Origin of the sequence: Mycoplasmopsis pullorum (assembly GCF_001900245.1) — a bacterium.
GTDB lineage: Bacteria > Bacillota_I > Bacilli_A > Mycoplasmatales > Metamycoplasmataceae > Mycoplasmopsis > Mycoplasmopsis pullorum.
The window spans coordinates 346,029-403,699 of record NZ_CP017813.1 but is presented as its reverse complement, the minus strand read 5'-3'; the positions used below and the strand labels follow the sequence as shown (position 1 = coordinate 403,699).

The following is a 57,671-nucleotide window of genomic DNA, read 5'->3' as shown; positions in this document are numbered from 1 at the left end:
AACAACAAAAATTACTTGAATTTGTTGCTAAATTAGAGGATGATGACGATATTCAAGAAGTGTACCACAACATGGAATTAGAATAAAATGTCACTTCAAACTTGATTTCAAGATTTATCAATTATGACTTCAGCAACTGTAGCTAATTTAGTTGCAGTTGTTTTCTTTCTATTAATTTTAATTTTAATCCCTGCACTTATCGGATTAATCCTACCACTATTTAAAAACAAACTCAATAATAAAACTAAAGTGTACATGTATTCGTTTGTAACCGGATTTTTCTTGGTTATGTCACTATTTGGTTTTTTACGTGAAGCACTAGAACAAACAAGTACTAGTGGAGCACTTTGGTTATCTAGTAAATTTCCAAACTCAAGCAGTAATTGAATTTACTTAGTTAATATTGCTATTATTTTAGGTGGTTTTGTTGTTGGAGTACTATTTGCATTTGTTGTTAAATTCGTTATTTCTTACCGACTAAACAAAAAAATCTTAAGTTCTAAATCTAAAATTGCTGCTTTTGTGCACGTACATGAACATGGTGATGATAAACATGAGCACGTACATCCAGATTTTATTTTCAATCGTGAAGATACTATTTCTGCTTCAGAAAAGGTAATTGTTGAAAAATCAGAATCAAAACTTAAGATTATAGCGTTAATTTTATTATTGACACACCGGATTCCTGAAGGATTTATTTTAGGTTACAGCATTAATAACTTAATTGCTGGTCAAGGAAATAGTGATATTTCTTTAGCTTTTATTATTTCACTCATTCTACATTTAATTCCTGAAGAAATTGTGTTTTATTACCGTCTACGTGAAGCTGGTTTTTCAAGCTGAAAAGCATTTTTTGTTTCGCTAATTGCTCTATTGCTCTTTTTACCATTCATGCTCGCAGGTTCTTTACTTGCACCATATATTGCAAGTAGCTACCTTTGATGAGCAAAAGCACTCATGTTTGCATTTATTTCGGCAATTTTCTTATTTACTTCACTAGTTGAATTTTTTCCAGAATTTTATCACTCAAATTTCGACAAAAAAAGTTGAATCAAAGTTATTTGTTCATTGTTTGTTGGAATTATGTTCTGTGTTTTCATTTTATTATTCCACAAACACGGTAGTTAAAGAAACGATCAAAAAGCGAATTTAGTTTTAAAAACTAGGTCGCTTTTTTATTTTTTGCCTAACTGGGACAGTTATAACTTGTGTAAGTGTCCCAGTTAGCGAAAATTGAATTATCGTTTTTTGGTCCGCTGGGGACACTCAAAAATTATTAAAGTGTACCACCAAAATGAGTAGGATTTTTCGCACGTAGTTTGAGCAATTAGTGCGTTTTTGTGCAATATTTTATTACTTTTTTTCAAAAAGCAAAATAAAACCACGCTTTTTTTATTAAAGATATATAATTTAATCATTATGAATAAGACTTATAATCACAAAGAGGTTGAATTAAATACTGACCGCAAATGACAAGATAAAAAGTATTTTATGACACATGATTTGAGAAAAAAACCTTTCTCAATTTTATTACCACCTCCTAACGTTACTGGAAAACTCCATTTAGGACACTCATTAGATAGTTATATTCCAGATACAGTTATTAGATATAAGAAGTTAAATAATTATGATGTTTTTTGAATTGCAGGAATGGATCATGCTGGGATTGCAACACAAGCAAAAGTTGAACAAGTCTTATACGAAGAAACAGGTTTAACTCGTCATGATTTAGGAAGAGAAAAATTCCTTGCTAAGGTTTGAGAGTGAAAAGAGACTTATGCTCAAATGTTTCGTAAACAATGATCTGCTCTAGGTTTAGCGCTTGATTATGAAAATGAGAGATTTACCTTAGATGATGATGCTAATGAAGCAGTTTTAAAGGTTTTTGTTGATTTATATAATAAAGGTTTAATTTATCGTGACACCAAAGCAATTTCGTGAGACACTAAATTGAACACCGCACTTTCAAATATCGAAGTATATAGTGAAGATACAAAACAAAATATGTATCACATTAAATACTTTATTGAAAATTCAGATCAATTTATTACTGTTGCGACTGTTAGAACTGAGACTTTATTAAGTGACGTGGCTGTGGTTGTTAATCCAAATGATGAGCGATACAAACACCTTTGAAATAAAAATGTCATACATCCAATTACTAAAGAGTTATTACCAATTATTACTGACGAATACGTTGGAATTGATTTTGGTTCTGGTGCAATGAAACTTTCGGCACATGCTGAAGTTGATATTAATATCATTAAAAAACACAATCTTGAGATTCGTGAAACAATTAACAAAAGTGGTTTTATTGATAGTCCACAAACTAAATACCACGGTTTAGACCGTTTTGCAGCACGTGAAGCAATTGCTAATGATTTAAAAGCTAATGATTTATTAGTAAAGGTCGAAGAAACAACTTCACCAGTTGGATTTAGTGAAAGAAGTAAAACACCAATTGAAATTTTAGTTACACCACAATGATTTGTTAAGATGGACAAGTTAGCTCAAGGAATTTTAAATCATTTAGATACAGACCAAAAAGTTAAATTCTATCCAGAACGTTTTGAAGCTACAATGCGTCAATGAATGGAAAATGTGCACGATTGGACCATTTCAAGACAACTTTGATGAGGACACAGAATTCCAGCTTGATACAAGGACGATCAAATTAAAGTCCAAATCGATTCCCCGGGGGAAGGTTGAGTACAAGATGAGGATGTTTTAGATACTTGATTCTCAAGTGGTATTAGTCCATTTGTTTTCTTAGGATGACCTCAAAGCGACGAAAAACTCAAGAGATATTATCCAAGTGACGTATTAATTACTGGATATGATTTAGTCTTTTTCTGAGTTGCACGTATGTACTTCTTTGGTCTTGAGTTCATGAATGAAAAACCATTTAAGGATGTACTATTCCATGGTCTAATTCGTGATGAGCAAAACCGTAAAATGTCTAAATCACTTAATAACGGAATTGATCCGATGGAAGTTATTGACCAATATGGTTCTGATGCATTACGTTGATTCTTAATCACTAATACTTCGCCTGGTATCGATATTCGTTATTCGACTGAAAAAATTAAGTCAGCTTGAGGTGTATGTAACAAACTTTGAAATATTTCACGTTACATTCATGAAATGAATGATGGTGTACAAACCAGTCAATTAAGTGATATTGACAAGTGAATCAATAATAAATTATTTGAACTTAAAAATAATATTGATCGTTGAATGTCAACTTACGAATTTACCTTAATTGGTAGTGAAATTTATAAATTTATTTTTAATGATTTTAGTAGTTGATATATTGAATTACTTAAAACTGCTCCATCAAAACAAAATGCTTTAGCAGTTTTAAGAAATGCATTAATTATTATTCATCCGCTCTTACCTTTTACCACTGATAAGATTTTTAGCGAAATTTTCAATAACGAATTGCTTGAACAAACTTATCCTGAACTAGAGTACTATGACAATGTTGAATATGTCGATACTCTAATTGAGATTGTAACAATCATTCGTAAGTATCGTGATGAAAATAATATTTCAAAAAAAGAAATAATTAATTATCATTTTGAATCAGCAAATGAAGTTGATTCAAACATGTTTAAAGGAATTGATAAATTAGCTTATGCACAACAAAAGCTAAATCAAGACTTATTATTTACAACCAAACTTGGAAACTTATACATTGAAGTTTCACAAGAATTAAAAGAACAAAATAAACAACGTTTATTAGACAAGATCGCTCAAATTAAATTTGAAATTGATCGTGCTCAAAAAATGTTGTCAAATGAAAGTTTTATAAGCAAAGCTCCAGAAGCTAAAATTGCTATTGAGCGTGAGAAGTTAGCAAAATACACTAACGAATTAAGCCAATATGAGGAGGAATTACAATGCAAATATTGTGAGGAAAAGAATTAGCTGCTGCTGAATTAGAAAAATTAAAAAAGGAAATTGAAGACTTAAAATTACCAAGGTCAATTCGTTTGGCCATTGTACAAGTTGGAGATAATCCTGCGTCAAACAAATATATTGCACAAAAAATCAAAAAAGCCGAATATTTAGGTGTTGAGGTTAAACTTTATAAATATAAAGAATCAATTACACAAGATCAATTATTGAAAAAAATGGATAACATTAATGATTATTCTGATGGTGTAATTGTCCAATTACCTTTACCAAAACATATTCCAAGTCAAGTAATTATGGACGCAATTCCATATGAAAAAGATATTGACGGTTTAAGTAACCGTAACGAATTTACCTTATACAACAGTTCAAAAACAGACGATAAATTCTTCGTACCTGCTACCGCTCGAGCTGTTTTAGAGTTGATGGACCACTATAAAATAGATGTAAAAGATAAACGTGTCGCAGTTATTGGACGAAGTTATTTAGTTGGTAAACCGGTTACACATATTATTAAACGTAAAGGTGCAAACGTTGCTACTTATGACGAAAACACTGGAATTAAAGGTGTTGAAAATGCTGACATTTTAATTGTTGCTGCTGGTGAAGCCAAATTAGTTCGTAGCAAAAACGTTAAAGAAGGTGCGATTGTAATTGACGTAGGTACTAATTTAGATGAAAACTTACCTGATGTAATTTCTGGTGATGTTGATTTTGAAGATGTTAAAGATAAAGTTGCAGCTATTACACCAGTACCTGGTGGTGTTGGACCAATGACAGTTGCGTGTCTACTTAAAAATTTAGTAGACGCAATTAAATAAACAAATAAAAAACGACGATTAAAACACTAAATGCACTCAAATACAGCATCTGGTGTTTTTTTCTTTATTTTGCGACGAGTCTTCAAGGTCAAAATTTTGACAAAGTAAGCACAAAAACTCAAAATGTGATTAATTAGAGTTTTTGTTTATTTTTAAAGTTAATTTTATTAAAATTTTTATTGTATGTATAACTTGGCAAATGAATTAAGACCGCAAAAATTAGATGATATCGTTGGACAAAAACATGTTATTAATTTACTCAAAAAAATAGTACAAAATAAGATGGCCACAAGCTTTATTTTCTTTGGTGAAAGTGGTACTGGTAAATCTTCAACTGCAATTGCACTAGCAAATGAGATGCAATTACCGTATGGATATTTTAACTCCACAACCGATTCTAAAGCTGATTTGTTGGATAAAATTAAAAACAATAAGATTTTAATTATTGATGAAATCCATCGTTTAAATAAGGATAAGCAAGATATTTTATTGTCATATTTAGAGTTTGACAAAATTATCGTTTACGCAACAACGACTGAAAATCCCTATTTTAGAGTCAATCCAGCTTTACGTAGTCGAATGCAAATTTTGCAATTTAATAAATTAGACGAACAAGAAATTGCTGATGCATTGGAAAATATTATTAAAACTCATTTTAGTGATTTAAAAATTAGTCAGGATTTAATTTTAGATTTAGCCCGTTATAGCTCTGGTGATTATCGTTCATCAATTAATAATTTACAAATTTTAGCTCTAGTTCATAATCGTAATCAAAATGTTACACGTGAAGATTTAAAAAAAATCATTCCAAATATTAATTTTTACAGTGACATGAATTCAAGTGCACACTACAATAATTTATCGGCATTTCACAAATCATTACGTGGTAGTGATGTTAATGCGGCATTGTATTATGGAGCATTAATTTTAAAAAGTGGTGATTATCAAGGACTTTTTCGTCGCATCAATGCAGTCGCTTATGAAGATATTGGTTTAGCCAATCCAAATATTATTTTACGTGTTGAAGCGGCATTTAATAGCGTTGAACGACTTGGTTTTCCTGAGGCAAATCTACCAATAGCTTTTATTATTACCGATTTAGCACTTAGTCCAAAAAGCAATTCGACTTATTTAGCTTTTTCTCGTGCGAATCAATTGATAGATAATGGTAAAATTTATGATATTCCAAAACATTTGCGTGATGCGCATTATCAATCAGCAAAAAAATTAGGTGATGGAATTGGTTATTTGTATCCACACGATTATCAATTTAACTGAGTACATCAGACTTATTTACCAAAACAATTAGAAAATGAAGTGTTTTATGTTGCTGGTAAAAATGAGAATGAACAAAAATACAAAAAATATTGAGAACAAATTAAAAATTTTGGAAAGTAGGAACAATGTTAAAACTAGATGATATTAAAACATTTGAAGATTTAAAACTTGCTCGTAGCAAGGTTTATTCAAAAGATGGCGAAATTTTTCAATTACAAAATCAAATTAAAAGTGCTGATGTAGAAACTAAAAAATTACTTGGTCAAAAAATTACCGAACTAAAAAGACATTACGAAGAATTTTTTGCACAAGCGGAAGCAAAATTAGAACAAGAAAAAATCAATCAAAAGATTAATTCTGAGTTTGTTGATGTGACAGTTCCTGTTTATGTTAATGGTTCGCTTCATCCAATTACCTTAGTTGAAAATCGTTTAAAAGACTGATTTATTCAACATGGTTATTTCCAAACTGAAGATGGTGAAATTGTTGATGATTTATACAACTTTGAGCGTCTTAATATTCCATCAAACCATCCAGCACGTGCTATGCATGATTCGCTATATTTTAGTGCAACACGTCTTTTACGTACACATAATACCGGAATTACTGCATTAGAATTAGAAAAAAATGCCAATAAAAGTTTTTCAACCTTTGCAATCGGAAAAGTTTATCGTAATGATGAAGATGATGCGACTCACTCACACCAATTTACTCAAGTGGACTTTGTTAGTGTTGGAAAAGTATCATTCCCTAATTTAATTTGAACACTAAAATCACTTTTAAGTTATGTTTTTGAAAAAGATTTAGAAATTCGTTTAAGACCAAGTTACTTTCCTTTTACTGAGCCAAGTGTTGAAGTAGATATTTTCTACAATAACCGTTGAATCGAAGTACTTGGAGCTGGTATGTTACATCCAAATGTGCTACATTTAGCTGGTTATACTGATGAAAATTTAAACGGATTTGCAGCTGGAATTGGAATTGAAAGAATCGCAATGATTAAATATGGAATTAAAGATATTCGTGACTTTTACCGTAATGATTTAAGATTTTTGGAGCAATTTAAAAATGAAAAATAGTTGATTAGGAATTTTAGAAGCCGAAGGTAAAAAACCTTATTTTCAAGACATAATTAAAGGTTTAGAACAAGCTGGAGCAAAATATAATATTTTGCCACATCAAACTGAAATTTTTCGTGCTTTTGAATATTTTCAAATTAATGAAACTAAGGTTGTAATTCTCGCACAAGATCCTTATCCTAATGCTGCAGACGCAGATGGTTTAGCTTTTAGTTCTAAAGCTAATAAAACCCCTAAATCATTAGCAAATATTTTCAAGGAAATTAAAAAAGATTATCCTGATGCAAATTTAAGTAGCAATTCACTTGAAAATTGAGCTAAGCAAGGGGTTTTATTGTTAAACACAATTTTGACTGTTAATGAGCACATGCCACTTTCACATGAAAAATTTGGTTGACAACAATTTACTAATGAAGTAATTTTAGCTGTTACTAAAGAAAGTAAAAATGTTCTTTTTTGTTTATTTGGTAATAAAGCTCATGAAACTGTCCAAAAATTGCATTTAGATTTAAAACCTGAACAGGTGATGTTTTTTTCTCATCCAAGTCCATTTTCATATAAATTAAATTTTGAAAATCAACATATTTTTAAACGAATTAATGATTATTTAATTGCACACAAAGAAACACCAATTGATTGATCAACAAATAAGGAGGATTAATGATTTTATCTTTAAATTATTTAAATAAATTTTTCGCAAACCGAAATTTAGAAGTTGAGGAAACTGTCAAAGCTTTAAATAAATTAGGTTTTGAAGTTGAAGAATACAAAAAATTCGCAAATATTTCAGGATTGAAATTTGGTTATATTAAAAGTATTGAAGCTAATCCAAATTCTGATCGTTTAACTGTTGCACAAGTTGAACATGCTGATGGAATCGCTACTGTTCAAACAACTGACACAGTTTTAAAAATTGGTGACTTTGTAGTTTTTTTTGCTGTTGGAGCTACTAAAGACGGATTTACCTTTGAGTCAAAAAAACTTAAAGGAATTGAATCACAAGGGATGTTTGCTGCATGAAATGAAATTGGATACGACCATTCATTAATCGATAATAATGGTGACCATATTTTAAGATTACCACATGATTTTGCAAACTTATCAGATGATCCAGTTCAAAAATTAGGTTTAGACGATTACTTAATTGAAATTAGTTTAACCGCAAACCGTAATGACGCAAACTCTTACTATTTTGTTGCACGTGAACTAGCCGCTTATTTTGATTTAGAATTTGTTTATCCTTTTTCTGCTGAACAATTACGTAATGATTTTGTCTCAGATATTCAAGCAAGCAACGGAATTGCTGAGTCACTAACATTCTTTGAAGCAAAGAATTTAGAAAATGTTAATATTTCTTGAGAAGATAAATTGCTTTTAGCAAGACATGGGATTAATTCAAATTTTGCTTATCCAATTAATTTAACCAACCTTTGTTTATTAATTACTGGTGCACCTGCTCACGTTTACTCAAAAAATAAAATCACAAATCAAATTACGACACAATTATATAGTGGTAGCGTTGAAATTTTAGGTAATAAAGAAGTTCAAGTTGACCAAGTTTTAGCAATTATAGATTCAAATGGACCTATTTCAATCGCCTCAGTTATGGGATTAGAAAAATCAAAAGCATCTGAAGGGGACCAAGATGTGGTTTTTGAAATTGGTATTTTTGATTCGCAACTAGTGCGTCACGGTGCTAAAGAAATTAAGATTCATTCTAACTCTGCAAATCAAGCTTCACGTAAAATTACTCAAGAAGTTGCAAATTTAGGTTTACATTTCTTAAAGAGTTTAATTCAAAATCACTCACAAGTATCACAATTTATTAATTATCAAGCAACACCTGCTAAACGCGAAATTGCTCAAAACGACTATAAAATTGGTTTATACTCAGGTTTAAATAATTTAGAAGTTTTTGATGGAGCAATCGCACAATTAAGTAAACTTGGTTTTGAATTTGACAAACAAAGAATTTTAGTACCAAATTACCGTTATGATGTAGTACTTTTTGAGGATATTATTGAAGAAATTTTTAGATTTTACTCATATGATAATTTCCAACCAACTCAACCAGATATTAAACCTTTAAAAACAGTTAAAAGAAATATTGATAAAGATTTATTAATGTCAGCTGGTTACAATGAAATTCGCACTTTCTCATTAGTTTCAAAAGACAAGAACACATTTAATCCATTTAATTTTGCAAATTCAGTTGAGTTATTAACTTTCGTTTCAAAAGAGAGAGAAGTTGTACGTAATTCACTTGCAATTAGCATGCAAGAAGTGATTGAATACAATCAAAAACGTAAAATTACTAATTTAAACTTATTTGAATTTGGAATGATTAATGACGGTTTAAAAGCTGTGATTTTAGCTTCGACAACCAATGATTTTGTTCAAATTCAACAAGACTTGGTTAACTTTTTAAAAGTTAATAATTTAAAATTTGTACCTTTAAAAGATAATGCATTAATTCATCCAAACGTTTCAGCTCTAATTTATCAAGATGAGCAATTAATTGGTTGAATTGGTAAAATTCATCCTCAGTTGGACACTACTAATGCATTTTATGCTGAAGTTATTTTAGACAGAGTAAATTCAGTTACTACAATTGAACACAAAGAACAAGAGTATCAACCTTTAAAATCAATCGATTTAACATTTACGCTTGCAAAACGCGATTATATTGAAAAATATATCAGTGTAATTGAACAAGTATGTGGTGTGTATTCAATTAAGTTAGTGGACACTTACTATAAAGATGAAAATAAAAATGTTACTCTGAGAATTTTAGGGGATGATCAAGCAATTGCACAATTAAATGAACAATTCAATAAGTAATAAATAAAGGAGTTAGCGATGTATCAAAAAGTTAAATTAAACGATAAAGTAATCGAATCAGCTATTAATAATGAATTGCAAAGACAAAAAGATCACATCGAATTAATTGCATCTGAAAACTACACAAGTGAAGATGTTTTAATTGCACAAGGTTCAGTTTTGACCAACAAATATGGTGAGGGATATCCAGGTAAAAGATACTATGGCTCTTGTGAGTATGTGGATGTTGTGGAAAATGCGGCAATTGAGCGACTAAAGGAATTGTTTGGTGTGAAATATGCAAACGTGCAACCTTACTCGGGGAGTGTTGCAAATGCTGCTGCGATTGCTTCAGTTGTCCCAAGTGGTGGCAAAATAATGGGACTCTCACTTAATTGCGGTGGACACTTAACACACGGATACAAAATCAGCTTTAGCGGAATTTTCTATAACAGTGTTTCATACGAATTAAACCAAGAGGGACATCTAGATTATGAAGCAATTGAAGAATTAGCACTTAAAGAGAAACCTGACTTAATTATTTGTGGCTACTCTGCCTACTCACGTTTTATTGATTTTGCTCGTTTTAGAGCTATTGCGGACAAAGTTGGAGCTAAATTATTAGCTGATATTGCACATATTGCTGGTCTAATTGCAGCTGGAGTTCATCCAAGTCCAGTTGGATACGCTGATGTTATTACCACAACAACACATAAGACATTACGTGGTGCACGTGGAGCGGTGATTATGACTAATGATGAAGAAATAGCAAAAAAAGTAAATCGTTGAGTTTTCCCCGGTTACCAAGGTGGACCATTATTCCACGCAATTGCTGGTAAAGCAATCGCTTTTTATGAAGCTCTCACACCAATGTTTAAACAATATGGTGCTAGCGTAGTAGCAAATGCTCACACATTCTGCGAGCGTTTTAAAGAGCTTGGTGCAACAATTGTCTCAGGTGGAACTGATAACCATTTATTTTTAATTGATGTGTGAAAAACTTATGGTATTAATGGTAAACAGGCTGAAGTTATTTTAGAAGAATTAAATATTACAACTAATAAAAATACAATACCTTTTGATACGTTATCACCTACTTTAGGAAGTGGATTAAGACTTGGAAGTGCAGCGATGACATCACGTGATTTTAATAAGTGAGTGGAATTAGCAGATTTTATTCACTACGTACTTAAAAACTATGATTTTTTAAGTTCTGATGATGAAAACGCACAAGCAAAGAAAAAAGAATTGCGTGCTCAAGTTCTTGACTGAACTCGTGAATTTCCAATTAAAAAAAGCTATTTATAGCATTTATTTAGGTGTAAAAAATTCAAAATACGATAAAATTTATTATAAATATAACAAATGAAAAGGAGTATTATGTTAAAAGCGTTAAAAGATGATAAATTACAACAAATTAAAGTTGCTGTAAATGTATCTAAGGAAGAATGAGCAAAAGCACAAGAAGATGCTAAAAAAGCTCTTTTAAAACAAGTTAAAGTTAAAGGATTTAGAAAAGGTAAAGTACCTAGTCATATTGCAGAAAAAAACATTTCTCCAATCCAAGTTTTAGATCGTGCTTTAAATTCAATTAGTTCGAAATACATCGCTGAAGCAACAAATGTAGCATTAGAAACTAAAGAAAGAATTTTTGATCGTCCTGATTTAGTACCTACAAAAATTAGCGAAGAAGAATTAAGTTTTGAATTTGTTTATCCATTAATGGTTAATTTATCTCAAATTAAACTTGATAATTTAAAAACAAAATACAAAGTTGAAAAATTCAAAGAATCTATGGTTGATGATATGGTTAAAGAAACCTTATCAAAACAATCAGTTATGTTACCTAAAGAAGGTGAAGCAGCTTTAGGTGATGTTGTATTAATTGACTTTAAAGGATTTATCAATGATGAAGCTTTCGAAGGTGGAGAAGCTGAAAAATTCGAATTAACCCTTGGTTCAGGTCAATTTATTCCAGGTTTTGAAGACCAATTAGTTGGTAAAGCAGCTGGATGAGAAGGTGATGTAGTTGTAACATTCCCTGCTGAATACTACGTAAAAGATTTTAGAAACAAAGAAGCAGTATTCCAAGTAAAAATTCACTCAATTAGTAAACTTGATATTCCTGAATTAACAGAAGAAAATGTATTCTTATTCGGAATTCCAAATGTTAAAACAGTTGAAGAATTAAGAAATGCATTAGCTGATATTGTAAAACAAAGATTAAGCGAACAAGCTAAAAGCAAATTCTTAAGTGAATTAATTGATGAAATTATTGCTAAAAATCCATTTAATATTAACGATAGAATCGTTGAATCAAAAGTTACTGAATTAAACAACAACTTCAACCAAACATTAAAACAACAAGGTATTAAAAGACATGAATATTTAGCTGTAACAAAATCAAGTGAAGAAGATATTCATGAAGAAATGAAAAAAGCAGCAATTGCTGAATTATCAAAAGCATTTGTTTACAATGAATTAAAAAACAGATTCAAACCTGAACCTGTTGCTGCTAAAGCAATTGAAGCTGAATACGAAAGAATTGCAAAACTTTACAACATGGATGTTAACATGATTAAAGGATTTATTCAAGAAAACGCAATCGTTTCACGTTTAAGCGAAGATACTTTTGTTGATAAATTAATTCAAGAATTAGGAACTAAAAAATAGATAAAATAGAGTCTCACACACGTGAGACTTTTATTTTGCACTTTTGCGGTAATTAAGAGCTTTAGGAGCAAAATGACACGAAAAAAGACGCTTTTGTAAGCGCCTTTTTTGGAGTTCGGATTGCGTTATGATACTACAAGTACTCACATAAAAGACCGTATCACTTAGGTATGCGTATGGAACTCGGCCGCACCAGTGTGAGATTTTAAATCTAATAAAATTAGACTGTAATCCCTGCTGCTAGTATATAAGTTATCTAGAGAAATGACTAGATAGGTAAAAATTATAGACAAAATTAATAGTTTTAATTAAAAAAGTACCAAGTTTTCTACGTATTAAATATTAAACAAAATGTCACAGCCTTAGACTTTAATTTATAAACCAACTTAGGTTAGATAAAATTTTAAATAAAAGGAGTGGCGTGAGCAGTTTAAAATTAACAACTTTTAACCCTGAGTTTCCAAGTTACTCAAGTATAAAAAACAAATACGTCTACTATATAGGCGTATTTGTTTTTTCGTAATTAAAATTACACACATAGAATTACGTCATGCATGCAATAAAGTCTTTGTAAATTTTTATGTTTTCTTTATGATTTTCATCTAAATCATTTATTATTTCCTGAACAACTTTACCATCAATTTCTTTTCTTGTAATTGTCATCATCCTTAAAGAATCAATAAATAGATCTAAAGTCACTCTTTGTATTTCTCCGTTGCTTTTATAATAATTTTTTAATTTGTAAAGAGAATATTTTAAAACAACGAGAGCAATAAAACACAATAAAAGATGTGCTAGTATGTGTTTTTCGCTGTGTACAAATACAGGTCTAACTTGTAAAGAAGATTTCAGTGTTCTAAAGTTTTCTTCTACTTTTCATTGTCTTTTATAAATTTCATTAGCTCTTGATGGTGTTAAGTTAAGAATATTGGTTTCAATAATATAAAAACCATCCTCTGATTCCTTTTTCTTTATTTTTCTCAGTTAATTTCGTCGACCGTTTTACCATTTATATCCATATATTTCTTTTTGTATTCAGGAACTAATGAACTAAGATGTAGTTCTCCGTTAATAGCTTTTTGATTTAGTTTATCGATGAAATTGTTTCTTTTTAACTTGTCTAGTGTTCTTTTACCAGGACTAAAAAACACACATCATTTTCGGTATTGGCCATTAAATCTCTTTTTGTTTCATATAGATTCCACCATTTGTTCTTTTCAGAAAAAATCATCTCTGAAAGTATAGTTTTCGTCTTGTAAAATAAATTTTTTCATCTCGTTGCTTAAAGTATCTAATCTTTTTTGGAATATGTATTTAATACCTTTTTGTTCTAGAAAACGCAAATTCGCATTATTATTAATTCCACGATCAGCGACTATTGTAATGTCGTTTATTTTATAAAGAAATTGCAGTTCTAAAACAAACGATAACATTGTTTTACCATCCGCAGTATTCCCTGGAAAAACTTTATAGTGTAATGGTATTCCGTTTCAATCTACAGCCATAGCAATCACCACCTGATCTTCATTATGTTTTCCATCTTTTGAAAATCCGTTTTTTCTGATACCTTTTCGTGTGAAGCTTTCAAAATAAACAGTTGTATTATCAAAATGAATAATTTCATTATTACGGTTAGTTAATTCATTTATTTTGTTAAAAAGGTTTACTAAAACTGAATCTTTGTTTTCTAAAATAACATCAAGGTAGTTGTAAATTGATGTTTTTTTAACATTAATATCGTTTATGAAGTCATTCTTATTTTTGTATTGCGACATATAGCTTCTTGGCAAAATAATTCTTGTGGCTATAAAAAATTCTAAAACCTCTTCTAAAGATTTATGTTTGCTTTTTGGTAACGCTGAAAACAAATCTAGTTCTTTAATGATTTTGTAAATTAAATCGATACCAATATTTTGAATGCTCGTTTTTACTGAATTAGGTTTTAGTAATTTGAAAAACTCTTCTTTTGCACTTTGCTTATCCAAATTAACATCAATTTTACTTCACTTGCGATTTCTTTGAATATCCTCAATAGAGGATAATGAATATTTTTCTTTTATATCTTCTCAATAGCCTAAACCGATTTGACTACCGTAACCTTTTTTAAAACCTTTTGAAATAGCTAAAACTAAATAATATTTTCCATTTTGCTTTTTCTTGCATAGATTGTAGTTCATACACTTATTATATCATTTTATGTGTGTAATGTAAGTAAAAAAATGAATTTTTTTATTTATTCATATATCTATGATATATGTGTAAAAAAAATGAGCCAATTATATGGCTCAACTTGGAAACTCAGGGTGAGAAATGCAGGAAAAGTGTCAAACTTAGGTGCGCAAAAAAAGCTGAATATTGCTATTCAACTTTTTGTTTTGTAAATTAGTTTTTATTCTTCGTCTTTTTTCGACTTTTTAGCAAGAAAGTAAATGCTAGGACCAATTCCTGCGGTAAATAATCCAAGTAAAATTCATCAGAAAATACTTAAATTATCTGCTTTTGATTCTGTTTTTAATGCTTCTTGTAGTGCACTGTAGATTACTTCGGAAGCATCTTTTTGTTCAATGCTATTAATTAAATTAATATCATTTTCACTAATTTGCGAAGCAGGTTTATTGGTAATTTGAAAGTAGTTTTTATCCTTTAATTCTTTGTTAAATTCACTATATTTATCTGAAATAATTTTATTAATTGAATTTAACGCTTCATCAAACTTACTTTGATCTTTATTAATTAATGAATCAACTAAATTCATTTCACCGTTAGCAACTTCATTCAATTGTTCTTTTTGAGAAACTAATTGATCTTTTAATTTGCTTAATTCTTCGTGTGTAACTGCAAAATCGACTGTGTCGTTAATTGCAGCAACTAAAGCATCTTTTAGATCTTGGTAATTTTCATCAAGAACATGTGAATTACGGTAGTTAGTTAATGCATTTGTTAAGTCATTGTATTTTTTCAATCCATCGACAATCTTGTCATAATCTGGATTTGTTACACCAGCATCGGCAAGATCTTTGATTAATTGGTCTAACTGCTCATTATTTAAAGTATGGTTACTAATTTTATCAACTGATTTCTTAATTAAGTCATTAGCTTTATTAATGTTATCTTTAAGTTTGTCATATCAATTTTCTTGACTTGAGTCAGCATTTACAACTTTATCTCTTAATTGTTCTTTATCTGCATCAGATAAATTAGGTTGTTCATTAATTAAATTAATTAATTCTTGTTTTTGATCGCTGATTTTTTGAGCTTCACGTAGAATTTCATCACGTTTAACTGGATCTTCTTCATTTTGAATTAGATCTTTAAAATGTTCTTTTTCTTGCTCAGAAAGATTTGGTAATTGATCAACAATGTTTTTCAAGTCATCTTTATTGTCATAAATTTGCTTGATTGCATCTTTGATTTTATCAATTGCTTCTTGAATTTCTTCAACTGTTGCATTTTCAAGGTTTTCAAGAACTTTTTTACCATCTTCAATTGCAACATTATAAGTATTTTGTTTTTCTGGATTCGAAGTAGTGTAAGGAGCTTTTTGCATAAACTCACTTGCTTCATTGACTAATTTTTCTAATTCCGCTGCATTTAAGCGTTTGTTTTGTTCACCATTAAGTGCTTCGAAATCTTTTTTAAGTTTCAAGTACACATCATTAGTTTCATCAAAATTAAGATTTGCACCTAATTCTTTATCAACTAATGTTGTTGCATTTACATATGAAGCATCAAAATTATCTTTTAATTCTTGATCTGCATTAATATAGTTAACACTTGTGCGAGGATCAGCATTATTTGCTGATTCAACCACATTTTCAATGTAATCATTTAATTTTGACATTAAATCATTCAATGTATTTGCAATTTCTTTAATGCTTTCGATTGAATCTGAAGCATCTGTGATTAAGTTAGCAGTATTAATTTGATCTTTAAAATTATCTAATTGAGCATTATTTAAGCTGCTTAAATCATCTAAGTATGTTAAAGCTGATTCTTTAGCTTGATCTAAATTATCTTGAGCTTCTTGAGTTAAGTTAGTCATATCTGTTTTGGTTTTAGCGATTAATTGATCGATTTGATCGTTAATTGTAGCTCAATCAATTGGTTCACTTAAATCAGAATTTAAGAATTCATCATTTTTAACAATATATTGATCTAAAGGTTGGCGAGTTTGGACACTTGCATTTGCATATTTGTCACTATTTTGTAACTCTTTTGCTTGTTTTTGTACATTCCGTAACTCTTCCATTTTCGACTTAATAGTATCAAATAATTCTTTTGCTTTTTCAAGCTCGTCACTGTTACTTGCTTGATTTACAACTTCAACTAACTTATCTTTTTGACTTGGAGTCAAGTCAGGATTTTGAGTGATTTCATTAATTAAATCATTCTTATCTTTGGCGAGTTTTGCATCACCATTTAATGCATTTTTAGCATCAATTAAGCTATTTTTGATTGTTTCAACTGCATTTTGATCTTTATTTTCTCCACTTGGATCAACTAAATCTTTAGCAATTTTAGCAATTTGATCGTATGCATCTTTTAATTCTTGATCGGCATTGTCGTATTTAACTGGATTTGCTTGCAATTCTTTTTCAACAGTCACAATTGCATCTTTTAAATCTTTCATTGCATCATCAAGTTTTTGAGCTTTATCTTTAATTGCTTCAGTTTGAGCAATTGAATCTTTCTCTTTTGCTTGTTTGATTAATTCTGCTTTTTGTGCATCATTAAGGTGTTTTAAGTTGTTAATAAATTCTTCAGCGTTATTGTGAGCTTCGTTTAGTTTTTCATCACCATTTAATGCAGTTTTGGTATTTTCTAGGTTTGTTGCTAATTCTTTAACAGCCTTAATATCAACTAATGCAGTTTTCTTATTGGTTTGGTTTTCATCAACTTTTGAAACTTTTGCAGCTTCAAGCAATGCATCATCATAATTTTTTTGCAAGTTTTCATCTGCATTGATATAACGAATCGATTCTTTAGTTTTGTCAACCAACTCGACTTCATACACGTCATTTAATTTTTCCATTGCCGCATCAAGTTCACGCGCTTTTGCAGTTTCTTGTGCAACCGCTTCAGGAGTTGTTTGTTTTGAAATAGTTTGTTTTAAACTATCTTTTTGAGCTTGGTTTAATTCTTCTAATGAATCAATTACATTGTTTGCATCATTGCGAACTTTTTGCATATTTTGTTCACCATTTAGAGCATCCAATGCACTTTGAACTCCATCATTTATATCTTGAATTGCTTGAGTATTAAGTAATTCATCGGCTACTGTATTTGATTCTTGTAATTTTGCTTGCAATTCTTTAGCAGCTGCAATAGCATCATCATATGCTTGACGTTTTGCTTCTTCTGAACCAGTATATTTAATATCTGCTTTGGTTGCAGCTTCTTCAGAAATATGTTTGTTTAACAATTCGGTTGCTGAATTAAGAGCTGAATGATTAACATCTTTAGCTTCAACATCTGCAATTGTATTTTGCTTATCAATTAGATTTTTAGCAGCTACTTTTTGTGTATCGCTTAAGTTATTATATTCATTGTTAACTTTCGCTTTAGCCTTAGCTTTGGCTTCTGCTAAACGTTCTTCACCATCAAGAGCTTCACGAGCTTCGATTAATTTAGCATGTTCAGCTTTAACTGTAACTAAATTAAAATCAGCTCCATTTTGAACGTTAGTATTATTCTTTTGGTTTTCAAGTTGTACGTCAAAAGCCTTTTGATTTTCGCTCGAAGCCTGTGTATAGTCAATTTCGTTTTTGATATCACCAAAGTTTTCATTTTTATAATCTAACATCGCTTTATCTAAATCATCAGCATATTTAGTTAAACCTGTTATTTGCGATACATCTGCAGCTTTAACTTTATTTACTAAAGTAGCTTTTTGATTTTGAGTTATGTTTGCTAAATCATTATTAATATGATTAATTAAAACTTGTTTTGCAGCATTATCTGCTTGTGCTTGTTCTAAGATAGCAATCACATCATGATCAAATTTTAATTTTGTATTATTTTCATCTTGATCTTGAATTACTCAATCTGAATTGGTTGAATTTTGGTATTTTAAGGTTGCATTTTTCAATTTTTGTTTGTAAGCATCTTTTTCAATGTCACTTAAATTACTTAATTCAGCTACTTGTGTTTGTGCATTTGATTTTGAATTTTCTAAATAATTTTCTAAATGACTTAAAACTTGTTCTTTAGTCAAGTTTTTATCAAATGTTTTTACAGCTTCTTTTAATGTTGCTTTTTGTTCAGGAGTTAATAATTCAAATTCATCAATTTTTGCAATTAAATCTTTGTGCACACCATTTAATTGTTCGAACGCATTATTTAATGATTCAGTTTTAGCTTGTGCATCTTTAGCTAAAGTTGTTAAATTAGTTAAATTATTTTGATCAAATTGAGTATTTTGCACGTCACTTAGCAATTGATCTGCTTGAGTAATTGCGTTATTCAATGCATCTTTCTCATTTTGCGATTCTAAAAGATAAATTGGTTGACTTTGAACTTCATTTGCATCAGTTAATTTTGCTTTTAGTTCAGTCAATTTAGTATTTAAGTCAGTCGCGTTTTGATTGATTCTTTGTGCATCTGCTAAAGAATTTTGAGCTTCAACTAGAGTTTTAAGTTGTGTTTGTTGCTCTGTACTTAAATTGTTTAACTTCTCGATAGCTTGAGCAATTTCCGAATTCTTTTCAATTCCATTTAAAGCTTTTTTTGCTTGTTGAGCTTTTTTAACTAATTCTTGCAATGCAGCTAAATCATTTGCGTGACTTTGATCATTAATTTCATTGGCTAAATCAGTCAATTTATCATCATAACTTGTTTTAAATTCATCTTCAGATAAACGATAATCGATTGTATTTTTGTAATTGTCTAATTCAATTTTTAATGCATCCGCTTTTGCTTTTAATTCATCATAAGCACGAGCTTCCTCAAGAATTTCATTAATTTTTGCTTCATCTTGAGCATTATTAATACGAGCTTTATAAGCATCTTTTTGGTTTTGGTTAATCGAATTTAATTGATCAATTAAGTTTTTATAACCTTGTTTTTTAGCATTATCCAAGATTTTGTCTAATTTATCTTGAGCACTTGGATTTTGGTCAGTGTCAGTAAATTCTACTTCTCTAACTTGTTTAACATAATCTTTTAATTGCTCTTTAGTTAAATCAGTTAATTTCTCTAATTCAGCAATTGTATCTGCTTTAGCTTGATTGTATTCGTTAGCTTTATCAACAATTGCATCAATTAATTGAGCTTTGTTCGCATCAGTATTTGAAACATTATTAATTTCATTGCTTAATTTTTGCACTTCAGTAGGGTTTAAATTATCTAATACTTTAACAGCTTTTATCGCTTTATTTTTAAGTCCATCAAGATTTGCAAATGCTTCTTTAAGACTTCCTAAAGTTAAATTATCTGCAATTAGTGTTGTTAAACTAGGATTTGCATTTCCATCATTTTGACTTGAGTTAATTAATTCTTTTGCAGCAGCAAAAACATCATCATAGTATTGTTTTGCAGGATCAGAAGCAAATTTATAATCATCTAAATTAGCAACATTTTTATCAGTAAATTCTTTAACAATGTCTTTTAATGACTTCATATTAGTATTAACATTTGCAGCATCATTAAATGCGTTTTGTGCTGTATTTAAGTCATTTGCGTCTTGAATTGCACTAATTAAATCTTGTTTTTGTTTTGGATTTAAGTGTTCATAAGCTGTATTAATTTGATTAATTAAATCTTGTTTTTGAGCTTTAAGTACAATCGCATCTAATGCGTTTGCACTATCTTGAGTAATTGAAACTGGATTTGCATTTGCATTAATTTCAACAACTGTATTTTTAATTTCATTAATTAAAGCTTGTTTTTCTGAAACAGGTTTAGCGTCTGAAGTTTCATTACTTAAATTGGTTAAACCATTAATTTGATTAATACGTTCTTGTTTAGCAGTGTTAATTGCACTTGCTTGATCAATTATTTTAGAAATTTGAGTTGCATAATCACTATCTAATAAATTGATTGCATCTAATTTTTCACTTAATTTTTCAATTTCACTCTCATTTAGATTTTCAAATTGAGTTTTATCGCTAATGTTTTCTTTAGCTACAACAATTTCACCATCTAATTTAGCAAACAAGTTTTCTAAACTATTATCAGTATTAACATCAGCAATAAAAGTTCCTAAAGTATTTTCACCATTGTCTGTGCTTGAAGTTAATAAATCTTTAGCAGATGCTAATTGTGCATCAAAAGCATCTTTAGTTGTCGCAGTTGCTTTTGAGTATTTTTTATTTAGATCTTGTTCAACTTTTGCTTCAATTGCAGGAATTACTTCATCTTTAAGTTTTTTCATTTTTTCATTTAATTCCGAATATGAATTAAATGCTTCTTGAGCTTCTGCAATTGTCGTTTTAGAATCAATTAAGTTTTTTAAATCTTCTTTTTGTTTTGGATTTAAGTAAATGTAAGTTCCATCAATTTGATTTTTTAGTCCTTGTTTTGTTGCATCAAGAACAATATTTTCGAATTTTTGGTCATTATTTGCTTCACTACTATCAAATTTTGTGTCTTTGATTCGATTAATATAATCTTGTTTTTCTTCTTCGCTTAAGCCAGGTGTTTGATTAATTCGATCAATGTATTCTTGTTTTTTATCATTTGCATTTTTAGCTTTTTCTTTGATAGTTTCAGCTTCTTCTGGAGTATTAGCTTGATCAATTTGATTTTTATACTCATTCTTTTCAGTTTTAGAAAGATTGTTTAGATTATCAACAACATTTTTAGCTGCGACTTTCTTAATAACAACTAAAGCTATATCTAAAGCACTAATTAATTGATCAACTTGAGTTGCATCAGCATTTGCTGGAATTGAAACTCCATTATTTGCAGGTTGGTTATTAATAACATTTTTTGCATTTTCTAATGCATTTTTGTATGCTTTTTTAACACTTTCAGAAGAATTTTGGTATGCGTCTAAAGCTTTATTTGTAGACTCTTCAGCAACTTTATCTTTTAACTGCTTCATTTTTTCATCAAGAGTTTTAGCTTTTTCAAGCACACTTTGAGCTTGCGAATGTAATGAACCTTTAACTTCTTGGATTAAAGCATCTTTTTGCGATTGATTTAAGTTGCTTAAGTTTTGAATTTCGGCAATTTTAGCTTGTTTTTCTTGATTTTGTTGAGTCGCTTTAGTTAAAATTGCTTGCACAGCATCATCAAATTTTTGATCAGCTTGAGTTTCGGCACTTTCATTAAGTTGAGCATTTGAAACTTCTTGCTTAAGAGTATCCAAATCAGCACTTGAAAGGTTTGCATAATTATCTTGAATTAATTTAGCTTTTGCTTTAGCAGCGGCTAATTCTAATCCTTTATTTCAAACTCTTCTTTTATCGTCTAATTGAGGATTTTTAGGGAAGTTTTCTTCATCAACCATATTATTTAATGTGGTTAAGTCAGATTCTTCTAATAAGTTTCATTTACCTTTTAATGATTCTTTAAACGCATGACGATATCCGTCTAATTTATCAATTTCAGCTTGTAAATTAGTTACTTTAGTTGCAATTTCAGCTTTTTTAGCAGTAACTATCTCCTCATCTAAATTAGTTACATCAATACCTTGATATGACTTAACATCATCTTGAGCAATTTTGACTGCTTGATCGAAAGTATCTTTTTTCGATTTTTCTTCTAAAGTATAAACTGGTTCTGATTTAGTATTTTCAGCGGTAGAGATTTTATCTTGAAGTGTCTTAATTGCATCATTAAGATTTTGTGCATTTGTGACTAATTTTTTAGCTTTAGTATAATCATCAAAACTCTTAATTTTTTCTTTAAGTGCTTGTCTTTGAGTCTCATCTAAACTTGTAAGTGTATCGATCTTATTATTAAGATTTTCGTGTTTAGTATCACCATTTAAAGCATTATATGCATTTTCTAAGTCGGTTTTAGCATTAGCAATTAATTCGGCGGTTGCATCTATTGATTCAATTAAATCTTTTAGAGCTTTAAGTTTTTCATCAAAAGTATTTTTAAGACCTTGATCTGCTCATTTATAGTTGATATCATTTTTGTTTAATTCTTTAGTTTCAACTAATGTCTTAGTTGAAGGAATTGCATCATTAAGAGCTTTTGCTTTGTCTTCAATTGTTGTTACATCCGCAGCTTGACCGGTTTTAATTTGTCTTTCAAACTCATTTTTTTGCTCATCATTCAAGTTAGGTAATTTCTTGATTCGATCAATTGCATCTTGTTTAGTCTTATCAGCAGCTTTAGCATTAGCAATAATTGTATTTAATTCACTATCAGGACTTTGTGAAGTACCTTTATTTGCAGACTCTAATTGAGTATTAAAACTATTTTTATCTGTCTCACTTAAATTAGTTAAACCATTAACAATTTCTTTTGCTTTATCTTTAGCCGCATCAAAAGCTTCTTTAAGAATTGCATCTGCTTGAGTTTGATCAGGATTTACACGATCTAATTGCTCAATATTGTCTAAATATGGTTGCTTATCAGCGATTAATTCAGAACTATAAGCATTAATTTCATCTCTAAGAGCTTGTTTTTTACCGTCTAATTGATTAATTGCAGTATCTAAAGTATTAATCTGGTTTTCAACTTCACTTGCTTTAGCAGCGATTTGAGTTGCATCTAAAGTACCTAAATCCTCTTTAAGAATATTTTCTAAAGCTATCTCAGCAGCTTTAATTGCTTCATCAAAAGTTGATTTTTTATTTTGAGTGTCTTTAGTATAAATTGGATCGTTTTGTTTATCTTTAGCTTCTTGAATTTTTGCTTTTAAATCACCAATTTTGGTATTTAATTCACGAGCTTTGTCGACAATTTCGCTTGCTTTATCTTGTGTTTCGGCATTAGCAATTGATTCTTTAAGTTTTGTTCTTTGTTCATCACTTAAATTGGTTAATTTGTCAATTTCTTTTTCCAGTTCGCTTAATTTAGTATCACCATTAAGAGCACTAAAGGCTGTATTTAATGCACTTTTAGCAGTTTCAATTTCATCTTTAGTTACATCGACTTTAGAAATTAAAGTTTGAATACTTGCTAATTGTTTGTCATATTCAGTTTTAAGATTTGCATCAGCGAGTTTATATTTATCAGCAATTTTGTCTGCACTAAACATAGAATTAGCATCTAAAGCCGGATTCTTGCTTAATTGTTTAAGTTCGCTTAAAGCTTCGTCTTTTAATGCTTTAATTGCAGTATCTAATGCAGTCGCATCATTCTTGATATTTTGTGCTTGAGCAACAACATCAGCTTTAACTTTTTCTTTTCATTTAGTTTTTTGCTCATTAGTTAAATTATCTAAAGCATCAATTGCGTTCATTGCATTTTGTTTTGCTTGATTTTGTTCTTGAGCTTTATCTAATATCGCTTTTACTGCATCATCAAATTTTTGATTTGTGTCATTTTGAGCATTTGAATTTAAAGTTGCTTGAGTAACTTCAGTTTTTAAAGTTTGTAAATCAGCTGCTGATAAATTGTTGTATGTGGTTGAGTTTAATTTTTCAGTTGCTTTTGTTTTAGCAATTCTTAAACCTTCATTTCAAACTTCTTCTTTATTAACTGTTTCTGGTTTTTTAGGGAAGTTAGGTTTATCCACCATTGCATTTAAAGGTGCTAAATCATCAGTTAATAAATGTCATTTACCTTTTAATGATTCTTTAAATGCGTGACGATATCCGTCTAATTTGTTAATTTCAGTATCTAAATCATTAACTTCTTTTTCAATTTCAGCTTTTTTAGTAGTCGTCGAATCATTATCTAAAGTTGTTAAATCAAGAGTTTTGTATTCTCTTAATTTATCATTTGCATGACTTAAGGCAGTGTCAAATGCAGTCTTTTTAGTTTGTTCATCTAAGGTATAAACTTCATCAGATTTAGTAGTATTTGCATCTGCAATTTTTTCTTCTAATTTCTTAATTGCATCGTTAATTGTTTGAGCATTATTTACTAATTCTTTAGCTTTTTCATAATCATCAAATGTTACAATCTTATCTTTAAGTTGTTTTCTTTGATTTGCGCCTAAATAAGTTAATTGGTCAATTTTTGCGTTTAATTGGTCATGTTTTGTGTCGCCATTAAGAGCATTATATGAATTATTTAAATTACTCTCAGCTTCTTCCAGTTTTTCCTTAGTTGCTCCTGTTGAAGTAATTAAATCATTAAGTGCTTGCAATTTGCCATCAAAATCCTTTTTATTTGTTAAATCGGCTCACTTGTACTTAATTTCGTCTTTTTTAGCTTGTAATTGAGCAAGTTTTTCCTTAGCATCCGGAATTGCGTTGTTTAAGTCAGTCGCAGTAGTTTCAATATTTGAAACTTGACTTGTTTCAGCTTCTTTAATTTGTTTCTCGAACTCATCTTTTTGTTCTTTGGTTAAGTTATCTAAATTTTTGATACGTTCAATTGCTTCTTGTTTAGCATTATTATCATTTTTAGCTTGTTCAAGAATTGTTTTTAGATTACTATCTGGAGCTGTTGGTAAACCTTTAACTGCTACTTCTAAAAGATCTTTATATTTCTTTTTGTCTGCTTCACTTAAATTACCTAAACCACTAACAATTTCTTTTGCTTTATTTTTAGCAGCGGCAAAAGCTTCATCTAAAATCCGTTTTGAATCAGTTGTTTCAGGATTTGTTTGATTTAGTGAATCGATTTGAGTAATATAAGTTTGTTTGTCAGCAGCAGAAATTAATTCACTATCATAAGCGTTAATTTCATCACGAAGTGCTTGTCTTTTTCCATCTAATTGGTTAATTGCAGTATTTAAAGTTGAAGTATCAATATTAACTGCATTCGCTTTTTCAGAAAGTTCAGTTGCATTTAACGCATCTAGACTAGCACTTTCGTAATTACCTAAAGCAGTTTCAGCAGCGGTAATTGCTTGGTCAAAAGTTTGTTTTTTCTCACTTGTATCACTAGTATAAATCTCATCTTGCTTTTTAGCTTTAGCATCTTGAATTTTAGTTTTTAAGTTACCAATTGCTTGATTGAACTCTTTTGCTTTTTCTAAAATTTCACTTGCAGATGCTAATGAGTCGCTATTTGAAATTGACTCTTTAATTTGATTTCTTTGTGTCTCGCTTAGATGTGTTAAATTGTTAACTTCATTTTTTAATGCATTTAATTTTTCATCACCATTTAGTGCGTCATAAGCACTCTTAAAGGCTTCTAATTTTTGCTTGATTTTTTCTGGAGTTGGTAAAGGATTGTCTGATTTGAGATAATTTAATAACTCAGTTAATTTTGAATCATAATCAGCTTGATTGGTTGCGAATTTATATTTTGGTTTGCTTTTTGAATTACTTGGTATTTCTTCAAAAGTTAAACCAGTATTTTGTGTTAATTCTTTTTCTTTTTCTAAAGCTACACCTTTTGCTTCTGCGATTGCTTGATTAAGTTGTTTTGCACTAACAAGAGTTTCCTGAGTTTTAGCAAGCGGTTGAGCTTTGATTGATTTGACAAATTCAGCTCTTTGGTTATCTGTTAAATTAGGATATTCACCTTGTTCAGACTTATCATTTATCTTATTAATTGCTTCTTGTTTTTGATCATTAATTGATTTAGCTTCATTTAAGGTATTAACAACAGATTGATCGTATTTTTCTGCATTAATATTAAAAGGAGTATCAACATCTGAATCAATTTTTGTAGCAATTGCATTTAACTCAGCTTCATTAAGGTTTTCAAATTCGACATTAGGGAAAGGACTCGTTGATAATCTATTTTTTGCTTTAGTTTTAGCAACTGTGAATCCCTCTTTAACGATTTCTTCTTTTTTAGCATCGTTAAATTGGTTTTTATCAATAGTATCAACTTTGTTAATTAACGCATTTTTTTCACTTTCATCTAATAAGGTTCATTTTTGTGCAAGATCTTTTTTGAATTGTTTTCGAATACCGTCTAAATTATCAATTGCATTTTGAAGTGCTGTTTCTTTTCCGTTTAAATCGGTTGCTTTTGATTGTAAATCAACTGCACTAGAACTTTCTAAATTGTCCGATTTAAGAGTTGATAATGTAGATTCGGCACCACTAAGAGCATCATCAAAAGGAGTTTTATTATCTTCGCCAATATAAATAGTTTGACCTTTAACTTCTTTTGCTTTTGCAATTTTAGTTTCTAATGCAGTAATTGCATCATTTAAGGTTGTTGCTTTTGCAACAATAGCTTCCGCATCAACTAAAGAATTAGCAGCAGAAACTAATTTTTTAAGATTGGTTTTTTGATCTAGAGTTAACTTACTTAAAGCATCGATTTGATTATGTAATCTTGTTTCATTATCTAGACCATTCAAAGCATTAAATGCATCTAAGAATGGTTGTTTTAATCCTTCAATTTCAGATTTTTGAACGTTAGATTTTGACACTGCTGTTTGTATTTGTGTTAATTTATTATCATATGTAGTTTGTTTATCTGTGTCTGCAAGTCTATATTTTTTGTCTGTTTTAGCAGCATTAAACATATTTATATGTTCTAATGTATCATCATCTGCTAAATCCTTTGCTTTTTCTAAAACAACATTTTTAAGATCTTTGATTGCATTATTTAATGCTATTGCGTCATTTTGGTGTTTTAAAGCACTAGCAACAACTTGATCTTTAACACTATTAATAAAAATATTTTTTTGATCTTGTGTTAATGTATCAAGAGTATTAATTGCATCAATTGCATCTTGTTTGGTTTTATTATCAGCTTTAGCATCATTCAATTGGTCTGCAATTTTTTGATCATATTTTCCAGTTGTTTTTGGATTTGATGATTGTAAATTAACAAGTCCTACATAACCATCCAATTCAGCTTTATTCAAGTTTAGAAATTCATTATTAGGTAATGAAGTACTTGATAAGCGTGTTCTAGCTTTGGTTTTAGTTAAGTCAAATCCTTCTTGAATAATTTGAGCTTTTTTAGTGTCGTTAAAATCAGTTTTAGGAATTGAATCGACTTTTTGAACTAAGTTATTTATTTCAGTTTCTTCTAATAAGTTTCATTTTGTTTTTAAATCATTTTTAAACTGTTTACGTTCACCATCTAAGTTAGCAATTGCGGTTGTTAAATTCGCTGTTTTATTTGTTAATTCGGTCGCTTTAGCTTCTAAAAGAGCTGAACCGAAACTATCTAAATCATTTGATTTAATGTCATTTAATGTTTGAGTCGCAGTACTTAAAGCACTATCAAAAGGTCCTTTATTATCTTCACCAGTATAAATAGTTTTAGTTTTAAGTTCTTGAGCTTCATTAATTTTAGCTTCTATATTTGCAATTTCAGTATCTAAGTCTGTCGCTTTAGTTACAATTGCTTCAGCAGAACTTAAAGATTTTGATCTTGAAATTGAAGCTTTAAGTTTTGATTTTTGTGTCGTATTTAAGTGAGTTAATGCATCAATTTGATTGTGTAATCTAGTTTCATTTTGAGTACCGTCTAATTGTGCAAACGCAGTACTTAAGTTTAAAGTTATATTATCTGGATTAGATTCATTTGCACCATTAGCTTTATTAAGTAAAGTTTGTGCTGTTCTTAAAGCATTGTCATAAGTAGATTTTTTATCAGCACTTGCTAAAGTATAATTGATATTAACTTTATCAGAAGTGTCTTGGTTATCACTAATTACTTGATTGGTTAGTTGACTCAATTCCGAGATTACTTCTTCATGTAATTCTTTCATTGAATCATTTAAATCACTAGCATCATTGTAAATTAAGTTAGCTGATTCATAGTCTCTTGAAGCACGAATTTGATCTTTAACATGATTTGCTTGAGCATTATTTAAGTATGTATATTGATTAACTTTATTAACTAATTCAGTAATTTTGATTTTTTGTTCTAAAGTATTTAATTTTGGAATTGTATCGGCAGCATTTACTTGGTTTCTAAAATCTGTTTTTTCAGGTTTAGTCAATAAAGTGCTGTCGTCAACTAATTTTAGAACCTCACGTCTTTTTTGTTCAAGAAGAGTTAAAAATCCACTTTTATTTAAATCTTTAGTATTTGTCGAAACTACATCAGTGTAATTAGCACGTGTTGATTGCAATTTATAGGTAACATTTAAGACTCCAGTATCATTATTTGAACTTAGGTTGCTTAAAATTACTTTTGCATTATATTGACTTGCTAAATCATTAAATTCAATTTCATTATTTTGCACTTGTGATGGTAAACGGCTAGCTTTATTAGCAATTTCAGTTTTTAAAGTTGCACTAATTTGAGCTAAAACTTCATTTAGACGATCAACTTCAGTTTTAAATTTATTTGTAGTCGTAATAACTGTCGCGCTCTTTTGAGTTGTTTCAACTATTGGATTAGTAATTTGTTTTGATCTCATTTTATAAGTAAATGATAATGTTCCATTTTTATCATTAGGTGTTAAAGTTTCAACAATTACTTCTTCAGTTACAGGATTAAATGCTACTTGTGTATTTGAATTTGATATGCTAATTTCATTATTAAAATTAGATCTATCAATTTCACTTGGTAAGTGAATTTTATTATGTTTGTTACTAAATTGTAAACTTAACGCTTCTAAACGAGCTTTTTCACGAACTTCATCCGCTTTAAAGTCAGTAACTCAATCAGATGTGAATCATGCTGCTTCATTATTTACATCGGTAATTGCTTCACTACCGTCATTTGTTTTATGGTAACTTGCTAAATGAGTGTATTGAGCTTTAGTAGAATAAACCACATAATTAACTTTTGCACGACCACCAGTGATAATCGGATCTTTTTGAGCAACTTTTTTCACCTCGATGCGAACATTTTGATATTGTTGTGGATTTACGACATTAAAATTTGTGTAAATTGCATTATCAACTAATGTTTGACTTTTGTTTAAATAATCAAATTTATTTGCACCACTAGCTAGTTGAGTTGCTATTTGATTAATTCTTGCTTGTTCAGTATCTTCATCTTGAGCTGCGTTTCATAACGAAGTAAAATAAGTATCATTCTTATAAAGAACGCTAGATTTAGAAGTCACAATTTTATCTATTTCAGCCTTGTAATATTGTTTTCTAGTTTTGGTTAAATCTGATAAATTATCAATTTTAGTTTTAATAGCGTCTGATGCTAAACTATAAACATGATTTGAAATAGATTTTAATGCATTAGTTACAGCTGTTTGATCAGGTTTAATTAAAGTTAAAGCGTCTGATGATGAAATTGAAAAGTTTCTTAAATTCAATGGAGTATTATTGTTGTAAATATTTCTTAAATCACCAAAATAATAGGTTTTTTGAGTGCTTGTCTTACTTCAATAATTTCTAAGTGTAGTTTTATCAAGGTATTCGTACTTTTCAAATTCTTCTACTAATCTCGCTCCATTACCAAATGAAAGATCTAAACTATCAACTAACGATTTAAATGTTTCTTCATAATTTGTTTTTAATGTTGATATGTTTTTTAAATTCTCAGGAATATACTTTGTATTATCATCTTTTTTGTATTTATCTGCAGCGTCTGAAAAAATGTTATTTGAGTCAGTTGCTGATGTACCAATAATTCTTTTATATAGTTCATTTCAATCATTTTCTTTTGTTGCAAGAGTTTGTAATGAAGAATAACCTTTTCATAAAGAATTTATAGATAAATCGTTAAATTTTTGTAAATAATTATATCAATAATAGTTTTGTGAATTATCACCTGTTAAAGTCGAAGCAGTTTTTATATTTTGAATTTCTTGATTAATAATTTTTGCTTTTTCATAAATTGAATTAGTTGTTTGAATTGAAGTTTTTAATTCATCTAATTTATCCCAATAATTCAAATTGATTCATGGCGAAGTTCAAAGTTCTTTAAGAACTGTAAGACTGGCAATATTATTTTTACCATAAACTGTAGGAGTAATTAAAGTTAGTTCTTGAACCGCATCATTTTCAATTGCGGTTAAAAACTTTTGAAATTTTGCTTTATTATAAGTAGAGTCTTTTATAACGTTGATTTTTTCTATAGAAGTTTTATATGCATTAATTCGAGAATCACCATCTAAATTAGTCAAATTGTTTATATAATAGTTGATTGTTCTTAATGAATCATTTAAAAAAGTTACAGTTTTAAATTTTGTAAACTCATCTCTTTTTAAAAATCTATCGTTATTATTGCTAAATGAACTTTTGAAAGAACCAACTTCTCAATAATCATTTAGAATATTAACAACTGCTTGCTTCTTACTCTCAGAAGCAAAGATGAATTTAGTTTTGTTATCTAGAACATAATTAACCACTTGATTATAAGCTTCTTCAACATCCATCTGTGCTTTATCATGTTTATCAATTTCGTTTTTAAGACTTTCAAATTCAGATATTGAATAGTAATTATTTTTGTCAGCAGCATTTAAAATTTTTTGGAGATAATGATCTTTCTGAGCTTTGGTTAATCATTGTTTAGAGTTTATGTGTCTTCTTAATTTTTCATAGTCAGTATAATCTCATGTAATATTTTGTTCAACGTATCCAGCATTTGTTCTTGAAGTTGTAAACTTTTTATCAGTGTTTATTATTGGTTTTCACTTCATTTGATCATTAGTCTCATTTAAAGAAACTTCTAAATACAATCAATCATTAGTTCATTTTTTTAGCTCATCTCTATATGTTTTTGAAGGATTAGAAATAATTGTACTTGGTTCTAAAATAAAGCTATTTTTAGTTTTGAAAGATCTCTTATTTGCAGAATTTGTAAGATTAGTTCTATCTACAGTCAATTTATTTCTATCATCAGGCAATATTGTATTGTCAGGTGTGTTACCTGTTCTATATACTTTTAAAATAGACGATGAAGGAATAACATCACTAGCATCGACTTCAGAACTCATTGATTCATTAGTTATAAATTGAATAGCAGTAGTTTCTTTTCTATCACTATGACGAATCAATCCTGTTGTTCAGTAGTATCGTTTATCATAATCTTTTCCAGAAACTATTCTTTTATAATTATCTTGATATGTATCTTTTGAATTTTGTGGCGTCATGCTAGATACACCAAAAAATGATTCACCTTTAGAATTAAAATCAAGAGGAATTGTTCCATCTTCAAAAATATTTGGTTTTATTTCAAATTCAATGTCCATTATATAAGATAGATAGTTTTTGCCATAAAACAATTCATTTGCGTAGACAAGAAGTAATGCACCACCATTTTTAGAAATAGCAGTATATGGATTTGTACTACTCTCATTCCGCAAAGAACTTAATGAAGATGAATTTAAATATCAAGTATCATATGGTTGTCTATTTCCATTTAAATATTTATTAAAACCACCCTGCTCTCAGTTCTTAGGATCAATTCTTCATGAGCTATCACTAAACAAATCGCTATCTCAAAGTTCGAATCTGTTTTTATATCTTCTATTAATTAGAAAATTAGCAATAGCACCACTTCTATTAGTATCAACATTTAATCTATAACTTGTATCATCAGCATAATTACTATTAAGAAATCTATATTCATTAGTTTTTTCGATTTTTTTTCTATCTTCTATATTTATAGTATTTGGTGCCTCAGAATAACCAGGATTATAAACTATACTTCAAATTTGCGGATTGCTAGTAGGATTGGTGTTTATGTTTTGTCTTAAATTTAAAAATCTATTAAGAATTCCGGTTTTATCATTTGTAAGTTGTGTTTCGCTAATCGTAAATGATCTGGTTTGAAAAATATTATTTAAATTGTTCTTATCTCTAAGAGTAATTTTCAATTCCCCAGTTAAAGCTAAATCTTTTGAAAAATATATAGAACCAACAAGAAAACCTTCGTGCAATTTAGGTCTATTTGCATTAAATCTAATTAAATATTTTTTACCTGTTTGTCTGTTTTGAATGTCAGAATTGGCTCATCATGTATTATTACCTTCTATTTTTCAAGCAGTTGAAGATAATTTTGTGGAATCTGTTAAAGACACTGGATTAAAACCACTTACCGAAGCGTCATGTATTTGAATATAATTATCTAAATCATTTGGATAGTTTGGATTTCTAAATGGTTTATCTCATTTATCATAAATGTCAGTGTGAATTCTATATTTCGATGTTCAAAATAAATCAGAAGTATATTTATCCTCGTAATTATAGTGGTTAATTTGGTTAAATCCATCAACCACAGAAGCATCTGCATTAACTACTGTATTTGCAGAAACTGGCAAAAATAAAGGAAAGGATGCTAAAGGAATTAAAACTCCTGAAGTAAGTTTCGAAATTTTTTTATTTTTCATATTTTCTCCTTTTAGTTCGTTAAGAACTAAAATCTTGATATATATCTATCTTTTAGATAGATATAACCGGATTTTACTTTTTTTTTTTTTTTTTTTCATAGCTTTTTGTCAATTTCCATAAATTTTTCATAGATGAAAAAGAGATTTTTACCACTTAAAAAACAAAAAAACACCTGTAATACAGATGTTTTAGTTATTTTTATGGTATTAAATAATTTTTACATTTTTGTCTTTGAAATTTGTTTTTCCAGTTTGTATGTAATGATTATTTGCAAAATTAAACCGATAACAAAAGGAGTTAATATTCAAATCAATCCGTAGTAAATTGGATAATTAAAAAGTGAATTGTTGATTCCAGCAACCATTTCAAAAACTAATAAGAATCAATCCATTAATAATAGAAAAATTCACAATACTAGAAAAATAATTGTTAAATAAAAGATTGTTGTGTCAAGTCCACTTTTTAGATTTGAAACAAAATATCCGTTAATAATTGAATAAATTAATAAAACTCAAGTAATAATACTCACTAGAGTGGAAACGATTGTGATAACGTTAAACGCTTTAAGTTCTTTCATATTTGTACCTAATTAAAAATAATATCATTTATTTTTCAATTCAGCAAAGCAATTCAAAATGAGATGTTTGAGCAAAATTGTCATAAGCGTTTAATAATTTCACTTTATGACCATTTTCTCTAAATATTTTTAGATCGCGGATTAAAGTTTTAATATCACATGAAATATAGATAATGTTCTGAATTTTGCTTCGAGTTAATCAATTAATCACATCTTCGGTCAATCCTTCGCGTGGTGGATCAACTAAAACTAAATCATCATTTCTTAATTCTGTTTTTTCATCAAAATGTGTTAAATCAAATTTCTTATAATCAAAATTTTTGAATCCGTTATTTTTAAGGTTTTCTTTAGCACTTTCAATCGAATTTTCGTTTAAATCGATTCCAAGTAATTCAGTGTCTTTTTTGTTAGTTACAATTCCTAAAAAACCTACACCACAGTATAAATCGACAATTCTTTTTGGTTTGACTTGTTCGATAATTCCATTCATGTCGTTTACAACATTTTTAAAACTTTGTAAATCAACTTGGAAAAATGAATCCGGTTTAATGTCGAATTCAAAATTCTCAAAATACATTTTGAATGGTTTTTTAGTAATGATTTGAAGTTTTTTATATCCTGATTTAGTCTTTTTAAATTCTCATAATTCAACCAAATCTAAAAGTTTTAATCTTTCAATTAAACCTTGCGGAATCGAATAATCAGGATGAATAGTAATTGACAGTGACACATCACCAAATTCATTAACACGTCCTAAAATATTTTCGTAATTGTAAAGACGTTTGTTCTTTTTGAGTAAAAAATAATATTCGTTAATTACTGCGACAACTTTTTTTATTGTCTTAGCCAAAATTGGATTTTCGATCGGATTATTATCAACGGTAATTGTTTCGTTTGAATTAAATAAACTTGAACTACATACCAAAATATTATTTTTAACTTCTAAAAAGTATTTAGATTTATTGCGATATCCAATTTCTTGTGCACTTGGATAAAATTTATTAATTGCAGCAAAATCCTTTAGATTTCAATTAATGACTTTATTTGCATATTCTTGTTTTCATTTGAATTGTTCAGAATATTCAATACCAAAAAAAGGAGCGATATTACTGTTAATTAAATATTTATTTGGTGTTTCAATTCGAGATTCGCAAATTGATAAGTATTTTAAAACATGTCCAAAAGCAAAATTTTTGTTAACTTTGGTAATTCGAATTAAGGCTTCTTCATCTTTGTAAAGTCCTTGTACAAAGATTGCAAAATTCTCATCACGAAAAACTCCTAAACCTTGGTAACTTACTTCGTTTGCTTTTACGATAATTTCATCATTAATTCTTATTTTTGTCATTTTTAGTCTTTTCTTTTAATGAAAAATTAACTTTTCTTAATAATTCATTTAAATCTTCATCAATTGTGCTAATCTTTTTTTCCGCTTCTGCAAATACTTTTTCATCATTTTCTTTGGTTTTTTTATTTTCAAATTTTGTCTCAAATGATGTATCTTTATTTGTCACTTTTTGAGTTTTACGAATTACTCCGGCCACAAAGTTTGAAATATTTACATTGTAGAAAGTATCATCTGTTTTTGAGAATAGATACTGTTTGACCGGATCTAAATAACTATTTCCGTCACTATCACGTAATAGCAACATATCAGTATCACGAGTTGCATAAATCTCCACAACATGATGTGGATCATTCTTTTTATTTTTAAATAATTCTTTACCTTTATTGTTTTTACTTACATAAGGCATATCTTTTGTGCGAATTTTCTTAATTAATCCCTCATGTGTAATTAAAGTTAAAACATCGTTATGTTGAGCGGTAGTAAATGAAACTACATAATCATTCGTCGAAAGATAAATTCCTTTGATACCTTTTGCTTTTGTACCATAAATATTAACTTCATTTTCAGAGTATTTAGTAAATAGTCCGTTTTTGGTTACAAAAATTACATCTTTTGTACCATCACTAATACATGCATTAACAACCTCGTCATCATCTGAAATTTTAATTGCGGTGTAAGTTTTGATTAATCTTGAAACTTCAAAGTCTTTAACTGGTGTCTTTTTAATCATTCCATTTTTAGTGCTAATTACAATAAAATTATTTGAATTTCAGTCTTGAATTTCGATTACACTCACTACTTGTTCACCTGGTTTTAAGTCAACAAAATCAGTTAAGTGAACACCAAGATCTTTTCATTTTGATTCAGCAATTTTATAAATTGGAATAATTGCGTAATTTCCAAAACTTGTAAAAATTAAAAAGGTATCTAAGGTATTAACCTTATTTCAAAAAGTTAAATAATCATCATCTTTCAGTTGATAGGTTGCAAAATCATTTGAATCAATCACTTTTTGAGATAAACGCTTAATATATCCATGTCTTGAAATTCCAATATTAATAATTTCTTCTTTAATTAAGTCTTTTTCGTCATAATTTAAACTTAACTCATTTGCTACAATTTGAGTTTTACGTGGACAAGGAAATTCATTTTTCATTTTCTCTAAAATGTAAATTAAATATTGTACAAATTTTGCTTCGTCATCTAATAAAGAAGATAAGTAAGCAATCTTTTCTTCTAATTCTGCTTTTTCTTTTAAAACTTCTTCTTTATCAGTTTTTGATAAACGGTAAAGTCTTAATTCAGCAATAGCAGTTGCTTGGTTTTTGGTAAATTGGAAGTACTTCATCAAGTCTTCGATAACACCTGCTTTACTTCCTTCACTTTTACGAATTACTCGAATAACTTCGTCGGTAATTTCGGTAACTTTTAAGAATCCTAAAACAATTTCTAATCTTAATTTAAATTTTTCTAAATCATAAGTGATTGCTTTAGTTTGGACATTTTTGACATGCTCAATATAAGCATCTAATAATTGATTTAAGTTCATCAATTTTGGTGAATTATTATAAATTGCGATATTGTCATAGTTAATATTAACTTGCAACTTCGTTTTTGCAAAAAGATAATTTAGAATACTTTTTTCATTTGCATCAACTTCTAAAGTAATGACAATTTTAATCCCTTCACGGTCAGAGTGGTCTTTGATTTCTAAAATTCCATCAACATCTTTATTATTAATTATTAAGTCAATCGAATAAACTAATTCACTTTTAACAACACCATATGGAATTTCCGTAATTTCAATAACTTTATTTTTATCGGAAGTGATAATGTTATATTTTGCAAATAATTTGATTTTATTTTTTTGTAATTTTCCTAATTCTAATGCTTCGTGCACACCTTCAGTACCATAAATTACTCCACCAGTTGGAAAATCTGGTCCTTTAACAATTTTTAATAAACTTTTTAAACTGATTTCTGGATTTTGAAGTTTTGCAATGGTTGCTTCCATAATCTCTTCAAAATTATGTGGTGGCATATCAGTCGCCATACCAATTGCAATCCCTGTTGCTCCATTGACTAATAAAGTTGGAAAAATTGATGGTAAAACAACAGGCTCTTTTTCTTTATCATCGAAGTTTGGCACAAAAGTTACAGTATTTTTATCTAAATCTGAAAGTACATATTGAGCAATTTTAGCCATACGTATTTCTGTATAACGCATCGCAGCAGCCGGATCGTTATCAAGCGAACCAATATTCCCCTGCATGTCCAAAAGCGGAATATTGCTTTTTCATCACTGACTCATGTTAACCATAGCTTCATAGATCGAACTATCACCATGTGGATGGTATTTACCAATAACATCGCCAACCACACGGGCTGATTTTTCATAGCTACGATTATGTGTAAAACCAAGTTCGTGCATCGAAAATAAGATCCTTCTTTGCACTGGTTTTAATCCGTCGCGAGCATCTGGTAAGGCTCTTTGTTGAATAACATATTTTGAATAACGTTCAAAACGATTCGCCATAATTTTGTCAAGCGATTCATTAATAATTTTTGAAATAATCTTTTCTTTTTCCATACTTTCCTTTTAATAAATTTTATCTATTTATTTACAAAAATCAAAAAACAGTTCTTTAAAGTTCTAATTTTGTTCTTTTAATTTAAAAAATCCAAAAAATATAAATTAAATTGTGTGTTCAGATTTGAATAAGTGGTTTGATTTGAGCAATAAAATTTCCATAGCTATATTTTTTAAATAAATTTTTTATTATTTGTCTCGTTTTTAACTCAAAATAAACATTTATAAAATTTTTTAAACAACTTTAAGAACAGATATCAAAACCTTTTTTTAAATTTAATATAATTTAAAAATAATATTTAGGAGGATCAAAATGCAAAAAGATTTAAATACTTCAACATTTAATGAAAACAAAGAAAAATCAATAAAAGAACAATATTTAGAAAAGATAGATAATTTATCAACAAGCACATTTAACAAAGATCAAAAAGAACTTTGTAAAACAATTATCAAAAACGCAAAAGAAGAAGATGTTCAAAACATTTATCAATTATTAATCCAAAGAATTAAGCTTGGATTTACTTTTGACGTAGCTCCAACACCAATAACTACGAACAAATCTATTACTTTACTTGAAGAAAACAAAGAACTTTCTTTTGGAACAGAAAAAAATGAGATTAATAACTCAAAAGAAAAAGATATTTTAATCATTGGTGAAAACTTCGACGTTTTAAATAATTTAATAGTAGTCGAGAGAGAGAGCAGGACTTGATTTTAATTACGACGTAATCTATCTTGATCCTCCTTATAATACCGAAGCGACACAAAAAGATGGTAATAATTTGGCCAATGACAAAGAAAATGTCTCGGCTTCGAAATTTATTTATCGTGACAAATTTTCTCGTAACGGTTGACTTAACATGATTAGAGAAAGACTTGTCAAAGCTAGAACCATCCTTAAAGATGATGGTGTAATTTTCATATCAATCGATGACGCAGAGCAAGCATACTTAAAAGTTTTAATGGACGAAATTTTTGGAGAAGAGAATTTCGTGGCTAACATAACTATAATAAATAATTTAGGTGCAAGATCAGATCAAAAACATATATCACAAGCAAGTGAATATTTATTGATCTATGCTAAAAATATATCTAAAATAAAATTTAATGGTAAAAAAATAGAATCACAAGAAATAGAGAAGAAATTCAATCTAGAAGATTCTCAAGGATCTTTTAAATCAATAGATCTAAAAAAAAGTGGAAGTGAATCTAAAAGAGAAGATCGTCCTTTTATGTTTTACCCTATAATCGTAAAAAAGGATGAAGTATTTTCGATAAAAGAAGAAGAATACAATAATTTATATGACAAAAAAGAAAATAAATTTAATGATGAATATTTAGAAAATCTAAAAAGAAAATATCAATCTTTAGGATACAAATTTGTATTACCTTTATACAAAACAGGTGAATTCGCCAGATGAAGAGTAGGTTTTAAAAGTTTTAAAGAAAGACTATCTTCAATAAAGTTTAAAAAAGAAACAAATTCTATTATGGAAAAAGTGAGACCTACTTTAGAAAATGGGGATTTAAATTTACCAAATTACAAAAGCATTTGATATCAACCGTCTTATGATTCAGGTTCTTCTACAAAATTCTTGAATTCTATTCTCGACAATTCATCAATCTTTAATTTTCCTAAATCAATTCATTTGATTAAGGATGTAATTAGATTACACACGAACAAAAACGCTCGTGTTCTTGATTTTTTTGCGGGTTCAGGAACAACGACTCATGCTGTGTGAGATTTGAACAGAGAAGATGGTGGCAAGAGAAGTGTAACTATAGTTACCAATAATGAAAATGATATTGCTAAAAATGTTACTTATGAAAGATTGCATCGAATTAGTCGTGGTGAAACAACTGATGGAAGTTCAAATTTTGAATGATTAAACAAAAACGAACCTTACCAAGTACCTTTAAAAGTTTATGAAACTAAACAATTTCCAATTGATATAAATGAAAGTTTAAATGACAAAATAGATTTATTTATTAAAGAAATTGCTGATTTCGCTAATGTAAATTTAGATGAAAATGAAGACAAACAAAGAATTCTTTATTACTTAAAGCAGTTATATTCATTAAAAAATGAAGAGGATCAAAATGACATTAACTAGTGTTCAAGAAAAAGCTGTTAATGAAATTGTTAGTTGTTTTAATTCTCTAAATAAATCTAAAGTAATTTTTAAAGCGCCGACCGGTGCTGGTAAAACTTTCATGATTTCTAATGTTATTGATAGAGTCATTAGTCAAAGTAATGGTAAAAGATTAATTTTTGTATTAGCAACTATTTCTGATTCTGAACTGCCAAAGCAGTTGGAAACACATATAACAAAGTTTTTACCTTATTTAAATAATAAATTTGAAATCAAACATGTCGTTTCTCCTTCTTCTTCAAAAACAGCTAATAAAGCAAAAGATTACTCGGCTAATATACCAATTATTCATAACGGTGGTCTTTTAATTTTTGGTCTTGCATCTTTTGGTAAAGGTAGAATTTTTACAGAAGAAGGAATTTTAGATACATTTTTAGATAATATTAAAAATTCGATAGATACAGAACTTATTTACATTCGTGATGAAGCACATAGAGCGAATGTAACTGAGAAAGATATTGAAAATACTCAAAAAGCTAATGATAAACTAAAGGAAGCTGCTCATTTTTACATCGAAATGACCGCAACCCCAAAAAATATTGATGATTCAATTATTGTTGAAATTACAGAAAAAGAATTAAAAGAAGATTCAACAAAATTATTAAAAGAAAGATTAGTTTATAACGAAGGAATAAATGAATTAGAAGAAGACGAAATCGAAAATACAGATTTGCTTGAAAAAGCTTGTGAAAAATTCAAAGAGATCAAAAAATCATATGTTGATAAAGATAATAAATATGGCCTTAAAGAAATTAATCCAGCAATGCTAATTCAAGTCGAAAATAAAACCAAAGAAAATCAGGAAGAGTTTGAAAAAACAATTCAAGAAATTAAAACAATTCTTAATAAACATCACCTAAACTGAGTTACATATTTTTCAGATGATAAAAAAGACTCAAGTGGTAGAGAAGAAATTTCACTTGAAAAAATTTCAAAAAATAACTCTGATGTGGATGTAATTATATTTAAAGTAGGACCTTCAGTAGGATGAGATATTCCTAGAGCCTGTTTACTAGTGCAATTAAGAAACGTTTCTTCTGAAACATTAAGCATCCAAACTGTAGGGAGAATCAAAAGAAATCCCGCAGTAAAATACACTAACAATGAGAATTGAGACTTAAAAAATCCCGCTTTTTCTTATTACATTTATTCTTACTCAAAAGTTCCATACACTGAATGTTATGCTTCTTTCGTACTAAAACCAGAGTATAAAGATGTTGAATTTATATCGGGTATGATCGACAAAGAAAAATATTATAATTTCAAAACAACAAATGAATATCATGACGAAATATTAAAACTCATAAATAAGTCACAACTAGAAGAAAAGTCTAAATTACTTCTGGCAGAATTTAAAGAAAAAGGAAAAATTATTTCAGAAAGTGAAAATCTTTTAAATACAGAGAAAAAGATTATCAGTCAAGCTATTTTTAACACTATTGATTTAGCTTTAGCTAATGAAGAATTAATTGAAAAACAGAAAAATTACTGAAATAAACAACTTAAAGATAAAGTTTTAAAGAAATTAGAAGGTGTAGCAAATGAACTAAACTTCAGATACGAGCTTGTTGTTTATGCTTTTTTTACAATCTATAAAAGTGAAATTAAAAAAATATACTTAAGTTTTCAAAAGAAAAAAGACAAAGATAAAAAGGGGATTAATTATAAACTTGACAAAGTCACACTTCCTAATTTTGTTTCTATAGAAAAAATAGAGTCGAAATATAAATCAAATATATTTAAACTTGAACTTAAAGACAATTTAGATATTAAATCCGCATACCAAAGTTATTATTTATCAAAAGAAGTGCGTAGTTCAAAAAACATAAAAGAAGAAGATAAATTCATTATTTATAGTTCAGAAGCAGAAGAAGAATTTTTAAAAAGATTGAGAATTTTTTTAGATGAAACCAATAATATACAAACGATTCAAACATGAGCTGTTAACCCAGTTCATACAGGTGTCTATTTCGAATATATTGACGGATCAACAACAGATATTAGAAAGTCTTTTCCAGATTATATTTTAAAAATAAAAAATCATTTCGTAGCAATCGAAGTTAAATCAAAAAATAATTATGACGAAGAAAAAACCAAAAAAATCATGGAGGGTTATAAAGAGTTCTTCTATCGAAAAGACTCACAAAATGACAAAGATTCATTCACGTTAGTTATCTTCAAACCGGATGAATATAAATTCGATGGAATGTCTACAATTGAATCTGTTAACAATAAAATCCAAGATTACCGTGCACTACCGGATCTTTTAAATGACATCATTAAAGATGTTGAAAAAAACAATTAAATTATTTTTAAGTCTCAAATTGAACAACAAGAATTTAAAAAACGAAAGATGAAATTAAAGTCGTCTTTCGTTTTTTCTTTTCCAATATACTGAGTTTCCAACTTAGACCTCGTTTTTGAGGTTGAAATTGGAAACTCTAGCCTTAAAGGATTTTTTAAAATAAGAAAATCAGATGTAAAAATGCTAGTTTTTTGCAACACAGATTGCAATTAAAAACCACAATTGAGTTTTTATTATTTTATAAATATTTTGTACACTGACAATTAAATTGATTTTTTAGTATTATTTTATAGGTATAAAAGTAAAATTCGATAAAATAAAAATATAAGACATGCACATAGGAGGCAATATGACAAAAAAAGAATTCATCACCAGAATCGCAGAAAGATGCGACGTACCTGTAAAAGTTGCAGATAAATTTTTCGATGCTTTTGTGTTTATTTTAAAAGAAGAATTAATCGCTGAAGAAAAAGTTCAACTTTCAGACTTAGGAACTTTCTCTACTCAAATTAAAAGCGGTCGTGTAACAAAAAACCCTTTCACTGGTGAACCATTAGAAATTCGTGAAAAACGTGTTGTGAAGTATAAACCTTCTAAATACTTACGTGAATTAGTTGATTTTTAATTCGCTAATTTTAATTAAAATTTTAAAAAAGCTAAAAATGCATAAGTTTTTTATGCATTTTTTAATTTCAAAATTTTAGTGTTTTATCTAAGTTCAAAATGCCAGGGAAGAGAATGTCCACAGATAAGGAATTTTTGACGATATTAACTATGTTTAAGCTATTTTCGTTCTTTAATAAAAATAAAATTCAATCAACTGGTGTACATAAAATTTGGTCGTATTTCTCAAAATAAATCAAATAGAAAGCTAGACCTCCGCATGCATTTACCTTAGTTAAATATTCGATTTGATTTGTTTTAATATTGCTTTTTTCGAGTCGATCGCTTTTAGTACTTTTTGCTTCAAAAGCGATAAATTGTCCCCGGTAGCAACCAATATAGTCCACAGTAGATTTGTGAGTTACCTTAACATTTTTGAGTCATAAATTTCCTTTGATGTCGCTCTCTGTCCCTGAAAATTTAATTGGTAAATTTAATTTTTGAATATATGCAATTTTATTTTTTTCTAACCAATCAATCGTTTGATTAATTAGTTTTTCAAATAACATTCCTTTATTTTTCATCTCATTATCTATATGCAATTTTTTTGAAAATAAAAAAATAACTGTGTAAAAACAGTTATTTTTGTGATGTGTATTCTTGCTTAATTTGTTCCATAAATTCACATAATTTTTCAAAATTAGCTTTTTCAAAAGCTGAGTGACTGGTCGCTTCGGTTAAATAAAGTTCTGAATTTGGTAATTTTTTATGCAATTCATACGCTGCACTTGGTAAGCAAACAGTGTCAAAACGACCGTGAACAATCCGAGTTTTAATATGTTCAATTTTAGAAGTGTTTTCTAAAATAAAATTGTTGCTAGGTAAAAATGAATTATTAACAAAATAATGAGCTTCAATTCTACCAATTTCATATGCGTGTTTTGGATCCATTTTATTATCTGGATTTTTTACTAAAACCGCTGCAGTATTTTCAAGATTTGCAAAATGTAAATCTGCTTCAACTTCTTTTTCATAATCACCACATGTCATTAATTCATAATAACGAGTTAAAATCGAGTTAACACCGGGATTGTGTTTATCTACATAATCTTTATATTTTGCAAAAGTAAATGGAAAGAAATTACTTGCTCCATTTTCTTCATATAAGAAGTCAATATCTTTTCAACGACAAAGGAAAATTCCTCTAAGTACCATTTGAATAACACGTTCAGGATGAGTAATCGCATAAACTAGTGATAATGTTGAACCTCAAGAACCACCAAATAAAATCATTTTTTCAATATTTAGTTTTTCACGTAAAAGTTCAATATCATTAATTAAATCTTGAGTTGTATTATTTCTTAATTCTCCGCTTGGAGTGCTTTTACCACATCCCCTTTGATCAAAAATAACAATTTTATAAAACTCTGGATCAAAGAATTCACGACATCTTTCACTTGTCCCGCCACCAGGACCACCGTGGATAAATAAAACCGGAATTCCATCAGGATTACCTGAAACTTCATAATATAAATTATGAATTGAATCTACTTTCAAAAATCCGGTTTCATATGGTTTAATGTTTGTATATGTCATTAGTTCCTTTCTAAACTTCCACATCTACATATACTAAAGTATGATCGGAAATAGTTTTAATATATTTGTTAAAGTCGTTAGCATAATTTTTAAATTCAAACGTATCAGCATGTTCTCTATCTAATATTCCGTTTTCAAAAGCATTAATGATATCAGCTTTGAATCCAACAAAATTCGCTTCATTTTCATTTATAAAATTGATGTTTTCCACTTCTTTATAGAATAAACGGTCATATGGTTGACTATAATTTCAGCTATTTCCTAATGATGTTTTGTGCTCATCACGGTCTTCGCCATAAACACGCTCATATCCGTCACTATATAAAGCGTCAAATAATTCATTATTATTTGTTTTTAAGTTAGTGTCGCCACCAAAAAATAGTGCCGCATGACCATCAATATCATCAAAATATTTCATTACTAAGTTTAAATTCTTGGCTTCTGACGCTTCGAATTCCCCAAGACTAGATCCGTAACCTTTAACAGATTTTTCAGCTCCTTTTTTACCAGGACTATCAAAATGAGCAAAAACGGTTGTAATTTTTTTATTTGTCCCAACAATACCAAATTGGACACCATATGGTGCTCTTTTATATTGTTGTTTACTACCATTAATTAAATCAATTTCATCTTTAAATGAGTCACCTACTTTTCCGTTTGAAAAACTATAAGGAGAAAATTTCGAACTTTTATAAATAATCCCTATTTTTTCTCATGTGCTGCTTGTATCTCTGTCCATAGTTGCTTCGTCAGTAGGTTGTAAAACATATGTTCAATCATTGGTATTTTGAATTGAGTTTAATTCATCAACTATTCTTTGAATATCATCTTCAGAAGAATAGTTTATTTCTGTTAAACCAACTAAATCCATGTTAGATTTATCAATTACTTGTCCAATTCCGTAAATTTTATAATCGGTTGATTTTGAACCGAAATTATAAATATTTCAATGTCCGATTCTATAAGTTAGACCTAGATTTACAACATCATTTGATGTTGCATTGTTATCATTATTATTCGCAGACGAACCAGAATTATTATTGTTTGAACTATTCGAATTGGTTTTTTTGATAATAATCTCCGGTTCTTTTCAAGGATTATTGATTTCAAAAATTTGTTCATATTCAGCTGAATCATCAACGAATTGATAAGTAATTTTTACTTTTTTACGTTCGATAAAGGTGTTTAATCTCTTAACAGTTCCTAATCCTTTTTTAAATGTAATTTCGCTTGAATCTCACTCATCGCGAATTTTGAATAAATTTTTATTTTCATCATCAAAACTTAAAAATTTATTTGCACTTAGTCTTAAAGATACTTTTTGAATTATATTACCTGAAAGATTTAAAGTTGAATTGACATACTTGATAACCTTATCTTCATCAACTAATTCAAAAACCACATTTTTATTCTTTTCTTTTGATTTTTCGTTAATTGGTTCTTCAGTTAAATCGTTTGTTGGTGTTTCAGATTCTTTATTTTCATTATCAATTGCAGGATTCGTAGGTTCAAGATTAGTAGGTTGTTTTTCTTTATCTACAGATTTTTCTTCATCTTTTGGAGTTTCTGAATCTTTTTTGTCATCATCTGTAGTTGGTTTTTCAGGTTCAGTGGTTATTGGTTCATCTACTTTTTCAACAGGATTTTCTTTATCTGTTGGTGGTGTGATTTCGTCTTTTTTTGAACCATCAACTTTTGGATCTGGATTAGTTGGTTCATCAGATTCAACTGGTTTTTCGATAAAGTTAAAAACTTGGAAATATTCAAATGAAGCGTTTTTTAAAATGACGCTAAATGAATTATTTTCTTTTAATAAAGCTGAAATTTCGCTATTTTGTAATGAAACACTTGAATCGCTCAATGAAAAAATAGGTGTGTCTAAATATAACAATTTTAGATCTGAATTAATTTTTAAATTTACTGTTTTTTTCGATTTTAATTCGTCTTGAAATTCATAATATTTATCGTTTTTAATAATATTTAAAGATTTAATTTCCTTAATTTCTTTTTCGACTTTGACTTCTTTAGAATTACAAGCTGCTGCTAGTGAAGTTGATAATGCAATTGTGCTTGTTAGTGATATTAAAATTAGTAACTTTTTGCTCTTCATAATTTAATTTTAAATTAATTATTTTTATTTATGTCAAAACAATTAAGAATGATAAATATTCCACTCATTTTTAAATAAAAAAGCAAAGAATAGTCTTTGCTTATAAGTTAATAATTATTTACCGAGACAAAATGTTTTGAACATTTTATCTAACAAATCTTCACGATTCGCTTTTCCACGAATGTTTTGTAAACTATCTCATCCATTTGTAATGTCAACAATTACTACATCAAACGTCATAAAATTTTCTAAGCTATTCTTAGCTTCATTCAAATGGTTTAAACATTCTTTTATCAAAGCTAATTGTCTTGTGTTAGATAAAATTTTGTCATTTTCAATGTCAATACCGCTAAATTTTTCGACCAATGCTTTTTCTAAAGTTTCGATTTGATTATTTATTGCAGATGTATAAACCACCGAAGAATCATCGATTGTGTTAATTAAATCTTTTTTATTAATAACCTTAATATAAATCTTGTTTAGTTCCTTGCTTTTTTGCTCGATCATTGAGTCAAATTCATTGTTTTCTTGTGTTGGATCTAAAACGTGAATAATTAAGTCTGCTCTTTCAATTTGTTCAAGTGATTTTTTAATTCCGATACTTTCGATTTTTTCATCTGTTTTTCTTAATCCCGCAGTGTCAATTAATTTGAATAAAATACCTTCAATTTGATAAGAAGCTTCAACTAAATCCCGAGTTGTACCTGCAATATCAGTAACAATCGCTTTTTCTTCGGATAAAAGTGCATTTAACAAACTACTTTTACCAACATTAGGTTTTCCTAAAATAGCAACATTTACACCTTCAAAAATATATCTTGAACTTTCACTTACTTTAATGATTTCTTTAATTTTTGTAATTAAATCTTTTACTTTAGGCAAAAGAATTTCATCAGTTAATATTTCAATATCATCATATTCTGGATAGTCGATATTTACTTCACATAATCCTATAATATAAGCTATTTCATCACTTAAATTTTCAATTAAGGAACTGGTTTTGCCGCTAAATTTGCTAATTGATAAAGCAGTTTGTTTTGTTGTTTTAGCCATGATTAAATCATGTACAGCTTCAGCTTTAACTAAATCCATTTTTCCGTTTAAAAAAGCTCGACGTGTGAATTCACCAGGTTCTGCCAAACGAGCACCAGAAGCTAAAAGTAATTCCAAAATTTGATTAGTGACAACCACACCACCATGACAATTTATTTCGATCAAAGGTTCACCAACATAATTGTTATAAATTATTTGTCCATCTTTTTCACGACCTGTAAATCACATCACCAAAACTTCATCGACCATTTTGTCATTAAAATCGTAAATGTGTCCGTAAGTAATTTGATGGTCTTTTCCTAAACGTCCTTTGTATATTTTTTTAACAATTTCCACAGCATCTGGACCAGTTACACGGACAATTGAAATCGCTTGATTTACATTTGCACCAGAACTAATAGCAGCAATATTATCAAACATAAATTAAGAGTAATTAAGTTTAAAAATTTCGTAGTAACCTTTGAGTACTACATTTTCAATCTTAATTGTCCCCTCTACCTCCTTATCAAGTACGTCACCACCAGAAATGATTATTTTAGTAATTTTTTCGTTTTCATTCTCAGATAAATTCATTTTGTGAGACCACACAAAACCATTTAAAATATGGAATAAACCACTTTGGAGAGCATTAATTGTATTCGTAGCATTTTCATTGTAAAATTCTAAATCCACTTCTTTATTTTTTAGTCCATCAGCACTCTCTAATAAATTTCTAAAGCTTAAACCTACCCCGGGGGCAATCGAAACAGAAATTAATTTTTTATTTAAAATTTTTAAGCAAACCGCAGCAGTTCCAAAAATAAATACTAATCCAGAATCAAAGTGTCCGCTTACATACTCACAACTTGCTAAAATGTCCCTACCAATTTTGTTAATGTCCATTTTTTCATCTATTGAAAAACTAAATTTCATTGCGTTTTCAATCAGAACATATTTTTGATTGTGTTTTTCGAAATATTGGCTAATCATTTTTGTTTTTGATACAACTACACTACCTAAAACGACACATTCATTTTTTTGAATTTGATGTTGATTTCAAAATTCATCTAAAAATTGTTCATCAACTTGGTGAATTGGTTGTGAAAATCAGTTTTCCATTTTATCGTCAATAAAGAAACCAATTTTTAAATAAGAGTTACCAACGTCAAAAACTATTGTTCGCATTTTTTATCCTTTAAAATAGTTTTTAAATACTTAGAAATTTTACTTGCTAAATCGGGTTTGCTTAATGATTCAAATTCTTGTGTCTGAATAATTTTGTCATTTTTGAAAATAAAAACACCTGAACTAGTATTGGAATTTAACGATTCTTTTGAATTTACAACTAATAAATCTAATTTTTTCTTTTCGAATTTCATCATCCCTAAATCAATAAGTTTTCCGTTAGTTTTTGATTCTAAAGCAAAACCAACTTTAATTTTTTCTGGAAATTTTTTTGAAACTTCGAATAGTACATCCGGACCTATTTTATAGGTTAAATCGAATTTTGTATCCTTTTTAATTTTTCCATCATGTTTATCAAAAATAAAATCGCTTACTGCCGCATTTGAAACAAAAATGTCAGCGTCCACAATTTGCTCCATTACCGATTTTTCGTACTCATTAGGTGTATACACATTGATAATTTTGATGTTATTTGGAATAGTTAAATTGAGATTTTGAATATTTGCATTAATTACAGTCAAATTAAAATCGTTGTGCAATTCATTAATTAAAGCAATCCCTGTTTTTCCTGAACTGGGAACACTTAAAACTCTTACATCATCCAATTGGACATTTGTGTATCCTAGAGTTAATAGTAATTTAGGTTTTTTGTTTTTATTAAAAAGAAAATCAATAATTTCTTCATTTGAAACAATGTGTCCAATTCCATTGTCTCCACAGTGTAATAAACCTTGAATTGGTCCTAAGAAAGTTATACCGAGCTCTTTTAATTTCCGAATATTATTTTGCAAAATAGGATTTTGATACATCAGTGTGTTCATCGCGGGACAAATAAGAGTTTTATTGTGGAAACCCAGCGACAATATATCTAATATAAAATTGTCTGAAATTCCGTTAGCATACTTATTTATAGTATTAAAAGTTGCAGGAAAAATTATTATTTGATCTGCTCATTTAGCCAAATTAACATGTAAAGGATCTAAATTTTGATAGTTACTTTGATAATTAACTAATTCAAATTCATCACTAGTATCAACTAAATCGAATTGATCCGCTTTTGGTGATAAAACAACTTTAACATTTACATTTGATTCTTTTTTTAATAAACTCACTAAACTATTAATTCTTTTGACTGCAATGCTTGATGTACCTAAGATCAAAATATTCATTTTTTTCCTTATTTGTTAATTAAAATAAACTTTTATAATTATATAACATTAATTAAATCAAGGAGACAAAGTGTATAAAACAACTCAACAAATTGTCTATTTATCAATTTATTTTGCTTTAACATTAATTTTAACTTTGATTCCAAATGTTGGATTAATTCAAATTGGTGTAGTTTCGATTAATCTAGCCACTTTAATAATCCCGTTAATGGTTGTACATTTACGAAAATTAGGAATTCTTTCAGGTTTATTTGTCGGAGCTGGATCTTTTTTAGCAGCAATTTTTTATGGAAAAGTATTATTCATCTATCCAGATGTATCCGTTTTACCAAGAGTCTTAGTCGGAATAGCAATTTACTTTACTTATGAGTTTTTAGGTAAAATAAATTTTTGAAAAGCACTTGTACTTGGTTTTAGTTCTGCATTTCTTAATACATTATTTGTATCTATTTTTTTGCTGCTTCATAATTGAGTTTTTCCATTTGATTTTTTTGCAAATCAAAATGTAAATCCAATTAAATTTTGATTCCTGTTGATTTTACCTAACATTATCGCAGAACCAATCGCACTAACTGTATTGGTTGGATTAATGACTCCGTTATTTGTTTATTTTGAAAAAAGTAGACAAAATTCAAATATTCACTATTAATTTAATAACTTGTATTATTTATCAAAATTTTGTGATATAATTGATAAGCATTTGGCGAACGTGGTGAAGTGGTTAACACAGCGGGTTGTGGTCCCGTCATTCGCGGGTTCGAATCCCGTCGTTCGCCCCAGATGAGACAAGCAACCCGAATAGGTTGCTTTTTTCAAATTTAATCACCAAAAAAAATTAAGGACGGTATAAAATGGCATCATTAAAAGCAGGAATCGTGGGATTACCAAACGTAGGTAAGAGTACACTATTTAGCTCGCTGACTAAAAAACAAGTTGAAGCTTCAAATTATGCATTTACTACAATCGAACCAAACGTATCATCTGTTGCATTAAAAGATCCACGTTTAGACAAAATCATTGAAATTGTCAATCCTAAAAAAGTGGTACACGCAACTTTTGACTTTGTTGACATTGCAGGACTAGTAGAAGGAGCTAGCAAGGGGGAAGGTTTAGGTAATAAATTCCTTGCCAACATTCGTGAAGTTGACGCAATAATTCATGTGGTTAGATGTTTTGAAAATAAAGACATTATGCACGTTGCTCATAGTGTGGATCCTGAAAGAGATCAAAAAATCATCAATTTAGAATTGATGCTTGCAGATATTGAAACTATCACTAATGTTCTAAATCGTGTGGACAAAAAAGCTAAAAGCGGGGACAAGTTCGCAATTCTTGAAAAAGCAACTGCTCAAAAAATCAAAGAAGCTTTAGAACAAGAAATTCCTGCTCGTGATGTTGAGTTAAATGAAGAAGAAAATAAAATTATCAAAGGATATCAACTTTTAACTCGTAAACCAATTATTTATGTTGCAAATTTAAGTAATGAACAAATTGTTGATTATGCAAATGATGCTAATTTTCATAAATTAAAAAATAGTCTACCAGCAAACTCGCAAATTATCCCTATTTCAGTACAAATGGAATCGGAATTAATTACAATTGAAGACGAAAATGAAGCAAAAGAATTTTTATCAATGTACAACATTAGTGAAAGTGGACTAGACATTTTAACTCGTGAAGCATTTAAGTTATTAAACTTAGAAACCTATTTTACAGCTGGAGAAGTAGAGGTACGTGCTTGAGTTTATAAAAAAGGAATGCTCGCACCACAATGTGCCGGAATTATTCACACTGACTTTGAAAAGAAATTTATTAAAGCGGAAGTTATTTCTTACGATGATTTCGTCTCTCTTGGAGGAGAATTAAATGCAAAAAACGCTGGTAAGATGCGTCAAGAGGGAAAAAATTACGTGATGCACGACGGTGATGTGTGTCACTTTAAATTCGGAAAATAAAAAGACACTTGCGTGTCCTTTTTCGGGGGTTTAGCATATTGGTTGTGCAGCGGTCTCCAAAACCGCCGAGACGGGTTCGATTCCTGTAACCCTCGCCATATCCATTTCTTTGGACTAGAAGGAATTTATAATTCCTTCTTTTTTTGCGTTTTATATATGCGATTTTTGAAACCTAAAATACAAATATCACTTGTTTATAGGTATTTTTAATTTTCTATTAGAGCTCACTTCAAAATGCAAATAAAAAAACTAACCCTGATTTAGGATTAGTTTCTAATTATTAAAAACTATTTTTTAATGTTGTAGAATGCAGATGCACCAGCAAATTTACCTGAGCAACCTAATTCTTCTTCGATTGCTAATAAACGGTTGTATTTTGCGATACGGTCTATACGTGACATTGAACCAGTTTTAATTTGTCCAGCGTTCATAGCAACTGCGATATCTGCGATTGTTGTATCTTCTGTTTCTCCTGAACGGTGTGAAACTACAGCTGTCATGTTTGCTTTTTGAGCCATTTGAATAGCTTCAAATGTTTCTGATAATGAACCAATTTGGTTAACTTTAATTAAAATTGAGTTCATAGCTTTTTCTTCAATAGCACGTTTTAAGATTTTTGTGTTTGTAACTGTTAAGTCATCACCAACGATTTGAACTTTGTGTCCGTATTCTTTTGTGAATTTTTCAAATCCAGCTCAGTCACTTTCTGCTAAACCATCTTCAATAGAAACGATTGGATATTTGTCTACTAATTTTCCTAAGTAGTCAATCATTTCGTCTGTTGTATATGATAATTTAACACCTTCTAAGTGTTCAAAACCAGGTTTTTTAGCTTCAATAGCAGCTTTTAATTTACCAAATGTATATACACCATTTTCATATAATTCACTTGAAGCACAGTCCATTGCAATAGCAACAGCTTTTTCACCTTCACGAGCAGGAGTGTATCCTGAAACTTTAATAGCTTCAACTAAGAAATCTAAAGCTTCTTCGTGTGATTTGAAGTTAGGAGCAAATCCACCTTCGTCCCCAACTTGTACTCCGTGTCCAGCTTTTTTAAGTAATTTAGCTAAGTTGTGGAATACAAAGTTTGCCATTTGCATTGATTCTCTAAATGTTTTAGCACCAACTGGCATAATCATAAATTCTTGGAAGTCTAATGTATTTGAAGCGTGTTCTCCACCATTAATAACATTTAACATTGGTAAAGGTAATAAGTGAGCGTTGAATCCACCTAAATATTTGTATAATGGTAAGTCTAATTCATCAGCAGCAGCGTGAGCAACAGCTAATGAAACTCCTAAAATAGCGTTAGCACCGAATTTTTCTTTGTTTTCTGTACCATCTAATTCAATCATTTTGTAGTCGATAGCACGTTGTTCGGTTACTTCCATTCCTAAAAGTTGAGGAGCAATATCTTGGTTAACGTGGTCAACAGCTAACATAACTCCTTTTCCACCGAATCAGTTACCTTCGTATTTTGAACCTTTATCTCTAAGTTCTAATGCTTCTCTTGAACCTGTTGAAGCACCTGAAGGAACCATAGCTGAACCGTAAGCACCTGCTTCTGTTCATACTTCAACTTGAACTGTAGGGTTACCACGAGAATCTAAAACTTCACGTGCATGAATTTTTGAAATTGCTGACATTTTTCTCCTTATGTATAATTAACAATTTTTAATTGTTAATATTATAGCATTTTCATTTTTTTAATAATCATTAAGAAATATTATTGTTTTAATTAAATGTGTAAATATTTCATAAAATAAAAGTAACCTTTAATAGGTTACTTAATTTCCTTTTAAACTTGAACTAAAGATACTATTTGAATGTTCTTGTCATTGATTTTTTCACGACCTTTTAACTCAGTTAATTCCATTAACATAATGACTTTGATAACTTCCACACCTTGGGATTTTAATAATTCAATAATTGCATTAAGTGTCCCGCCAGTAGCCAAAACATCGTCCACAATCACAGCTTTTTGTCCCGGTTTGATGAATCCAGTTTGAATTTCTAAACGGTCTTTTCCGTATTCTTTACCATAATCAATTGACACAACTTCTCCAGGTAACTTACCGGGTTTACGAACCATCACAAATGGTTTTTTAAGTTGTGCAGCAATTGGTGTACCGAATAAAAATCCGCGCGCATCAGGTCCAATGATGATGTCTGCTTCATTGCATTCCGCAGCCATTTGATTAATTGTGTAATTTAATACTTCTCCGTTTGCTAATAAGGGACTAATATCTTTAAATAGAATCCCCTCTTTTGGAAAATTGGGAATATCTCTAATGTATGCTTGAATATCGATTTTCATGATTAACCTTTATTAAATTTAATTAATTTACTCTAATATCCTCGTAAAATTCTAAAACGTCATCTTCTTTGATATCGTTGAATTTCTTAATGTGACAACCAAAATCTTTACCTTTAACAACTTCTTTAGCGTCATTTAATTCTCTACGAAGTGAGTCCAAAACACCTTCGTGAATTAATTTATTCATACGGTAGACTTTAACTTTTGAGTTCGCTTTAACAACCCCTTCGTCCATGATTGCACCAGCAATGTTACCAACTTTTGAGTAGAAGAAGATTTTAATAATATGTGCTGATCCGATTTTACGCTCTTCGTACACAGGTTCTTTTTCACCTTCTAACATTTTTTCACAAGTTTCAATAATTTTATAAATAACATCGTAAGAATATAAATCAACTCCAAAACTTTTAGCTGATTGTTTTTGTGATGCGGTTGGTTTTAAGTTAAATGTAAACATTGTTGCATTTGAAGCTTGTGCTAGTAATAAATCAGTATTTGTAATACTTCCTGCCGCAGCTTGAACAACTTTAATTGCGGCTTCATTATTTGACATTCCGTCAATTTGTCCCTTAATCGCTTCAGCTGTCCCTTGCACGTCACTCTTAATAATAACATTTAAAATCTTTTTACCATCATTATCAATTAATGATTGTGATTTTTGGTATAACTCGTTTTGTTTATCAATAATATTTTTCTCTGAAGCTAATTTTTTCGCAAATTTTTCATCTGAGAAACCAACAAATTTGTCACCAGCCATTGGTGCATAATTTAGTCCAGAAATCACCACAGGAGTCCCTGGTAACGCTTTCTCGATTGGATTGTTATTTGTATCTGTTAAAACTCTAATTCTACCATAACGTGAACCAGCCACAATAAAGTCACCTTTATATAAGGTTCCGTTTTCAATAATTAGAGTTGACACGTTACCGATTCCTTTGTCAATTTTAGATTCAATAACTGTCCCTATTGGATAACGATTTGGATTTGCTTTTAAGTCTAAAATTTCAGAAAGTAAAATAATTGCATTAAATAAATCATTTAAACCTTCCCCTTTAAGAGCAGAACCATAAACGATTTGAGTGTCCCCACCGTACTCGTCAATAATAACATTGTTTTCAGCTAATTCACCTTTTAAACGGTCCAAGTCTTTGTTTGGTTTGTCCATTTTATTAACAAAAACAATAATTGGTACATTTGCCGCTTGAGCATGTATAATAGCTTCTTTGGTTTGTGGCATCACACCGTCGTCAGCTGCTACTACTAAAATAACAATATCAGTTACTTTAGCACCACGTGCTCTCATTTGTGTGAAGGCTTCGTGTCCCGGTGTATCAATAAAAGTAATTTTACCTTTTTCGTGTTGTACTTGATATGCCCCAGTGTGTTGTGTAATCCCTGAACTTTCAGTTGCTACCACATTTGAATTTCTAATTTTATCAATTAATGTAGTTTTTCCATGATCAACGTGTCCCATCACGGTGATGATCGGTGCTCTTTTTACTAAGTCACTTTCTTTGTCGATGAAATTTACTTCATCCAAGAAGTTCCCAGCATCAACATTAACTTCCTTGTTGAAGTCAAAACCATAATCAAGACATAATTCAGCAATTTCTTCTTCTTCAAGTACATAGTTTAAGTTATATACTTTACCTTTTAAAAAGAATTTTTTAATAATTTCATTTGCATTGACTTTGGTTTTTTGAGCAAAATCAGTTATTGTCATTTTACCAGTAAAGGTAAAAACTCCATCTTTCAATTCTGTTTTAATATTTGAAAGCTGTTTTTTAACATCCTCAACGTTGCTTATTCTGTTTTGTTTTTTTGCCATATTCCCTCCATTAATTGTTTGTAAATTGAATCATAAACTTCTGTAGACACATTAAAGCGAAACGATCTATTTAATCCTTTACCCTTATAAAACTTCTCTCATACATTCGGATCATTTTTAATATAACAACCGCGACCTTTACCAGTTTTTTCTAAGTCTAGTTGAATTAGATTCTTTTTTTTATCAAAATCGAATCTAATCAAGTCTTGAATGTCTAGTATTTGATTTGTTGCTACACATTTACGTGTGTAATTTTTATTTTTCTCACTCATCATCAAAATCACTTAAATCAAGATTTTCTGAAAGACCGTAACTTACTAAATCATTATCTACTTTGAAGTCTTTTAATTCGATTTTTGCTTTGTTATAAGCTTTGCTTTCTTTTTCTTTATTTGAAGCTTTTGATTTTGGTTTTTCACTGATTTCATCCTCTTCGATTTCGCTATCATCAAAAACTTTGTCAAAATCGATTTTGTTTAAGAAATCGTAATTATTGTCTGATTCAATTTGTTCTGAAACTTCTTCAATGTCAAATAATGAATCAATGTCCAATTTTGCAGATTTTTTTGATTTTTCTGCACTTTTTGTTGCTTTTTTATCTTCTTTTTGAACTGGTTCTTCTTCGATTTGTTCGTTGTTAGTTTGTTCTTCGATAAATCTTGAAACATCACTAGCAAAATCAGTTACATCAATGTCCAATTCTTCGAATAGTGATTGTGCAGGAGTACGTTTTGGTGTATGTTTTGGTTTAAATAAAGGTTTATCATAAATTTGTTCGTTTTTAAATTCGATCCCTTTTGCAACAGCCTCTTCTGGAGTTAACAATTCTAATCATGTTTTGGTTAAATCACGTGCTAATTCTACGTTAATTCCGCGTTTACCAATTGCTGTAGTCAAGTCACCTTTTTTAACAATTACACAAAAATTAGGATATTTTGAACTACCTTTGTTAATTGGAACTACATCGACAACTTTAGCAGGAGACATTGCATATTTAACATAACTTGCTAAATCGTCTGAATAACGAATTACATCGATTTTTTCACCACCTAATTTGTTGCTTACTTCTAAAATTCTTTTTCCATTAACCCCAATAATTGCTGTTACAGGATCAATCGCTGATGATTGTGCTGCCTCAACTGAAACCTTAGTTCTTTCACCTGGTTTTCTTTTAACATCCTTAATTACAATTAAACCTTGTTCGATTTCAGGAATTTCGTTTTTTAATAAATCATAAATTGCTCTTGGTGAATCAGTCGAAACAATACAAATACTGTATTTACTTTCTTCATCAACACCTTCAAGGTAAACATCAATAAATGAACCTAATGACATTTTTAAACTTCGATTTACCTTGCTTGCAGGTAAAAAGGCTGTTACGCCATCTTCAAATTCTAAGTTGTATGAATTATTTTCATTTTTAGTTAAAACACGCGCTTGCAACTTAGTTCCAATTAAATGTCTATATTTTTCAGCAATATTTCTTTTTTCACGTTGTCTTAAGTTTTGTGTAAATCCTGAACGAATTGCATTTTTGCTTCGTTTAGGCATATTATCAAAGTTAATTTCTTCTTTGAATGAATCACCTTCTTCAATTTCTGGATCAACTTTTTTAGCATCTGAAATTTTAACTAAATAAATAGTTTTCATTTTTTCAACATCAGCAACTGAATCATATTTCATTTCAGTTTCTCAATTTGCATATTCTTCATCACTTAAAACTAATTTGTTTAAGTTGTAAACGAAAATTTCTTCATTTGCATCATCGATTTCTAAAATAATTTCAGCTTCTGGATCGATATCACGATTAATCGCTTTGTTAATTTCGTCGCTAAAAATGTCTAAAACATCTTGTACATTAATACCTTTTGATTTTGCAAAACCATTGATCATTTGATATAGTTCGCTTCTGTGTGTGTTTTCGTTTTGTACATTTTCTACTTGTACTTCGCTCGCTTTTTTTCTTGGCATTTTAACTCCTAAAATTTAATGTAAAGTTCAATTTTATTAACATTGTTTTTGTCTAATTTTATTTTTCTAAACTGTCCATGATCGTTTCATTTAATTAATA

The 57,671-nt window shown here is 29.1% G+C and carries 32 protein-coding genes, 2 tRNA genes and 1 pseudogene (2 of these 35 cut by a window edge); 18 read left to right on the top strand and 17 right to left on the bottom strand.

Features of this window, described 5'->3' with window-relative positions:
* From BLA55_RS01450 to tig, 10 genes are all read left to right on the top strand, one after another.
* Positions 1-86, top strand: partial view of a YebC/PmpR family DNA-binding transcriptional regulator gene (locus tag BLA55_RS01450; protein ID WP_073372339.1) — the 3' portion only. 646 nt of this gene lie to the left of the window's left edge; the window shows 86 of its 732 coding nt (coding positions 647-732); the start codon falls outside the window, past its left edge; the stop codon is at positions 84-86.
* Position 87: 1 nt separating this feature from the next.
* Positions 88-1,128 (top strand): ZIP family metal transporter, encoded by a 1,041-nt coding sequence (locus BLA55_RS01445; protein ID WP_073372338.1) that lies wholly within the window; start codon positions 88-90, stop codon positions 1,126-1,128.
* 291 nt (positions 1,129-1,419) lie between these two features.
* Positions 1,420-3,930 (top strand): valine--tRNA ligase, encoded by a 2,511-nt coding sequence (locus BLA55_RS01440; RefSeq protein WP_073372337.1) that lies wholly within the window; start codon positions 1,420-1,422, stop codon positions 3,928-3,930.
* On the top strand, positions 3,903-4,739 hold the full coding sequence (locus tag BLA55_RS01435) for a bifunctional 5,10-methylenetetrahydrofolate dehydrogenase/5,10-methenyltetrahydrofolate cyclohydrolase (RefSeq protein WP_073372336.1): 837 nt from the start codon (positions 3,903-3,905) through the stop codon (positions 4,737-4,739). Before BLA55_RS01440 ends, BLA55_RS01435 begins: the two co-directional genes overlap by 28 nt.
* Before the next feature lie 183 nt (positions 4,740-4,922).
* A complete protein-coding gene (locus BLA55_RS01430) occupies positions 4,923-6,137 on the top strand; it encodes a replication-associated recombination protein A (protein ID WP_073372335.1) in 1,215 nt (404 codons plus the stop codon).
* Between the two features lie 5 nt (positions 6,138-6,142).
* The gene (gene pheS / locus BLA55_RS01425; protein ID WP_073372334.1) at positions 6,143-7,096 is read left to right on the top strand and encodes a phenylalanine--tRNA ligase subunit alpha; all 954 of its coding nucleotides are present in this window, start codon (positions 6,143-6,145) and stop codon (positions 7,094-7,096) included.
* Complete coding sequence (locus BLA55_RS01420) at positions 7,086-7,757, top strand: uracil-DNA glycosylase (RefSeq protein WP_073372333.1); 672 nt, start codon at positions 7,086-7,088, stop codon at positions 7,755-7,757. Before pheS ends, BLA55_RS01420 begins: the two co-directional genes overlap by 11 nt.
* Positions 7,757-9,937, top strand: a complete 2,181-nt coding sequence (locus BLA55_RS01415; RefSeq protein WP_073372332.1) for a phenylalanine--tRNA ligase subunit beta — start codon at positions 7,757-7,759, stop codon at positions 9,935-9,937. The genes BLA55_RS01420 and BLA55_RS01415 overlap by 1 nt, the downstream gene beginning before the upstream one ends.
* Before the next feature lie 18 nt (positions 9,938-9,955).
* Positions 9,956-11,224 (top strand): serine hydroxymethyltransferase, encoded by a 1,269-nt coding sequence (gene glyA, locus BLA55_RS01410; RefSeq protein ID WP_073372331.1) that lies wholly within the window; start codon positions 9,956-9,958, stop codon positions 11,222-11,224.
* Positions 11,225-11,296: 72 nt separating this feature from the next.
* Positions 11,297-12,589 carry a trigger factor gene (gene tig, locus BLA55_RS01405; RefSeq protein ID WP_073372330.1) on the top strand — a complete coding sequence of 431 codons (1,293 nt, stop codon included), beginning with the start codon at positions 11,297-11,299 and terminating at the stop codon, positions 12,587-12,589.
* A 543-nt stretch (positions 12,590-13,132) separates the two neighbouring features.
* Here tig and BLA55_RS04195 read toward each other — a convergent pair.
* From BLA55_RS04195 to BLA55_RS01380, 5 genes and pseudogenes are all read right to left on the bottom strand, one after another.
* Positions 13,133-14,766, bottom strand: a pseudogene (locus BLA55_RS04195) (IS1634 family transposase).
* Positions 14,767-14,978: 212 nt separating this feature from the next.
* Complete coding sequence (locus BLA55_RS04275; RefSeq protein WP_073372329.1) at positions 14,979-32,828, bottom strand: GA module-containing protein; 17,850 nt, start codon at positions 32,826-32,828, stop codon at positions 14,979-14,981.
* Positions 32,829-33,046: 218 nt separating this feature from the next.
* On the bottom strand, positions 33,047-33,406 hold the full coding sequence (locus BLA55_RS01390) for a hypothetical protein (protein ID WP_073372328.1): 360 nt from the start codon (positions 33,404-33,406) through the stop codon (positions 33,047-33,049).
* A 28-nt stretch (positions 33,407-33,434) separates the two neighbouring features.
* A complete protein-coding gene (locus BLA55_RS01385; protein ID WP_073372327.1) occupies positions 33,435-34,754 on the bottom strand; it encodes a class I SAM-dependent RNA methyltransferase in 1,320 nt (439 codons plus the stop codon).
* Positions 34,735-37,344, bottom strand: a complete 2,610-nt coding sequence (locus tag BLA55_RS01380; protein ID WP_073372326.1) for a DNA gyrase/topoisomerase IV subunit A — start codon at positions 37,342-37,344, stop codon at positions 34,735-34,737. The genes BLA55_RS01385 and BLA55_RS01380 overlap by 20 nt, the downstream gene beginning before the upstream one ends.
* Positions 37,345-37,657: 313 nt before the next feature.
* Between BLA55_RS01380 and BLA55_RS04340 the strand changes: the two genes are divergently transcribed.
* The 4 genes from BLA55_RS04340 to BLA55_RS01360 all read left to right on the top strand — a co-directional run bounded on the left by BLA55_RS04340 (position 37,658) and on the right by BLA55_RS01360 (position 42,427).
* A complete protein-coding gene (locus tag BLA55_RS04340) occupies positions 37,658-38,062 on the top strand; it encodes a hypothetical protein (protein WP_073372325.1) in 405 nt (134 codons plus the stop codon).
* A 64-nt stretch (positions 38,063-38,126) separates the two neighbouring features.
* Entirely contained in the window at positions 38,127-39,458 is a 1,332-nt protein-coding gene (locus BLA55_RS01370) for a site-specific DNA-methyltransferase (RefSeq protein WP_084107627.1), read from the top strand.
* The gene (locus BLA55_RS01365) at positions 39,445-41,802 is read left to right on the top strand and encodes a DEAD/DEAH box helicase (protein ID WP_167542425.1); all 2,358 of its coding nucleotides are present in this window, start codon (positions 39,445-39,447) and stop codon (positions 41,800-41,802) included. Before BLA55_RS01370 ends, BLA55_RS01365 begins: the two co-directional genes overlap by 14 nt.
* 331 nt (positions 41,803-42,133) lie before the next feature.
* Complete coding sequence (locus BLA55_RS01360; protein ID WP_465219225.1) at positions 42,134-42,427, top strand: HU family DNA-binding protein; 294 nt, start codon at positions 42,134-42,136, stop codon at positions 42,425-42,427.
* A 61-nt stretch (positions 42,428-42,488) separates the two neighbouring features.
* On the opposite strand, the gene recU is transcribed toward BLA55_RS01360, so the two are convergent.
* The 6 genes from recU to coaBC all read right to left on the bottom strand — a co-directional run bounded on the left by recU (position 42,489) and on the right by coaBC (position 49,497).
* Positions 42,489-42,989, bottom strand: coding sequence for a Holliday junction resolvase RecU (gene recU, locus BLA55_RS01355; protein WP_073372321.1), 501 nt, complete (start codon positions 42,987-42,989; stop codon positions 42,489-42,491).
* A gap of 55 nt (positions 42,990-43,044) precedes the next feature.
* Positions 43,045-44,001 (bottom strand): prolyl aminopeptidase, encoded by a 957-nt coding sequence (gene pip / locus BLA55_RS01350; protein WP_235631841.1) that lies wholly within the window; start codon positions 43,999-44,001, stop codon positions 43,045-43,047.
* A 10-nt stretch (positions 44,002-44,011) separates the two neighbouring features.
* Positions 44,012-46,111, bottom strand: coding sequence for an endonuclease/exonuclease/phosphatase family protein (locus BLA55_RS01345; RefSeq protein ID WP_073372319.1), 2,100 nt, complete (start codon positions 46,109-46,111; stop codon positions 44,012-44,014).
* A 114-nt stretch (positions 46,112-46,225) separates the two neighbouring features.
* Positions 46,226-47,584: a tRNA uridine-5-carboxymethylaminomethyl(34) synthesis GTPase MnmE gene (gene mnmE, locus BLA55_RS01340; RefSeq protein WP_073372318.1), complete on the bottom strand. Its 1,359-nt coding sequence runs from the start codon at positions 47,582-47,584 to the stop codon at positions 46,226-46,228.
* 3 nt (positions 47,585-47,587) lie between these two features.
* Complete coding sequence (locus BLA55_RS01335) at positions 47,588-48,328, bottom strand: type III pantothenate kinase (protein ID WP_073372317.1); 741 nt, start codon at positions 48,326-48,328, stop codon at positions 47,588-47,590.
* Positions 48,316-49,497 (bottom strand): bifunctional phosphopantothenoylcysteine decarboxylase/phosphopantothenate--cysteine ligase CoaBC, encoded by a 1,182-nt coding sequence (gene coaBC, locus BLA55_RS01330; protein ID WP_073372316.1) that lies wholly within the window; start codon positions 49,495-49,497, stop codon positions 48,316-48,318. Before coaBC ends, BLA55_RS01335 begins: the two co-directional genes overlap by 13 nt.
* 70 nt (positions 49,498-49,567) lie before the next feature.
* Between coaBC and BLA55_RS01325 the strand changes: the two genes are divergently transcribed.
* The 4 genes from BLA55_RS01325 (at position 49,568) to BLA55_RS01310 (ending at position 51,550) form a co-directional block, all read left to right on the top strand.
* Positions 49,568-50,146 carry a hypothetical protein gene (locus tag BLA55_RS01325; RefSeq protein ID WP_073372315.1) on the top strand — a complete coding sequence of 193 codons (579 nt, stop codon included), beginning with the start codon at positions 49,568-49,570 and terminating at the stop codon, positions 50,144-50,146.
* Between the two features lie 54 nt (positions 50,147-50,200).
* Positions 50,201-50,276 (top strand) — tRNA-His (locus BLA55_RS01320).
* Positions 50,277-50,348: 72 nt separating this feature from the next.
* The gene (gene ychF / locus BLA55_RS01315) at positions 50,349-51,452 is read left to right on the top strand and encodes a redox-regulated ATPase YchF (protein WP_073372314.1); all 1,104 of its coding nucleotides are present in this window, start codon (positions 50,349-50,351) and stop codon (positions 51,450-51,452) included.
* Positions 51,453-51,476: 24 nt separating this feature from the next.
* A tRNA-Trp gene (locus BLA55_RS01310) sits at positions 51,477-51,550 on the top strand.
* Between the two features lie 189 nt (positions 51,551-51,739).
* Here BLA55_RS01310 and eno read toward each other — a convergent pair.
* From eno to BLA55_RS01280, 6 genes are all read right to left on the bottom strand, one after another.
* Positions 51,740-53,101 carry a phosphopyruvate hydratase gene (gene eno / locus BLA55_RS01305; RefSeq protein WP_073372313.1) on the bottom strand — a complete coding sequence of 454 codons (1,362 nt, stop codon included), beginning with the start codon at positions 53,099-53,101 and terminating at the stop codon, positions 51,740-51,742.
* A 152-nt stretch (positions 53,102-53,253) separates the two neighbouring features.
* Positions 53,254-53,766 (bottom strand): adenine phosphoribosyltransferase, encoded by a 513-nt coding sequence (locus BLA55_RS01300; protein ID WP_073372765.1) that lies wholly within the window; start codon positions 53,764-53,766, stop codon positions 53,254-53,256.
* Positions 53,767-53,794: 28 nt separating this feature from the next.
* A complete protein-coding gene (gene infB / locus BLA55_RS01295) occupies positions 53,795-55,600 on the bottom strand; it encodes a translation initiation factor IF-2 (RefSeq protein WP_073372312.1) in 1,806 nt (601 codons plus the stop codon).
* Positions 55,576-55,875 (bottom strand): YlxR family protein, encoded by a 300-nt coding sequence (locus BLA55_RS01290; RefSeq protein WP_235631840.1) that lies wholly within the window; start codon positions 55,873-55,875, stop codon positions 55,576-55,578. The genes infB and BLA55_RS01290 overlap by 25 nt, the downstream gene beginning before the upstream one ends.
* Positions 55,856-57,571, bottom strand: a complete 1,716-nt coding sequence (locus tag BLA55_RS01285; RefSeq protein WP_073372311.1) for a NusA N-terminal domain-containing protein — start codon at positions 57,569-57,571, stop codon at positions 55,856-55,858. The genes BLA55_RS01290 and BLA55_RS01285 overlap by 20 nt, the downstream gene beginning before the upstream one ends.
* 8 nt (positions 57,572-57,579) lie before the next feature.
* On the bottom strand, positions 57,580-57,671 hold the final stretch of the coding sequence (locus BLA55_RS01280; protein ID WP_073372310.1) for an LSm family protein. The gene runs 361 nt beyond the window's last position; 92 of the gene's 453 nt are visible here — the last part of the coding sequence; its start codon lies beyond the right edge, outside the window; its stop codon occupies positions 57,580-57,582.